Below are 57,671 nucleotides of genomic sequence, written 5' to 3'. Positions count from 1 at the left end.
CCGGCGGCGGCGGCTTGTTCGCTTTGACGCAGACCGTCGTCGGCGATCTCGTTCCGCCGCGCGAGCGGGCACGCTATGCCGCCTGGTTCTCCGGCACATGGGCCGTCGCCAGCGTTGCCGGTCCGTTGCTCGGCGGCACTTTCGCCGAGCACCTGCACTGGTCACTGATCTTCTGGATCAACATTCCGCTTGGTGTTCTTGCGATGGCGATCATCAACAAGCCGCTCAAGAAACTGCCCGTTGCCGCAAAGCGCCATCGTATCGACGCCCTGGGCGCGTTGCTTCTGATCATTGCCACGGCGCTGCTGCTGCTCGCATTGAACTGGGGCGGCAGCGCCTATCCCTGGATTTCGCTTGAAGTCATCGGCGTTCTCTGCGGTTCGGCGATTTTCTGGGGCGCTTTTGCCTTGCGGCTTATGCGAGCCGCCGAGCCGCTCATCTCGCTTGAAGTGCTTGGCAATCCAATCGTTCTGGCAGGCACGCTTTCGATGTTCCTGCTTCAGGCCGCAAGCGTCGGCATGGCTGTGTACCTGCCCGTCTATCTTCAGGCGGTGCTCGGCCTGTCGGCAGCAGAGTCGGGCATCGCGATGCTTGGGCTTCTGCTGGGGACCGTCGGCGGCGCGGCATTCAGCGGGCGCATGATACCGCATTTCACCCACTACAAGCGCATTGCAATGGTGGGCGTCGTCTTCAGCATGCTGTGCCTCTGCCTGCTGGCCGTCGTCGCAGGATATGCAACGCTGCTGGAGGTAGAGGTCTTGACGATCTGCATCGGGTTTGGAACCGGAACGACGTTTCCGGTCACCACCGTGTCGGTCCAGAACGCCGTCGATCGCGTGCATCTCGGCGTCGCGACGGGCGTGCTGACATTCCTGCGTTCGCTTGGCAGTGCGCTTGGTGTCGCGATGCTCGGCGCGGTCGCTCTGGGCTACGGCCTGCCGCTTGCCGGTGAAGGCGTGCGGATCGTGGGCCATAGCGCGACGGTCGAGCCGTTCGTGATGATCTTTGCCGTCGCCGCCGCTACATTGCTGCTGGGGCTGATCACGCTGACGCTGATGCCCGAAAAGGAGCTTCGCGGTTACGCCGACAATGCGACGCCCATCCTCGCCGAGTAAGCTTCAGCCGGAGACGCCGAGCTTCTTCTGCAGGCTGGTCGAGGAGGTCGTGTACTGGAAAACGATGCGCTCGCCGGGGCTGATGATGCGCTTGGCGGCCTGCGCCATCAGCGCCACTTCGTGGAAGCCCGACAGGATCAGCTTCAGCTTGCCCGGATACCAGTTGATGTCGCCGACCGCGAAGATACCAGGCACCGATGTCTGGAACTTCTCGGTATCGACCGGAATAAGGTTCTCGTGAAGGTTGAGACCCCATTCCGCGATCGGTCCGAGCTTCATGGTCAGGCCGAAGAACGGCAGCATGCGCGTGCAAGGCACCTCGACATCGCCGTCCGGTCCCTTGATGGTGGCCGATGACAGTTGGCCGTCGGCACCGGTCAATCCGGTCACCTGCCCGACCTGGAATTCCAGCTGCCTCATTTCCTGCATGGCATACATCTTGTTGACGCTGTCGGGGGCGGCACGGAACTCGGGCCGCCGGTGCACCAGCGTCACGCTCTTTGCCACTGGCTGCAGGTTCAGCGTCCAGTCGAGTGCCGAGTCGCCGCCGCCGACGATAACGAGGTCATGGCCGCGAAAATCCTCCATCCGGCGCACCGAATAGAAGACACTCTTGCCTTCATAGGGCTCTATGCCGGGGATCGGCGGACGCTTGGGCTGGAAGGAGCCGCCGCCGGCGGCAATCACCACCACCTTGGCCTCGAACACCTCATTTTCGTCGGTGGTGACGCGAAAACTGCCGTCCTCCAGTTTTTCCAGGCTGGAAACCATTCGGTTGTAGCTGAAATCAGGCTTGAACGGCGCGATCTGCTCGAGCAATTTGTCGACCAGCCCCTGCGCCGAGATCGAAGGCCAGCCTGGAATGTCGTAGATCGGCTTTTCCGGATAGAGCTCCGCGCACTGGCCGCCCGGCCGATCCAGAATGTCGATCAGGTGGCACTTCATGTCGAACAGGCCGAGCTCGAACACGGCAAACAGGCCGACCGGCCCTGCCCCGACAATAAGCACGTCTGTCTTGGTGGTCTCGGTCATGCGATGTGCCTCGCTGCGAAGAGAGCAGGACACTGCATGACCAATGCTCCGCTGCCAAGCCGCAGCGGGAAAAATCAGTTGGCAAAGATCCTGCGCTTATCCCTGGCGGGCGGGCACGCGGACAACCAGGCCGTCAAGCGCATCGCGGACCTTGATCTGGCATGACAGGCGCGAGTTGGGCTGGACGTCGTAGGCGAAGTCCAGCATGTCCTCTTCCATCGCTTCCGGCTCGCCGACTTCAGCCGTCCAGGCTTCGTCGACATAGACGTGACAGGTGGCACAGGCGCAGGCACCGCCGCATTCGGCTTCGATCCCGGGCACGGCGTTGCGGATCGCGTTCTCCATGACCGTAGAGCCGTTCTCGGCGTCCATGTCGAAATGCGTGCCGTCATGGGCAATGAAAGTCAGCTTGGTCATTTGTCACCTGAAGGGAGTTCCAGCCGAGATAATCACTCCGGCTGACAAGTCAACTGCCGCATGAAAGCGCCGCCCGATGACGTTTTTCCGCAAATCGGGTTCGGCGCGGATTCAGCGGTTGATGGCGGCGATGAAATCGCGCACTTCGTCGATCAGCGTGCCAAGCCGCTTGAGCGTCTGGCCGTCTTCCGGCCGGTGCTCGATCTCGGTGGCGCAATCGGCAATGGCAAAGGCGCCGACGCCCCGTGCCGAACCCTTTAATCCATGGGCGAGCAGAAGCCGGTCCTTGATGTCGGCGTCGACTATTCTGTCGCGCACGGACACCGCCTGCTGTACAAACAGCGCCAGCACCTCTTGCTCAAGGCTGCGGTCGCCCATCGTCTGGCGGGCAAGGTGTGTTAAATCGACCGGCCGTGACCGCCTTGGTCCGGATACGTCGCCCCCGGGCATTGAGAAGGCAATGCCGCTTTCGCCACGCATGAACTCGAACTCCGTTTCTTCGATTCGCCCAAAAACCTAGGCGAATCCAATGGACAACGGGTTAATGAATGGCCGGGAAAAATGTTGCCAAAGCGGCGCCCAAATCACAGTTCCGTTAACCTTATATTTAAAGTTTTACGTATCCCGCGGAATGCATGTTTTCTTTACCCCCCTGTGTCATTACGATACGAGGGGTCCATTTTCAGCCTCCTGCGCGGGGCAAGACAAACAGAATTATAAGCCCGCGGCAGCTAGTACAGGGTAGCGAAGGCATGGCAAAGAAACCAACGACGACGAGAACTCTCGACAGCGACGTGGCCAGGGAACTGGAAAAGGCGCTCGATCTCGACCTCAGCAACGAGATCGGCAGCGGCGACCTCGACATCGCGGCTTCGATGGAGGATCTGGAAGCTCAGATATCCCAGGCGGCCGACGAGCTGGCGCGCGAGGGACGCAATCATAAGCCGGAACAAAACCCGGAGCCTGTGGTCAATCAGAACCACGCCGCGAAACCCGCGCCCAAGGCCAAGCCTGCCGAATTGCGCCCCGTGGAACCGCGCAATGGCGCCCAGCCCGCGGGTTTCGCGCCGGCCAATGACGATCGCCAGAAGGACTACAAGACGCTTCTGCACAGCCTCAACAGGCGTGCCTCGAACACCATTTACTGGGTCGTCGCCTTCGTTTCGCTCGCCTGGTTCGCCGGCGCCGGCGGTTTGGCCAATCTGCTTTTCGGACCGAGCATCTGGAGAATCCGTACGCTCGACCAGTTCCTTGCCCGTCCGGAACTGATCGGCCTCGCTGTCGCGGCCATCGTGCCCGTCATCCTGTTCTGGGCCTTCGCCGCCATGATTCGCCGCGCCCAGGAAATGCGCATCGCCGCACAGTCCATGACCGAAGTGGCCTTCCGCCTGACCGAGCCGGAAAACCTTGCCCAGGATCGCGTCATGATGATCGGCCAGGCCGTTCGTCGCGAAGTCGCGGCCATGGGCGAAGGCATCGAACGCACACTTGCCCGCGCCGTCGAACTGGAAACGCTTGTCCACAGCGAAGTCAACCAGATCGAACGCTCCTATTCCGAGAATGAATCCCGCATCCGTTCGCTGGTCGACGGGCTCGGCAGCGAGCGCGAAGCCGTCGTCACCCATGCCGAGCGCGTCCGCGCCTCGATCACCGGCGCGCATGAGACGCTGAAGGACGAGATCGGCGCCGCCTCCGATATCATCCGCGACTCGATCCTGAATGCATCGACCAAATTGTCGATGACGATCACCAATTCCGGCGACACGCTGATCGATCGCATCAACGAAAGCTCGATGTCGATCTTCGATTCGGTCGAAGGCCGGCTCGATTCGATCACCGATCGGCTGTCGACCTCGGGCGAGGCCTTCGCCAGCCTTCTCGACACCCGCATTGCCAAGCTGACGGACACCACGGACGGCCTGACGCGGTCGTTGACCGATCTGCTCGACGATCGCACCACCGGCATGGTGTCGCTGCTCGGCGGCGCCGCGCGCACCCTCAATTCCGAATTCGAGGCCAGCCTCAACGGCATCGAGCGGACGCTCGCCGAACGCGGCCAGGCACTGATCAGCGAGTTCCAGACCCGCGCCGAGGCGCTCGACACCGGAACGCAGAAGCTCAATGCGGCACTCGAGGCCCGCGCCCGCCAGATCAACGAAACGCTGGTCGAGCGCGCCCGCGAAATCGCCCACACCTTTGCCGAGAGCAAGGATACGTTGTCGGCGATGATCGATCAGGGCAAGACCCAGATCGGCGCCGACATGGCCGACATCGTCACTTCGACCTCCTCTATGCTCGAAGCCCGCGCCAGCGACTTCGCCGGGCGCATGGAAGCCGCCCGCCACGTCGTGTCGCGTTCGTTCGACAGTGACATCCAGCGGCTCGCCGACGCCCGCGTCGGCATCGAGGAAGCCGTCGAGAACCACAGCAGGAAACTGTCAGAAAGCCGCGAACGCATGGCCACGGCCATGGAGGCCGACCTGGCGAAGTTCGCCGAGGGCCGCGCCGGCATCGATGCGGCGGTGACCAACCAGGTACAGAAGCTGGCCGAAGGCCGCAGCCTGATCTCGCGCGCTCTTGAAGAGGATCTGCGCAAGGTCAATGAATCGCGGGCGGCCATCGATGCATCGCTCGGCAGCCATCTCGAAAGGCTGGAAGAAGGCCGCAACAGGCTCTCCACTGCCTTGAACGAAGACTCCGGAAAACTGGTGCAAGCTCGTACGATCATTGATGAAATGGTCGCAGGTCATGTCGGAAAACTCGCCGAGGGCCGCAACATCCTGTCGCGCGCTTTGGAAGCCGATCTCGGCAAACTGTCCGACAGCCGCGCCGACATCGACGGTCTGGTCGCCGGTCAGGTGGAAAAGATCGCCGAAGGCCGCGCCGTGCTCGCCAAGGCGTTGGAAAACGACATCGTCGGCATCAAGAGCCTCATCGAAACCCATTCCGCCAAACTGGCAGAGGACCGCACACAGCTTTCCCATTCGCTCGACAATGATCTGTCCGGCATACGCGGCCTGATCGAAGGGCATTCAGGACGCCTCGCCGAAGACCGCAGCCTGCTGTCGCAGACCCTTGAAGCCGACCTTGCCAAGCTGGCCGAAAGCCGTTCGAGCATCGACGGTCTGGTCGCCGGTCAGGTCGAGAAGCTGGCCGAAGGCCGCGACATTCTCAAGCGCGCGCTGGAATCCGACCTGAACACGATCAAGGGCGTCATCTCAAGCCAGTCGGAAAAGCTGGCCGAGGATCGCGGGCAGCTTTCGCGGGTGCTGGAAACCGACCTGCAGAATGTGAACAGCGTCATCGCCGATCACATGAACAAGCTTGTCCAAGACCGCTCCGCCCTGTCCAGGGCACTTGAGGACGACCTCGCCAAGCTGGCCGACAGCCGCTCCAGCATCGACGGGCTCGTCGCCGGTCAGGTCGAGAAGCTTTCCGAGGGTCGCGACATCCTGCGGCGCGCTCTGGAATCCGACCTCAATGCGATCAAGGGAACCATTGCCGATCAGTCGCAGAAGCTGGTCGATGACCGGGCACAGTTCGCCCGGGCGCTCGAGGCTGATCTCGAAAGCGTCAACGGCTTGGTCAACAGCCATTCCGAAAGGCTCGTCCAGGATCGTTCAACGCTGTCGAAAGCGCTTGAAGCCGACCTCGAAAATGTCGGCGGCCTCGTCAACAGCCACGCGGAAAGGCTCGTCCAGGAACGCTCGACCCTGTCGAAGGCGCTCGAGGACGATCTCGCCAAGCTGGCCGAGAGCCGCTCCAGCATCGATGGCCTGGTCGCCGGCCAGGTCGAGAAGCTCGCCGAAGGCCGCGATGTTCTCAAGCGCGCGCTGGAAGCCGATCTCGCCAAGCTGGCCGAAAGCCGCTCCAGCATCGACGGTCTGGTCGCCGGCCAGGTCGAGAAACTGGCCGAGGGCCGCGACATTCTCAAACGCGCCCTCGAAGCTGACCTGCAGAAGCTTACCGAAAGCCGTGGCGATATCGACGACGTCATCGCCGGACATGTCGGCAAGCTGTCCGAGGGCCGTAATATGCTGGCCCGCGCACTGGAAGACGATCTGGGCAAGTTGGCCGAGGCCCGCAAGGACGTCGACCGGTCGCTGTCGGGTCACATCGACCAGATCGCCGCCAGAAGCACCGGCATTTCCGACGCGATCGCGGCGGATGTCGAAAAGATCGAGCAGGCGTTCAGCCGCCAGACGGGCATCATCGAGGAGCGCGCCGGCACCATGGAGCGTGCGCTCTCGACAGGCGTCGACAACGTCCGCGCCGTGCTCGAGAAGAGCGCCGTATTTGTCGCCGGCGCCCTGCGCGAGAAGGTGCTGGAAGTCACCAGCACCCTGCACGAGCAGGCCGGCGCCGCGTTCAGCGACGCCGACCGCAAGATCGCCGAGCGCGCCGAGCAGACCTCCGCCGCCCTGCTGGCGCGGGCCGAAGACATCGCCCGCACCTTCGAGGATGCAGACCGTCGCCTGCACGCCCGTGCGGAAGATACGTCGAGCGCCTTGCTTGCCCGTGCGGACGACACGTCCAGCTCGCTGCTGGCCCGCGCCCATGAAACCGCCGATCAACTGGCTGCTCGCGCAAGCGAGATCGCCGGCACCTTCGAAGCGGCGGACCAGAAGCTCGCCGCCCGCGCCCAGGAAACCGCCGATCAGCTGACCGCCCGGGCTCAGGACACCGCCGATCATCTGGCAGCTCGTGCAAGCGAGATTGCAGGCACGTTCGATGCCGCCGACCAGAAGCTGGTCGCCCGCGCCATCGAAACGGCCCAGTCGCTGGCCGCGCGCGCCGGCGACATCCTGCGCAACTTCGAAGGCGCCGACCAGCGGCTCGGCATGCGCATCGGCGAATCGGCCGAAGCGCTTGCCGCACGCGCATCGGACCTTGGCCGCATCTTCGATGCCGCCGACCAGCAGCTCGTCTCGCGCATCGCCGAAGGTTCGGAAGCGCTGTCGAGCCGTGCTTCGGAAATCGGCCGTATCTTCGACGACGCGGATCAGCGCCTGGTGTCGCGCATCGCCAGCAGCACCACCATGATCGGCGAGCATGCCGAGACCATCGTCGGTGCCTTTGCCGATACCGAGCAAAGGGTCGCCGAACGCGCCAGGCGGACCGGCCAGGACATGGCCGTGCACGCCCGCGAAATCGAGCAGGCGCTTGCCGGCGCCGACGAGCGGCTCGCCTCGAGCGCCGCGGCCGCGGCCGCCCGTGTCGAAGAGCAGGTCTCAGGCGTCGAGAACCGCCTCGCCTTCACAGCCGAGACGATGGGCCAGAAGCTCAACGAGCAGGTGTCGAATGCCGAGGCGCAACTCGTCTCGCGCGCCAATGTGATCGCCGAGACCTTCACCGCGGTCGGCCAGCATATCGGCCAGAGCACCAACGATGCCGCCAAGACGATCGGCGCCAACACCCGCGAACTCAACACCATGCTCGCCGCACGTTCGGCCGAAATGTCGAAGATCCTCGACGAAACCGCACGGCCCTTGGTCGAGCGTTTCGCCCAGGGCGGCTCGGACCTGCAAAAGAGCATGGAAGAGGTCACCGAACGCGCCACCGAGAAGCTGCGCAGCGAGAATGCCGCGCTTGTCGACGCACTCGCGAACCGCACCGCCGAAACCTTGTCGGCGGTCGAGGGCGCCCGCTCGTCGCTGTCCGACAGCGTCGCCGATCTCATCGGCCGGATGACCAAGTCTAGTTCGCAGCTCGGCCAGCTGATCGAGCAGGCCGCGGTCAATCTCGGCCAGGTCGATGAACGCCTGAGCGGCAGCACGCAAAGCTTCGCCGCCACCACCGAGAAAGCCGCGCAGACCTTCGCCAGCTCGGCGCGACTGGTCGATTCGAACACGACAAGGCTGACGGAACTGTCGTCGTCCACCTTGCGCGAGGTGGCGTCGATCGCCACCAAGTTCGACGAACACAGCCGCCTGCTGTCCAGCGCTTCGGACCTGCTGAGCTCGGCCCAGAGCAATCTCGAACACACGCTCGAGAGGCAATCGTCGCTCGAAGACCTCGCCGTCGGCCTAGTCAAGAAGTCGGAAGATCTCGAAAGGGTCATGCGCTCGTTCGAAAATCTCGTCGGCCAGACGCTGCAGAATGCCGAAGGCAAGACGATGGAATCGGCCGACAAGATCCGCAATGCCATCACCGACGTCGTCGATTCGGCAACCAAGCGCTTTGCCGATGCGACCGAGGAGATGCGGCGCACCGCGGGCTCGATCAAGAGCGAACTCGACCTGACCCGGGCCGAGCTCAAGAAGGGCGTCATCGAAATGCCGGAAGAGGCAAAGGAATCGACCTCGGCCATCCGCCGCGCCGTTTCCGAGCAGATCAACGCCCTCAAGGAGCTTTCGGACATCGTGGCCAAGTCCGGCCGCGGCGGCGGTGACGGATCAGAACCACGCAACCTGCGCCCAGCGCCGCAAGCGCCGGCCGCACGCGCCGCCGAGCCGCCGCGCCGTGCACCGGCACCGCAGCCGGACCTGCGCACGCCTCAGGCGCCCTTGGGCGGCCCTGCATTGCGAGGCACGCTCGACCTTGAGCGTCCTGCCGAGGCGGCACCGCGTCCGCGCGGCGATGCCAGCGCCCGCACGCCTCAGGGCGGATGGGTGCGCGATCTGCTTACCGCGGCATCGAACGATGAGGACCTCAGGTCGGCAGCCCCTACGGCCCCCGTGGAAGCGCAGCGCGCTACCCCTGCCCAGCGCTCGCCCCTGCATGTCGTGGAATCGCTGAACTCGCTCTCCGTCGACATCGCGCGTGCCATCGACCACGATGCTTCGATCGAGCTGTGGAACCGCTACCGGCGTGGCGAGCGTGACGTCTTCACGCGGCGGCTCTACACGCTGAAGGGACAGCAGACGTTCGACGAGATTCGTCGCAAGTATCAGGCCGAGGCCGAGTTCCGCGCCGCCGTCGACCGCTACTGCGACGATTTCGAGAAGCTGCTCAAGGATGTCTCGCGCAACGACCGCGACAACATCATGGCGCAGACCTATCTGACGTCGGACACAGGCAAGGTCTACACCATGCTGGCCCATGCGAGCGGCCGCCTGCACTAAGACAGGAATTGAACAGGCGGGGCCATGGTCCCGCCTGTGACTGTGCTGAACCTCCGGCACGCGCCGAACCTGCCCGCAGCACGTTTGCAAGCCGATCGACGCGTTCGGGACTTGCCCAAGTCGGATTTCCGACGCACTGAAGTCCACCGACAATACCCGCTGCCCTGACGCTCGAAGGGTGTGATCGTGAAGACGGCAATCATATTCGACTGCGAGTTTCTTTGCCTGGAGGGCTCGCAACGCCGATTCTGGTGCGCGGCACACGACCCCGACCCGGTGATCGCGCAGATCGGCGCGGTCAGGCTTGGACTTGAAGGCGACTTCCCCCTGCTCGGCACACACAAGGCCTATATCAGACCGGTCGACCGGTTTGGTCAGAGATACGCCCTCGACCCGTTCGTCACCAAACTGACCGGCATCACCGAGGAAGATCTGGAGACCGAAGGCGTGGCGCTAGGAGATGCGCTCGCCGACGTCGATCGTTTTTCCGACGGGTCGCGATTCTGGTCCTGGGGCAAGGACGAATTGAACATGATCGCCATCAGTTGCTATGTCGCGGGCATTCAGCCTCCGGTCCCGGCCACCCGGTTTGACAATGCCGTCAAGCTGCTGATCGCGGCCGGAATGCCGATCGAGGATCTGGCGAGAACGCCGAGCAACAAGCTCGCCGATTACTACGGCGTCGAACACCCGCCATTGCAGGGGCACGACGCGCTCGGTGACGCGCTGTCCGTCACCTATACCCTGCAGTACCTGATGAAGACCGGAAAGCTCCGCCCGGAAATCTTCGACCGCTTGTAGGTAGAGAAGCCTGGGGGGATGAAGCTTTGTGGGATTCCGGCGCCCCCGCGCTCAGATCACCGAATCCGTCCAGCTCACGATCTGCCCGGCGGCGTCGCCGAACGCCTTGTCGAGCGCGCTGACATAGGCAGGATTGCCGCTGCCCGAGACGGGTGCGGCTGCGGTGAAGCTCTTGGAGGCACGGACCTCGCCGTTGCGATCGTTCAGGATGCGCACGAACAGGTCGACCTCGGCATGCTCGCCGCCTTCGACGCGCACCTCGAAGGACCGGATTTCGACGATCACCTGATAGTCGATCGCCAGGCCCTCGCCCGGCTTGCCGACGCCGGCAAAGCTGCCCGAGCGCTGGAACGTCTCGGCCAGCCGCGCCTGCACGATCAGCGGCAGCCGGTCGGCCCATTGCGCGCCCTTGAGATACTGGATCGAGCGATCCGACGGCTTGATGACGATGTTCTGGCTGTCCAGCGCCTTGAGCGCCGACGGCTGCGCGATCAGGATCTGCCGGCGGCTGTGGCCATGCGCGTCGACCGAAGGCGCCGACAACTCGAACGTATCGAGCGGCGCGGGCTTGCCGCCCAACGCCGCGCAGCCGGCCAACGTCAAGGCAAGCAGTGCCGCAGCCGAAGTCAACCCGCCCGTTTTCACCCACACAGACTTCACGCGCGATCCCCGTTGTCCCCGGATCGTAAGATCGACCCGCTTTCGCGGCTCATGTTTCTGGGGCGCGCCGTCGCCGAAGTCAACGCCGCGCCCTGCCATCGAATTGCCGAACCTCGCCGTCGCCACCCGAAAGGATGCGCTGCGGATTGCGGCTGAGATCGGTCACCGCCTCTTCGATGCGGCTGATCGAACGGCGGCTGTCCTGCACCAAAGCCTCGACATTCGAAAGCCCCTGTCCCGAGAAGCGCGCCAGATTGTCGGTGATGACGCCAAGGCGGGCATTCAGCGTGTCGGCAACCTGCTTGAACGACTTCAGCGTCGCCCTGGCATCCGCCATCACGCCGTCGGCCTGGCCCGACCCGAGCAAGGTATCGACCTTGGCAAGAATGCCATCGACGCGCACCGAGGCATCGTTGAGCCGTTGCGCGAGCTGCTTTGCATCCTTGATCGTCTGGTCGATGTCGTCGGCCCGGTTGGCGAACTTGTGGGTAACCTCAGCGATGTCGGCGGCGGCCTTGTCGGCGCTCTCGCTGGCCTTTTGGATGTTGGCGAGCGCCGAGCGCACTTGTGCGGGATCGATACCGTCGAGCACGTTGTCGACCTTGGCCAGCGTGCCTTGCGTCCGTTTGGTAAAATCGTTGACCGACCCCAGGGCCGTATCGACGTTCTTGATCACGCCGTCGAGCTGTTTCGACGTCTCCTTGAGGTTACCGGTTACCGCGTCGACATTGGCGACGATGCTCTTGATCTTGTCCTTGTCGACGGCGTTGAGAAGGCCTTCGGCTGCTTTCAGCGTGCCGTCGAGTTTGCCGGAAACGCCTTTCAGCTCATCCGCCAGCGTGCTGGCGGCGGACAGGAACTTGTCGATGCCGTCCGAATTCTTGGCCAGCGCATCGGAGAAGGTCTGGACATTCTGGACGGTCTGCGTCAGCGGCCCGCGAACGTCCCTGGTGAAGCCTTCGAGCTCGGTCAGCACCTTGTCGGCGCGGGTGAAGATATTCTGCGCCGTCTGCAAGAGGTTGGTCACCGCCGACGGGTTGGCGACGATCTCGGCGACCTTGCCTTCCTTTTCCGCCTGGTCGAGGAGTTTCACTTCCTTGGGGTCGGCGCCCTTGAGCTCGATGTTGGCCTGCCCGGTCAGGCCGGCAAGCCCGATATCGGCTTGCGTCGATTTGGTGATCGGCGTCATGCGGTCGATCTCGGTATCGGCGATGGCAACCGTCGGATTGTCGACGTCGATATAGACGCGCTTGACGTCGCCGACCTTGACCCCGTTGAACAGCACGAAACTGCCGCGGCCAAGCCCGGACGCAGAGCCCGGAATGCGCACGCGCAGCAACGTCGTCTCGCCCTTGTCGCCGATGGCCGCCGTCCAGTAGACGAAGGCAAACGCCGCCAGGATCGCGGCCAGCGTGAAGATGCCGACAATGACGTAGTTGGCTCTGGTTTCCATTGTCCCACTTATGGCTATGCGCGCGCCGCAAGATCAAGTTGCCGGGCGCGTTTTCCGCGGAAATAGGACTTTACCCACGGTTCCTCGCTCTTCAGCATGTCGCCGATGGTGCCTTCGACCAGCACTTTTTTCTTGCCGAGCACGGCCACCCGGTCGCAAGCGGTGAACAGCGTGTCGAGATCGTGCGTCACCATGTAGACGGTCAGATCCATCGTATCGCGCAGCTTGACCACCAGCTCGTCGAACTCCGCCGCGCTGATCGGATCGAGGCCCGATGTCGGCTCGTCGAGGAAGACGATGTCGGGATCGAGCGCGAGCGCCCGGGCCAGCGCGGCGCGCTTGATCATGCCGCCGGACAGTTCGGACGGGAATTTCTGCGCTGCATCGGGCGGCAGCCCGACCAGCTCGATCTTGAGCATCGCCAGTTCGTCCATCAGCTTTCGCGGCAGGTCGAGATATTCGCGCATCGGCACCTGGACGTTTTCCAGCACTGTCAGCGCCGAGAACAGCGCGCCGTGCTGGAACAGCACGCCAAGCCGCATGTCGATGCGCAGACGCTCCGCATCATCAGCTTTCTCGATATCGACGCCGAACAGCTTGATCGTACCCGACTGCTTGCGCGTCAGGCCGAGAATGGTGCGCAGCAGAACGGATTTACCAGCACCCGAGGCGCCGACAAATCCAAGGATTTCGCCGCGCCTTATGTCGAGCGACAGTCTGTCGAGGATAAGCTTGTCGGCGAAGGACACGCTGATGTCATGCGCGGATAGCACGATGTCGCCCTCACCCGCGTCCTCAGCCAATGCGCCTGCCCTTTTCCTGTTTCGCAGCTTCATCTCAGAACTCGATCGCTGCGTAGAACATGGCGAAAAGTCCGTCGAGGATGATGACGACGAAGATCGACTTCACAACCGAAGCGGTAACATGCTGGCCGAGCGATTCGGCGCTGCCGCCGACCTTCATGCCTTCGACCGAGGCAATCGTGCCGATGATCATGGCCATGAACGGCGCCTTGATCAGGCCGGCAAAGATGGTGCTGAGATCGATGGCGACGCGCAGCCGGTCGATGAAGGCGGCGGGCGGGATGTCGGAATAGAGCCAGGCAGCCAGTATGCCGCCGCCGAGTGCGGCGAAATTGGCGATGATGGTCAGGCACGGCAAGGCGATGACCAGCGCCACGAGCCGCGGAAAGACCAGGACGCCGATCGGGTTGAGCCCGATGACCTTCAGCGCGTCGACCTCCTCGCGCATCTTCATCGAGCCGATCTCGGCGGTGATCGCACTGCCGGAGCGGCCGGCGATCATGATCGCCGTCATCAGCACGCCAAGCTCGCGCAGGATCAGCACGCCGACCAGATCGACGACGAAGATATCGGCGCCGAAATAGCTGAGCTGATAGGCGCCTTGCTGGGCAACGATGGCGCCGACGATCGCCGACATCAGCACCACCACCGGAATGGCGCCGACGCCCATGCGGTCGATCTGGTTGAAAATCGCCGCCGGGTTGACGGCATGGCCACGGCCGAGCTTCATCTGCGCGCCACGGATGGTGGCGCCGAGGATGTTCATCGAGGCGAGAAAATCGTCGCGCATCTCGTAGACCCGGCGGCCAACCGCCTCCAGCGCGCGAATGACGATGTTGGGCGGTCGCGCCGGGCCGGATTCGGGTTCGCGCCGCACGGCCTCGCCGACAGCTTCGAGCAGGATCGAAGCGATCTCGCTCTGGCCTTGCATCTGGATCTCGACGCCCTTCTTCTCGAAGGCGCTGACCAGCCGGTCGATCAGCCAGGCGCCGGCGGTGTCCATCTTCTCGATCTTGGAAACATCGAGCGCCAAGGTTTTGAAGCCGCTTCGCTTTTCGATCTTGCGCATGTCGGCGTCGATGAGCGCGACGGTCCTTGTGGTCCAGATTCCGGAGAAAGCGCAGCCAAGAACGCCATCCTCCTCGCCGATCGCCACGCGCGGTTCGTGGTCAGCCTCCCCTGCGGTCGTGCCGCTTGCGTCGCGCTTGCCGATGGTCAACATGGCGTCCTGTTTAGCCTGACGGGTCTGACCTGTCGATTTGCCGACAACGGTTGTCGCATAGCAGGAGCAGAAAAATATGGCGCGTGTCATTTCGGTCGAGGCCGAGCGTTTTCCCATCGCCGGAACCTTCACCATTTCGCGCGGTTCCAAGACCGAAGCCGAGGTGATCTCCTGCACGATCGGCGACGGCGGCCACTTCGGCCGCGGCGAATGTGTCCCCTACAAGCGCTATGGCGAGACCATGGAGGGCGTGCGCGACGCGATCGAGGCCATGCGCGGCCGAATCGCCGCTGGCATCAGCCGGACAGCCTTGCTCGATGCTATGCCGGCCGGAGCCGCCCGCAACGCCATAGACTGCGCCCTGTGGGATCTGGAGGCAAAGCTCAGCGGAACCTCGGTAGCAGTCGCGATAGGTGCTCTTCCCTTGCAGGCGCTCGAAACCGCCTACACGCTGTCGCTGGGCGAGCCGGAGGCGATGGCGGCGCAGGCCCGCGCCAATGCCGCGCGGCCGCTGCTCAAGGTCAAGATCGGTGGCGACAACGACATTGCCCGCATCCGCGCGGTCAGGCAGGCAGCGCCAGACAGCCGCATCATCCTCGACGCCAATGAGGGCTGGAGCGACGACAACATCGTTGCGAACCTCGCCTTTGCCGCCGAACAAGGCATCGCGCTGATCGAACAGCCGCTGCCGGCCGGTCGTGACGAGATCCTGCGCCATATCGCCCATCCCGTGCCGATCTGCGCCGATGAAAGCGTGCATGAGGCTGAGAATCTCGAAGCGCTTGTCGGTCTCTACGATGCCGTCAACATCAAGCTCGACAAGTCGGGAGGCCTGACTGCGGCACTGGTGCTGCGCGATCGCGCCCGCGAACTCGGTTTCGGCGTGATGGTCGGCTGCATGGTCGGCACGTCACTGGCGATGGCGCCAGCGGTGCTGCTTGCCCAGCATGCCGATTTCGTCGACCTCGACGGTCCGCTGCTGCTTGCCCGCGACCGGGTACCGGGCCTTATCTACCAGGGATCGCTGGTGTCACCGCCCGATGTGGCGCTGTGGGGCTGAGCGCGCAGCAAGCCCGATGAGCACCAGCCCGATCAAGGCGATCGGGATCATGGCAAAGAAGCCGTCCACGCCGAGACGGTCGTAGAGCGGGCCGGACGCCAGCGTCACCACCGCCATGAAGAAGCCGTTGGAGAAATAGGCAATGCCTTGCGCGGCACCTGTCCGCTCCTCGGAGACGGTTTCGCCGATCATCTTCTGCAGGCCGATCAGCCCAAGCGCCACCGAGACCGAGTGCAGCGACTGGACACCGAAGAAACCGGGAATGCCGAGGCCGAGCGGCCAGACCAGCGGAAAGGCGATCCAGCGCACGATGGAGCCGATCCCCGCCATCACCATGATCGACACGACGGAGAACCGGTCAAAAAAGCGGGTGAACATCATGAACATGCAGACTTCCGACACCACACCCCAAGCCCATAAGAGACCGACAACCGAATCACTGATGCCGATCGATTTCCAATAGATGGAGACGAAACCGTAGAGGAATGCGTGGCTGGCGGTGATGACGCCGACGCCGACGGAAAAATACAGGAAATACGGGTTGAGAAGCTTCGGCGCCGAATGCTGGATGTCGGCGGCCGACAGCGGTGAGGCGCGCCGCGGACGGCCTAGACGCGGCGCCAGCAGGCCGGCGGCAAGGGCCGCGGCAAACGCCGCCAGAATGACAACCGGAACGGCCTGCGAACCGGTTGCCGACAGAATGAAGCCGCCGGCGACATTGGCGCAGAGATAGGAGATCGAGCCCCATTTGCGCATGCTTGTGTAGTTCGAACCGAAGCGGCGGACACCCGAAAGCGCCAGCGAATCGGCGATCGGCGAATGCGGCGTCCAGACAATGGTCAGCGCCAATGAGACCGCCAGCACCATCGCATAGGTCGGCGGCAGGAAATAGCCTGCCGACAAGAGCAGTGATGCAGCCATCAGCGCGACATAGACATCGGCGCGGTCCCTGGCACGGTCGGCCAGCGCGGTCAGTAACGGCGTCGTCACCACGCGCAGGAACATCGGCGCCGCCAGAATGACGGCGATCTGCTCGGCGTGAAAACCCTTGGCCTGCAGCCACAGTGGAAAATAAGGCAAATGCGTTCCGAGCGGCACGTACAGCGTCGCGAAGATCAGGCTCATGCGCAGTTCGAAATGGCGCGGCTTGACGAGTTGTTCGGACGAGAGCTGCGGCAGGGCCATGAATCGATCCAATCGCGCTGTATTCGACCGGACGGCAACGCGTGTCGATCCCTTAACATGGACGAAAACCGGACGAAACCGGTTGGACTAATTGATTGATTCCGAAGCCCGAAAAGACTTCGGACTATGCCGCCTGCCCTACCCGATCTTCGATGAGCAACGGGATAAAGGGCTCGTCCGGCGCTTCGGGCAGCACCTGCGCCCAGGTCAGAATTTCCATGCGGCCGTCAAAATGCTCGACCACGGCCGTACAACTTTCCACCCAGTCGCCGGTGTTGATGTACTGGACATCGCCAAAATTCTCGATGACGGCATGATGGATGTGGCCGCAGATGACGCCGTCGACATGCGAGCGGCGCGCCTCGTCCGCAAGCATGGTCTGGAACGAGCCGATGAAGTTCACCGCCTTCTTGACGTTGTGCTTGGCCCAGGACGAAAACGACCAATACGGCAGGCCGAGCAGTTGCCGCAGCCGCGTCACCACGCGATTGACCAGCATGGCCGCGTCATAGGCATGGTCGCCGAGATAGGCGAGCCAGCGCGCATTGTGGACGACGGTGTCGAACTGGTCGCCATGGATGACGAGCAGGCGCTTGCCGTCGGCGGTCTCGTGGATGGCGCTGTCGGCGACGACGATGCCGCCGAAATGCACGCCCTGGAACTGGCGGGCGAACTCGTCATGGTTGCCAGCGATGTAGGTGATGTTGGCGCCCTTGCGCGCCTTGCGCAGCAGTTTCTGCACGACGTCATTGTGGCTTTGCGGCCAATGCCAGCTCCGTCGCAGCCGCCAGCCGTCGACGATGTCGCCCACCAGATAGATGATATCGGCATCGTGATATCGAAGGAAATCGATCAGGAACTCGGCCTTGGCCGCCTTCGAGCCCAGATGGACGTCGGAAATGAACATGCTGCGGAAAGTGCGGGGCTCTTGGCCGGACATCGCGATTTCACCGTTGCTTTCGCGAGCCTATGCCCCGATTCATGCAACAACCGTATGACGGTTGCGATTGGTCCAGCCGAAGGACTAGCCTGCCGGCCAAATCACAGGAGAAATCGTCATGGATCTTGGTATCCGCGGAAAGAAGGCCATCGTCTGCGCTTCGAGCAAGGGGCTCGGAAAAGGCTGCGCCATGGCGCTGGCCGAGGCCGGTTGCGACATCGTCGTCAATGGCCGCAACGCCGAACTGGTGGCCAAGACCGCCGCGGAGCTGCGCGAGCGTTACGGCGTGTCGGTGACGGAAGTCGTCGGCGACGTCTCCAAGCCCGAGGTGCAGAAGGCGCTGCTCGCGGCCTGTCCCGAGCCAGATATCCTCGTAAACAACAATGGCGGGCCGCCGCTTCGCGACTTCCGCACGCTTGATCGCGAAAAAATCCTCGAAGGCGTCACCCAGAATATGGTGACGCCGATCGAGCTCGTGCAGGCCGTGCTGGACGGCATGGCGGCACGCGGCTTCGGCCGCATCGTCAACATCACCTCGCTGTCGGTCTATGTGCCCATCCCCGGCCTCGACCTGTCGTCCGGCGCGCGCGCCGGCCTGACCTCGTTCCTTGCGGGCGTGGCCAGAACGGTTGTCGACCGCAACGTGACCATCAACAGTCTTTTGCCGGGCAAGCTCGACACCGACCGGCTGCGCGGCCCGCATGAAGCCGGCAGTGTCGAAAGCCCTGAGGCCGCAGCCGCGCGCAAGACCCGCATCAGCGCCGACGTTCCGGCCAAGCGGCTCGGTACGCCGGAGGAATTCGGCCAGATCTGCGCCTTCCTGTGCTCGGTCCATGCCGGCTATCTGACCGGGCAGAACATACCGGTCGATGGTGGTCTCTACGTCAGCGCATTCTGATCAACTTGTCCGTGAAACTGCAGGAATCGTCTGTCAGAAAATCAAGATAAGCATCTGATTAATTGTGGCTTTCGACGCGCCGCCGGGTAAAGCTCTCGGCGCGTCAATTAGCGTCGCGAAAAACCACGGCTGCATGCTAAAAGGGAATCTCCAGCCAGATTTCGAGGGAGCGGCCGCATGGAAGGCGAGAGCAAAAAGACGGCACGTTCGGACCTCGACGAAGCCGCCCTCTACTTCCACAAGCACCCAAGGCCGGGAAAACTCGAGATACAGGCGACCAAGCCGCTCGGCAATCAGCGCGACCTGGCGCTCGCCTATTCGCCTGGCGTCGCCGCCCCATGCCTGGAAATCCGCGACGATCCGGCGACCGCCGCCGACTATACCGCGCGCGCCAATCTTGTCGGCGTCGTCACCAACGGATCGGCCGTTCTCGGCCTCGGCAATATCGGCCCGCTGGCCTCCAAACCGGTCATGGAAGGCAAGGCCGTCCTGTTCAAGAAGTTTGCCGGCATCGATGTCTTCGACATAGAGATCGACGCGCCCGGTATCGAGCGCATGGTCGAGACGATCTCGGCCCTGGAGCCGACCTTCGGCGGCATCAACCTCGAGGACATCAAGGCGCCGGAATGTTTCGAGGTCGAGGAGCAGTTGAAGGCCCGCATGGCCATACCGGTCTTTCACGACGACCAGCACGGCACCGCCATCATTGTCGCCGCCGCCGTGCTCAACGGGCTGGAATTCGCCGGAAAAACCATATCGGACATCAAGATCGTCACCTCCGGCGCCGGGGCTGCCGCCCTTGCCTGTCTCAACCTCCTGGTCTCGCTCGGCGCCAAAGTCGAAAACATCTGGGTCACCGACCGTTTCGGCGTTGCCTACAAGGGCCGCACTGATGAGATGGATCGCTGGAAAGACCCTTATGTAAAGGACACCGAGGCGCGCACGCTGGCCGACGTCATATCGGGCGCCGATGTCTTCCTCGGCTTGTCGGCGGCAGGCGTGCTGAAGCCGGAACTGCTTGAGCACATGGCGCCAAAACCGCTGATCCTGGCGCTGGCCAACCCCAATCCCGAGATCATGCCGGAAACGGCGCGTGCGGCGCGTCCCGATGCGATGATCTGCACAGGCAGGTCTGATTTTCCTAATCAGGTCAACAACGTACTTTGTTTTCCTTACATATTTCGCGGCGCGCTCGACTGTGGTGCCAGCGCTATCAACGAGGAGATGAAGATGGCGGCGGTGCGGGCGATCGCAGCGCTAGCACGCGAAGAGCCATCCGATGTCGCGGCACGCGCCTATTCCGGCGAGACGCCGATCTTCGGCCCTGAATTCCTGATCCCTTCGCCCTTCGATCCGCGCCTGATCCTGCGCATAGCGCCCGCGGTCGCCAAGGCAGCCTGCGACACCGGTGTCGCGACGCGGCCGATCACCGACTTCGCCGCCTATATCGACAAGCTGAACCGCTTCGTCTTCCGCTCCGGCCTGGTGATGAAGCCGGTGTTCTCCTCCGCCAAGGCATCGAGCGCCAAGCGCGTCATCTATGCCGACGGCGAGGATGAGCGCGTGTTGCGCGCCGCCCAGGTGGTGCTCGAGGAAGGCATCGCCGAGCCGATCCTGATCGGCCGCCCGCACGTCATCGAGGTGCGCCTGAAGCGCTACGGCTTGCGCATCAAGCCCGGTGTCGATTTCGGCCTGATCAACCCGGAAGACGATCCGCGCTACCGCCATTATGTCGACCTTTTGATCGAACTCGCCGGCCGGCGTGGCGTGACGACGGAGGCCGCGCGCACCATGGTGCGCACCGACAACACGGTAATCGCAGCGCTTGCGCTGAAGCGCGGCGATGCCGATGCCATGGTCTGCGGCCTCGAAGGCCGCTTCGAGCGGCATCTGCGCAACGTCACCTTGATCATCGGCCCCCGCGCCGGCATCAAGGACCACGACCTGTCGACGCTTTCCATGCTGATCTCGCAGCGCGGCATCATCTTCCTGACCGACACCCACGTCTCCGTCGACCCGACGGCGGAAGAAATCGCCGAAATGACCGTGCTGGCGGCGGAAGAAATCCAGCGCTTCGGCATCGAGCCTAAGGCAGCGCTCTTGTCGCATTCCGATTTCGGCTCGCGCGATTCGCCCAGTGCCCTGAAGATGCGGCAAGCAGCGGCGATCCTGGCGCGCATCGCGCCTGACCTTGAATGCGATGGCGAGATGCATGCGGACACTGCTCTGTCGGAGCACCTGCGCCAGCGCGTGTATCCCCATTCGAGGCTGAAGGGCGAAGCCAATTTGCTGGTGTTCCCCAACCTCGATTCGGCCAACATCACGCTGACGGCGCTCAGAACCATGACGGATGCGCTACACGTCGGGCCGATCCTGCTCGGCACCGACATGCCGGCGCATATATTGACGCCGTCCGTCACCTCGCGCGGCGTCGTCAACATGACGGCGCTTGCCGTGGTCGAAGCCGCCCACAAGGCACAGGCGGTCGTCAATCTGGGCTGAACACGGATTTCGCGGTAAACTGCAGTTAACCGCGAACACGGTAGCCTTGCGGGGCTAACAGTCGGGATTTGGCAGGCGGAGTTTGGGCGGATGGCAAGCGGAGGGTGGAAGCAGGCGCATGCTGCCGTGCTGCTTGGCCTCCTGTTGTCTGCAACCTGGGGGGTGGCCGAGCCACAGGCTGCTTCGCGGGTCTGCCGCCAGCTGGAAGCCGATCTTGCCGCGTCCTCGCGCGGCGGCGGTCCGGCGCTGATCCGGAAATACGATTCCGCAATTGCCAGGCAGCATGAACAGATTTCGAAGGCTCGCAGCCAGGCGAGCCGGGCCGGGTGCGGTTTTTCGCTGTTTGGTCGCAACCTCAATCAATGCGCCGGACTCAACGCCACGATCGACCGCATGAATGCCAATCTCGACGCCTTGCAGAACAAGCGCGAGCGGCTGGCCGGCGGCGGCTCTCGCCGCGACCGCGGACGCATCCTGGCGGCGCTTGACGCCAATGGCTGCCGCGACGACATCGTAGCGCCTCGGCGGACGCCTTTGCAGGAAGCCAACCGCGACGGCGGCAGCGCAAACCTGTTCAATCAGCTTTTTGGCGGCAACAGCCAGCAACTCGATATGCTTGATGAGCCTAGCCCGCCCGACGATCCAGGCGAGGAGCGCAATGTCCGCCGGGTGCTCAACCAGCCCGGCATACCCGATTTTCCGAGCGTCGGCGGTGAGTTCCACACCTCCTGTGTGCGCACCTGCGACGGCTACTTCTTCCCGATGTCGAACTCAGCCTCGGCTGGCGATTTCGAACGTGACCAGAAGAATTGCGAATCGAGCTGCCCCGGCACCGAAATGCAGGTTTTCTACTCGCGCGGCATGGGCGACGATTCGGCCTCGATGACGTCATCTGTCACCGGCCGGCCCTACAGTGAATTGCCGACCGCCTATCTCTACAAGCAGCCCGATATGTCGCGGCCGCCGGCTTGCGGCTGCAACGCCGCCGCGCAGGGTTTTCAGATCATCGCCGGCAACCCGCCGAATCCGGAACAGTTGCAACCCGAGACGGACTCCGCACCGTTCATTCCGGTGCCGATCTCCAAACCGGATCCAGGTGCCGATCCCGAAACGCTGGCCAATCAGGAAGGCGGGCTCGACCGCGAGACGATCAAGGGGGTTTCCGCCAAGCCGGTGACGTCGCCGATATCAGCCTTGCCGCCGGAACAGCGGAAGGTCAGGGTCGTCGGGCCAACGTTCCTTCCCGACCCATCAGCGGCAATAGATCTGCAAGCTCCGGCCCCGAAGGCAGTCCGGTAAGGGCTGTTCTGAGCGGCATGAACAACGCCTTGCCCTTGCGGCCGGTCGCTTCCCTGATCTTGCCCGTCCAGTCCTTCCAGATCGTCGCGGTCCAGGGTTCCTCCGGCAACAGGTCGAACGCCTGTCGAAGAAAGTCGCGGTCCTCATCGGAAAATTCCGGCGTCTCCTGAGGCCCTTCGCGCAGGATGCGCCACCAGTTGACCGCATCGGCCAGCCTGTCGAGATTGCCGCGCACCGCCAGCCAGAACGGTTCGGCCTGATCGCCGGAGACGCCGAGCACGATCAGACGGTCTTGTGCCTCGGCGAACGGCATGTGGTGCAGCAGCGACCGGTTGAGCACGAACAGCTCGTCCGGATCGAACTTGGCGGCGGATTTCGATGTCGCCGCCGGATCGAAGCGTTCGGCGAGTTCGCCCATCGTCGGCACCGCCGCGACATTCTCCGAAGTGCCTACCAGGACGGCCAATGATGTGACGGCCATCGGCTCGATGCCGTCCTCGCGCAGGCTCTCGATGGAGAGTGCGCCGGTGCGCTTCGACAAGCCCTCGCCCGATGCGGTGGTCAGGAGATTATGGTGGCCGAACAGTGGCGGCTCGGCAGCCAGCGCCTGGAACAGGGCGATCTGCACGCCGGTGTTGGTGACGTGGTCGTCGCCCCGGATGATATGGCTGACGCCCATCTCGATGTCGTCGACGACAGAAGGCAGCGTGTAGAGATAGGTGCCGTCCTCGCGTATCAGGACCGGATCGGAAAGCGAGGCCAGATCGACGGTTTCCTCGCCGCGCACCAGGTCGTTCCAGTGGATTTCGGTGCGTTCCGGCTGTTGTGGATCGCCTGAGAAATTGGGGAGGAGAAACCGCCAGTGCGGCTGGCGGCCATCGGCCTGGTATTCGGCGATCTGCTCGTGCGTCAGGGTCAACGCCTCGCGGCCATAGACCGGCGGCAGGCCGCGCGTGCGGCGCACCTTGCGCCTGAGATCGAGTTCCTCCGGCGTTTCATAGCAGGCATAGAGAACGCCTGCCGCCTTCAACCTCTCGACCGCGGCGTCATAGATTTCGAAGCGCCGCGACTGGTACTCGGTGGCGTCGGGAAAAATGCCCAACCAATGCAGGTCGTAGAGGATGGCGTCGGAAAACTCCTGCTTCGAGCGCGCAATGTCGGTGTCGTCGAAGCGCTGGATGAATCGGCCCTTGTTGTTCATGGCGAACAGCCAGTTGAACAGAGCCGTGCGCGCATTGCCGATGTGAATGCGGCCGGTCGGCGACGGGGCGAAACGAACGGTAACTGTCATGAACGGGGCGTACCGGATGCTTTTGTGGTTGACAAGACGCGCCCCCGCGCTGGCCGGCAGACATAGAACATGGCGGCTGGAATGAAAAGACCGGACGGTGGACGCCTCCGACGGCGCCCAGGCCGGCGGTGCCCATTTTGTGCCGGCAGCTTTTCACGATAGGAATTTTTTCTTGACTCGGTGCCCTCAGCTATGGTACATATTTGGGTATGGTTCTGATTTGCGCCAGTGACCCGCCGCACAGGCGGTTTTTTCGTTTAATGCTCCGTCAGCCTACGCGCCGGCGAAGGAACCCGTTACCCGAGTTCGCAATCCTGCCGGTTGAAGGCGATCAGCGGCCGAAATCATCGGAACTGAGGCGGGTCCAGCGGTCGCCCACCAATCCACCGATAAAGATGTCGCCGGAGCGGACCGCTTCCGTGACCTCGGCGATCCGCGAGCGGACCATCGTTCCCCCGGCATAGCGGAAGAAGACATTCTTGTAGCCAAAGAGTTGAGGTATGAATCTGGTCTGCGTCTGTCCGGTGATACCCACGCAGCCCATCTCCCATGCGGCGGCGACAAGCGCATCCAGCGTCGCGCCCCAGTGCGATCCGGATGCCTGGATCTGCAACAGGTTCGCCATGTCGCCGGCTTGACCATAAAAGGCATAACAACCGAGCATTTTGCCCGTTTCGTCGTAGGTCCCACCGAAATGAAGGGGGCCGTCGGCCCGCTTCTCGGCCGCCAGCGCAAGCAGTCGTGGCAGCTCCCCATCCTTCCAACTCGGCCGAAGAGCGTAACCAGACAGGAGGGTCGGCAGCTTCTCGGCAAATTGAACGGCATCGATCGGCTCACGATGGGTGCGATGCGACGATGAATGGAGGACCGGTGGCTCGAACCTTTTCTTCGCAAGAGCATCGAATGCTCTCGCGCATGGATCGAGTACAAGGCGAGGCAGGCCAGGCCATTTACGGTGCAGTGCGGCGGCGGCCATCGCCGCCGGCCGGAAAACATATGTCCATCCCAGACAATGCACCGGAAGGAGTTGATACTTCATCGGGCGCGCGAAGGCCAAGGATGTCCGGTTGGCCGAATCGGTCAGCTGCAGATCGAATTCGCCTTGATGCAAGGCACGCAGCAATTGGGGACCGGCCGAGCCGTCATCGGTGCCGGGGTCGGCCATGAGCGGCCCGATGATCGCCGCATTCAATGCCGCTCCATTGAGCTCGTAGCGGGCTTTCAGAACGCCGAGGAACCCACCCAGACGACCGTGCCGGTTGATCTGGACAAGAGCGTTGCTTTCCCCGGAGTGGCCGACAGGGTCGAGATAAATCTCTCTCATATACGCGGCCGTCTCCGCGATCGCGCGATCGACGAGGTGACGGCGGCGCCGGCGAAACTTCGTCAGGAAGAGTGCGGCGACGCGCTCGAGATCTTCGGCGGCGAGCGGCCGAACCAAGCCATGCTGAGATTCCAGCACTGACGGCGCAGCCAACTTCTCCTCGGCATTTGCAGAAAGATGCATCGTGAAGAACGTCCGTAGGTTGCCCTCCATCGGATATATATCAACCAATGGTAGAAACAACGTATCTCGGTCGGTATGATGAACAGAGGTCTCAAGACTTACTATCCGGACAGGACTTCACAGGCAAATCAAGTCGGCCAGAATCACGGCGCTGATCGGCGGGTTGGCCGCGGCCCTGCGATCGCATGCCCTGCTCCAGTCCGCTGACCGTGCCGGACAGAGGCGGCCTCCGGCCGAAGCTGGAGGCCGCCTCAGGTCAGCTCACAAGTCCCTTGGTCAGCTCGAGCGCCTGGCGTTCGAACAGGCGACGGTAGATGCCGCCTTTCAGCCGGATCAGTTCGTCATGCGAGCCTTCCTCGACGATGTTGCCGCGATCGAAGACCAGCAGGCGGTCCAGCGCCCTCACCGTCGAAAGCCGGTGCGCGATGACCAGCGTCGTGCGGCCGACCATCAGCCGCTCCATCGCCTGCTGGATCAGCACCTCCGACTCCGAATCGAGGCTCGATGTCGCCTCGTCGAGGATCAGGATACGCGCATCGGCAAGGAAGGCGCGCGCGATCGCCACGCGCTGGCGCTCGCCGCCCGACAGTTTCACGCCGCGTTCGCCGACCAGCGTGCCATAGCCCTTCGGCAGGTTGGTGATGAAGTCATGCGCACTCGCCAGCTTCGCGGCATGCTCGATCTCCTCCTGCGTCGCACTCGGCCTGGCATAGGCGATGTTTTCGGCCAGCGACCGGTGGAACAGGATCGGCTCCTGCTGGACGATGGCGATCTGCCCGCGCAACGAGGCTTGCGCCACCTGCGAGATGTCCTGGCCGTCGACCAGGATTTCCCCCGCATTCACATCATAGAGCCGCTGGATAAGCTTGACGAAGGTCGTCTTGCCCGACCCGGAATGGCCGACCAGCCCGACGCGCTCACCCGGCGCGATGTCGACCGAAAAGTCGCGGTAAAGCGCCGATCGGTGATGGCCATAGTGAAAGGTGACGTTGTCAAAGCTGATCCGTCCTTCGGTGATCCGGATCGGCTTGGCACCGGGCCGGTCCTCGATGCCGAGCGGTTCGGACTGGAAATCGACCAGCTCTTCCATATCGTTGATGGAGCGCTGCAGATTGCGGATATGCGTGCCGATATCCCTGAGATAGCCCTGCAGCACGAAGAGCGAGGTCAGCACGAAGGCAACATCGCCGGCGCTCGCCTGCCCCCACGACCACAGCATCAGCGCCAGGCCGATCACCGCGGCGCGCATGACCAGCAGCAGCACCCCTTGCGTGGTGCCGTTGATGGTACCGCGCACCCAGGTGCGCCGTGTGCGCGCACGCCATTTGGCGACGACCTTGGCCAGTCGGCGTTCTTCGCGCTCCTCGGCGCCAAAGCCCTTGACCACGGCGTTGCAGCTGACCGCGTCGGCCAGCGAGCCGCCGAGGCGGGTATCCCAGGTGTTGGCGAGCCTTGCCGCCGGCGCGACATAGCCAAGCGACAGCAGCGCCGTCACCGTGATGAACAACACCGAACCGGCAGCAACGACCGCACCCATCAACGGCCAGAACCAGCCGAGCAGCAACGTCGAGCCGACCAGCATGACGACCGACGGCAGCAGCGCGATGAGGATGGTGTCGTTGAGCAGGTCGAGCGCCCACATGCCGCGCGTCACCTTGCGCACGGTCGAGCCGGCAAAGCTGTTGGCATGCCAGTCGGTGGAAAAGCGCTGGACGCGATGGAAAGCATCGGCGGCGATGTCGGCCATCATCTTCAACGTCAACTCGACGATCCCCATGAACGCAAGGTTGCGCAACACGACGCCGGCCAGCGCCAACGCCATCAGCATCGAGAACGCCATCAGCGCGGCATTCCAGGCAATCGCGTCGGCGCCGGCGCTGCTGGCGACGGCGTCGACCAGCCGGCCGGAATAGAGCGGCGTCAGCACATCGGCCAGTGTCGACAGCAGGAAGCTGCCCATGATGAGCGAAAGCCGCCACGGCTGGCGCCGCCAATGGGTAAGCGTGAAGCCAAGAACGCTGCGAAAGGCGCTCGCGCGCAAATCGATCTTAAAACGAGCCATGATGTCATTCGGGCACAAACGAGCCCGATCCCGGTAGGTCGAAAATTGAAGAAGCCGCGCAAGGGGCCAATGAGTGCCCGGAAAGCGGAGTGGCATATTTGGCGTCTCGCCCATAATCGGGCGGCGACCGGCATCGGCATAAGCCTGTGCTCGATCCGGCATCAGCACGAAGGGCAAACCTTCGCTGAGCGCCGGATGAGACCTAGGCTTCGCGGCCTCGCATTACCATGTGAAATACTGCCATTCGGACCTCCCGCAAGACAATTGCGGAGGGGTCCTTATAGAGACGCTCCGATGCATCGCCAAGACGGGCTGACGCCAAAAGCGTATCTGGTCCAACCACTGCGATTATTTTGCAACAATGGCGGGCAAGCCGCGCCTCATTCAGAAACGCGATCGAAGCGCATGTAGCGGCCATCGGTTGATGGCTTGAACCCGAGCTTTTCATACATGCCATGGGCATCGCTGGTCGACAGGCTCCAATGGAAAACGGTCCTGACCTCCGGATGGTCGATCAGGGCCTGGACGAGCCGGCTGCCTATGCCCTGCCCGCGGTTCTCCGGCCAGACGATGATATCGGCGAGATAGGCGAATACCGTGCGGTCGGTGATCGCGCGGCCGAAGCCGACTTGCTTGCCATCGACATAGGCACCGACGCACAGTGAATTGGCAAAGGCGCGGCGATGGACTTCGTCAGTGCGTCCGGCGCCCCAATAGCTTGCCATCAACAGGTCCGATGTCGCACGGAAACCGATCCGTGACATGTCGAAGCTGATTTCACAATCGGGCATGGCTGTCTCCGGCCGCACCGCCGCGCGCTTTCGGTACTTAGCTGCGATCCCTGAAACGATTGGTGATGGGATAGCGGCGGTCGCGGCCAAAATTCTTTTTGGTGATCTTCACGCCCGGCGCCGCCTGCCGTCGCTTGTATTCTGCGATGTAGAGCAGGTGCTCGATGCGCGTCGCTGTCGCCCGGTCATGGCCGCGCGCGACGATATCGTCGACACCCATCTCGTTCTCAACCAGGCATTCGAGAATATCGTCCAGCACCGGATAGGGCGGCAGCGAATCCTGGTCGGTCTGGTTCTCGCGCAATTCCGCCGATGGCGCCTTGTCGATGATGTTTTTCGGGATCACCTCGCCCGAGGGGCCAAGCGCGCCCGGCGGCACGTGGCTGTTGCGCCAGCGCGACAGCGCGTAGACCTGCATCTTGTAGAGATCCTTGATCGGATTGAAGCCGCCATTCATGTCGCCATAGAGCGTAGCGTAGCCGACCGACATCTCGCTCTTGTTGCCGGTGGTGACGACCATCGAGCCGAACTTGTTGGAGATCGCCATCAGGATGGTGCCGCGCGCGCGGCTCTGCAGATTCTCTTCGGTGATGCCTTCCTTGGTGCCTTCGAACATCTGCGTCAGCGCGTGCAGAAACCCTTCGACCGGCTCGAAGATCGGCACGATGTCGTAGCGGCAGCCGAGCGCCCGCGCGCAATCCTCGGCATCTTTCAGCGAGTCCTTCGAGGTGTAGCGGTAGGGCATCATCACCGCGCGCAGGCGTTCCTCGCCGAGCGCATCGACGGCGAGCGCCGCGCAGATCGCCGAATCGATGCCGCCGGACAGACCAAGCACCACATTCTTGAAGCCGTTCTTGTTGACGTAGTCCCGCAGGCCTAGCATGCAGGCGCGATAGTCGGCCTCCTCCCGGTCCGGAATTTTCGACATCGGCCCTTCGGAACAGACCCAGTGATCGCCCTGGCGTTTCCATGTAGTGACGTCGACCGCTTCCTCGAACTGGCTCATCTGGAAGGCAAGCGTCTTGTCGGCGCCAATGGCAAACGAGGCGCCGTCGAAGATCAGCTCGTCCTGGCCGCCAAGCTGGTTGGCATAGATCATCGGCAGCCCGCATTCGATGACCTGGCGGATGACGACCTGGTGGCGGACATCGATCTTGGCGCGGTAGTAGGGCGAGCCGTTCGGCACCAGCAGGATTTCCGCCCCGCTTTCGGCCAGCGACTCGCAGATATCGACATCGCCCCAGATGTCCTCGCAGATCGGAACTCCGATGCGCACGCCGCGGAAATTGACCGGCCCCTGGATCTCGGGTCCGGCCTGGAAGACGCGCTTCTCGTCGAACTCGCCGTAGTTAGGCAGATCGAGCTTGTAACGTTCCGCGATGATCTTGCCGCCATCGGCGAAGACGATCGAATTGTGCGTGCCGCTCTTGCGCTTCAACGGCGTGCCGATGATGACGCCGGGACCTCCATCCGCGGTGTCGGCGGCAAAATCCTGTGCCGCCTTTTCGCAGGCTTTCAAAAAGGCCGGCTTCAGCACCAGATCCTCCGGCGGATAGCCGGCGAGGAAAAGCTCGGTATAGAGCACGAGATCGGCGCCTTGACGTGCGGCATCCGCCCTCGCCTCGCGGGCCTTGGCGAGATTGCCTGATATGTCGCCGACAGTCGGATTGAGCTGGGCGACGGCGATGCGCAGGATGTCGAGCTTCTTGGTCATGCCTGCTGACTTAGCGCGGCAAAATTGCCCGGGCAATGGCGTTCGTTTGGACCAATTCGGACCGATTGACATACGTCAACCGTGTACGGACCGATCAACGTACTTCAATCGTGGCGATACGACCAGGTATCAGTCGTCGCCCATATATTCGCGCAGCGCTTGCGGCGAATGGTTCTCGCCGATCGACATCGCCAGGATGCGTGAAATATGCCGGCGCGGCAGATGCGTCTCCGCTGCCCATTGGTTGATTTGCCTCTGGATCTTGTCCAGGTCCTTCTTCGAAGTCGGGCTTTCGGCGATGTCTAGGCCGGCGTCGCGCAACGCCGCGGCCATATCGCCCGAGATGACGAACGCATCCCAACCCAGCCAGCGCAGGAAATACTGGCCCGTATTGCCGCCCAGCCGGCTGCCATGCTTGCCGAGCCAGGCCATCAGCCCGACCTGGTCGTCAGCCGGCCAGTTGGCGAGGAATTGGCCGAAACCGCCATATTCCTTCGACACGCGCTCGACGAAGGCAGCGTTGTCGCGCACGGATCTGATCTTCTGCGGGTTGCGCACGATGCGCTGGTCCGCCGTCAGATCGTGCCAGAAATCATCGGGCTGGAACAACAGCCGCTTCGGCTCGAAGCGCAGAAACGCCTCCTCGAAGCCCGGCCATTTCTGCTCGATGACGCGCCAGACGAAACCAGCGGCGAAGACGCGTTCGGCCATAACAGAGAGAATGCGGTCATCGGCGATGTCAGCCACGGCGGCATTGTCAGGCGCCGGACCCAGCAGCGACGTAAGTTCCTCTTCGCCGCCCTTGCGTTTTGCGGCGCGTGCGCGAATTTTCTTGAAATCGGCCATTGGTCCCTCGGCAACTGGAATCAATCTAACACTTCCCGTGAGAGCCGGCAGCCTCTACCTCTTACGGCAAGCCAAAGACCCTGGAGATGGCCATGAACAAGACGATCGACGACCTGGCGAACCGCTGGCTCAAGCGGCGGCCGGACGGCCTCAGCCAGCTCGAAAGCCGGGTGCTGCAATCGACGCTCGAACGGACCACCATCTCGCGCGACACCAACAAGGCCGTCGCCTTCCACCAGACCTTCGGCGACCGGCTCGCCGACACGATCGCCCGCATCGGTGGGTCATGGTCCTTCATCCTGACCTTCATCGCCTTTCTGATCCTGTGGACATCAGGCAATGTCTGGCTGCTGTCGCGTGACGCCTTCGATCCCTACCCGTTCATCTTCCTCAATCTCGTTCTGTCGATGGTCGCCGCCTTGCAGGCGCCGGTGATCATGATGGCGCAGAACCGCCAGACCGAACGCGACCGCATCGACGCCGCCCACGATTACGAGGTCAACCTGAAAGCCGAGATCGAGATCATGGCGCTGCATGAAAAGCTGGATGAACTGCGCCACGGCCAGATTCTCGGTATGCGCGACGAGATCGTGCAGCTGACCGAAATGGTCAAGCGGATCGACGAAAGGCTGTCTTCGCAGCAGTCGGCTTCATGACCGACGCAATCCATCATTTCATCGAACAATACGGGCTGCTCGCGGTCTTTATCGGTTGCGTCGCGGAGGGCGAAAGTGCCGCCATCCTTGGCGGCTTCTTCGCCCACCAGCAGGTCTTCGTCCTGTGGCACGCGGTTCTTGCGGCCGCGCTCGGCGCCTTCGTCGGCGATACTTTCTTCTTCATCCTCGGACGAAGCTTCGCCGACCATCCCTATGTCGTCAGATTGCGCAAACGGCCCGGCTTCCGCCGCGCCTTTCGGCTGCTCAACACCCATCCCGACATTTTCGTGCTGTCCAACCGCTATATCTACGGCATGCGCCTCGTCGGCGGCATTGCAGCCGGGCTTTCCAACATTGCCGCGCCGCGCTTCGTCATCCTCAACGCGCTTTCATCGGCGGTCTGGGCGGTACTGTTCGGCACGATCGGTTATGTCTTTGGACTGGGAGCCGAGCACGTCATCGGCCAGGCGTTGATGCATCACGAACGGTTGCTGATCGGGCTTGGCATCGGCCTGACCGTGGCCGTTCTGGCATGGCTCGTCGCCCGTCACATCGCCAGGAAGGAACGCGCCAGGGAGGACTGATCGTCAATCCACGCCGAGCGCCTGATCCCCCCGATCGAGGATCAGCGGGATGATCAGGTCTTCCTCGTCGGCAAGATGCCTTGTCAGCATGGCGATCAGCCGGCTGTTTTCGTCGGCATAGGCGTCGGCGGCAAAGCGCTGTCTGTCTTCGTTTTCCTGAAGCGTCTTGATGAACGCATTGGCCGCCTCGGCATTGCGCTCCAGCCCTTCATGAATGGTGTGATGGTCGGCATCGAGAATCTCGAAGCCGCGCTTCAAACGGGGCTCGGCCTTGGCGAAGACCGGAAAATATTGATAATCCTCGACATTGTGGTGACCGTCGAGATGCCCAAGAAAATGATCGAGGCGCGGCGCGAACCAGCGCGCGAAATCAGGCGCCGTCAGCCGTCCCTCACGGTAGTCCCCAATACCGTTGGCCAGCATGCCGCCAAGTTCGCGGAACATGTCGTGCCGCTGCAGCCACATATTGGCGATGCCATGGATGTTGGCATGGTCCTGCCAGTTTTCACGCGGGTATTTTTCGACGAGCCAGCGCAGATCGTCTGGCAGGCCAGCACGCTCAAGAAGCAGAAAGCTCGTGGCTTCGGACATGACAGTCTCCTTTGGTGACTGGCATGTAGGCATCGAAAGGCTAGATCGGTAGTCCCGTAATCCGCTCGATAATCGCGATACCCCAGACGCCGGCGACGATGAGCACCGAAATCAGCACCGCCAGCGAACCGCAATCCTTGGCCAACTGGATATCGACATTGAACTCGCGGCTGAAAGCGTCGCATGCCGCCTCGATGCCGGTGTTCAGCACTTCGACCATGATCAAGAGCAGCACGGCGCCGATCAGCAAAGCATAACCGCGCCACGAGATCGAAACGAACCAGCCGAGCGGCAAGGCAAGCGCCAGCAGCATCAGCTCCTGCTGGAAAGCCTTCTCGCTGGTGGCCAGCTTGCGAAACGCCCGCACCGAATTGAAATAAGCATCGATCAGCCGCTGCATGCCAAACCCCTTTGCGAATCACCGGCACGGGATAATGCAATGGCTGGCCAGATCAATGGAATAAGGTGACTTGTCCAAGATTCATTCAGCAACCGGTATGGACGGTGTCGACTTTTCAAACTGCGGCAGCCCGTCGTCGATCGAATAGTAGTCACCCTTGTCACCGACGAAGATATGGCATTCCCCCTCAAGACCTGTCGGCTTGTCGAACGATCCCGCCATGACTGAAACGTAGTCCTGGTCTCGCGGCTTCCAGAACAGCACCGATCCGCATGCCTTGCAGAACCCACGCCTGGCGAAGGTAGAGGCTTCGTACCAGGTGATACTTTCCGTGCCCTCGATCACAATGTCGGCGTTGGCAACATTGGTCGCGGCATAGAAATGTCCGCTCTGCTTGCGGCATTGCGAACAATGACAATAGACGACGCCACGCAGCGCTCCGTGCGTTTTGAAGCGAACCGCTCCGCACAGACACGATCCCGTGTGATTGTCGCTCATTTCGACCTCCTCGAGGAAAACTCTGCCTCAGCATCGTCGTCAGGATTCCAGCTTTGCGACGACCACACGCAAGCAAATGCGACATGTACTGGCGTGGTGAATCCGAAATTCGGTTTCATTTTCAAGAGCGCGATGCGCGAATTTCGGATTCAAAGCCACCAAACTGGCGTCGTTTTCGATTATTGGGTGCGCAAATTTAAGCTTTTACAGCCGCAGGTAGAGAAAAACTGTGGAATCTCGGCAAATTAAGGAAACTTTAGCGCTGGCGCATTTATGGTCATGGCAAGCGAAGGTCGTGGGTGGGGACGCATCCCTTTGCAAGTTGTTCTGGAGTCGGTCGCATTCCCCAGGTCGGCGACAAAGGGAACCCGCGAATTCTACAGCGGAATCCGAGGGGAAGAATCAAAAATGCAGCCGGCAGCTCTTCCGACCGAACGAAGCACCGACATCGCGGCCAGTGTCGTTGCCACAATGCGCCAGCTGGGCGTGCTCAGCCTGCCGCGCAACTACGAGATTTTCTACGAGGCGCTGAGCGGCACCAATCGCGAACTCAGCCTCGCCGTCGTTTCGCTGAGCAGCCGGCCGACACAAGATGAACTGGACCAGATCGGGCGCACTTTCTTTGCCCACAACCATGGTCCGGGCATCGTCGAGCATGCCAGAGACGTCATCGCCAGGGAGCTCGAGGAGGTTGCTTCGTTGCTGCGGAGCGAGCGCAGCCACATCGAGAAATACGGCAGGATCCTCGATGAGACATCGAGCGGCCTCAGCGGCCGCAGCCTTCTCTCTCAGGATCTCCTGCAGAAGATCGCCAACGCCATGGCGGTTGCCACCAATTCGACGATCGATCACGGCCGGCAGGTGGCCTCGACGCTCAGCGACAAGACGGCCGAACTCGAGAGCGTCAAGTCGAAGCTTGAGGAGTATAAGCGGCTGGCCGACACCGATCCGTTGACCCATATCTGGAATCGGCGCGCCTTCGACAAGGAGATCACCAGGATCTACAACAGCAACAGGGGTATCCTGTTCAACGCCCTGGTTCTTGTCGACATCGACCGCTTCAAGGATATCAACGACCGCTATGGCCACCCGGTCGGCGACAAGATCATCCAGAGCATCGCCGATATTTTCCAGACCAGCATTCGCGGCGACATGTTCGTCGCCCGCACCGGCGGCGAGGAGTTCGCGCTGATCATCGAGGGCGCCAGCGAGGACGCCACCTATGACGTCGCGGAGCGTATTCGTGCCCTGATCGCGCAGACGCCGTTCACCAGCAGCCAGACCGGTACGAATTACGGCACCGTTACCGTCTCGATGGGTATCTGCATGGCGTCCGAAGCCGAAGGACCCGAAGATCTCTACACCAAGGCCGACCGGGCGCTCTATCGCTCGAAGGTCAGCGGCCGCAACCGCGTCACCAGGCACTCGACGATGGCAGGCCCCCGGGCCGGCAAGAGCTGGCTGCTCTACAAGAAGGACTGACAGTCCCTGCCCGCTGGTGCCGGGAACACTGGACTAGCGCAGACATAAAAGGCGCCCGATTTCTCGGACGCCCTTTCGTGGATCTTATTCGGACTGCGCGAAAATCAGCCGTTGGCAACCTGCTTGTGCTGCACCGGGTGGCTCTTCTTCAACAGATCCGAGACCAGGAACGCCAGTTCGATCGCCTGGTCGGCGTTAAGACGCGGATCGCAATGGGTGTGGTAGCGGTCCTGCAACTCCTCGGCGGTGATGGCGCGCGCGCCACCGGTGCATTCGGTGACGTTCTTGCCGGTCATCTCGACATGGATGCCGCCCGGATGCGTGCCTTCGGCGCGGTGCACCTCGAAGAAGGTCTGCACCTCCTTCAGAATGCGGTCGAACGGCCGCGTCTTGTAGCCGGCGGCCTCGATCGTGTTGCCGTGCATCGGATCCGACGACCACACCACGGAGCGGCCTTCCTTCTGCACCGCGCGCACCAGCTTCGGCAGATGGTCGGCGACCTTGTCGGAACCGAAGCGGGCGATCAGCGTCAGCCGGCCGGGCTCGTTCTCGGGATTGAGCAGGTCGATCAGCTCCAGCAAGCCGTCCGGCGTCAGCGACGGACCGCATTTCAGGCCGAGCGGGTTCTTGATGCCACGGCAATATTCGACATGCGCATGGTCGGGCTGGCGGGTGCGGTCTCCGATCCAGATCATGTGACCCGAGGTGGCGTACCAGTCGCCGGAGGTCGAATCGACACGCGTCAGTGCCTCCTCATAGCCGAGCAGCAGCGCCTCGTGGCTGGTGTAGAAATCGGTCTCGCGCAGCGCGTAGTTGGTTTCCGAGGTGATGCCGACGGCCTTCATGAAGTCCATCGTCTCGGTGATGCGGTTGGCAAGAGACTCGTATTTCTCGCCCTGCGGACTGTCGGACACGAAGCCGAGCATCCAGCGGTGCACATTCTCCAGGCTGGCATAGCCGCCTTGCGCGAAGGCGCGCAAAAGGTTGAGCGTCGCCGCCGACTGGCGATACGCCATCTCCTGGCGAGCGGGGTCCGGAATGCGCGACTTGGGGTCGAATTCGATGCCGTTGATGATATCGCCGCGATAGCTGGGCAGCGTCACCTCACCCTTGGTCTCGTTGTCGGACGATCGCGGCTTGGCGAACTGGCCGGCAACGCGGCCGACCTTCACCACCGGCTGCGCGCCGGCGAAGGTGAGCACCACGGACATCTGCAGGAAGACGCGGAAGAAGTCGCGGATGTTGTCCGCGCCATGCTCGGCGAAGCTCTCGGCGCAATCGCCGCCCTGCAGGAGGAATGCGTCACCGGCGGCGACAGAAGCGAGCTGCTTCTTCAGCTTGCGCGCCTCACCGGCAAAAACCAGCGGCGGAAAGGTTGCGAGCTGGGCCTCCGTGTTCTTCAGCGCGGCAAGGTCCGGATAGGCAGGGACCTGCTTGATCGGCTTTGCTCTCCACGAATTCGGCGACCATTTCGTCATCGCTGCACCCAACGCTCTTTCCAGCGGCCTATACTCCGCCATTCCCGCCCCCATTTGGGGATCGCGGCTCCATACACGAAGCCGATTTCCTATTCTAGACCGGAATTCAAGCGCTGGCGAATGGTCCGGGCGGGCTATGCCGCCTTCTCCACCAGCCGCGCCAACTGCGTCATGACCACCGCCGAGCCCGCCAATCGCTTCTCGGGGGTTGGCCAATCGCGTACGAAGACGACGCTGTGGTCCGGCCGGATCTTGGCCAGCGAGCCCTGCTCGCCGATGAACCGGACGAGCCCAACCGGGTTGGAGAATTCGCGCTTGCGGAAATGAATGACGACGCCCTTCGGCCCGGCGTCGAGCTTCTCGACATTGGCTTTGCGGCAGAGCGCCTTGATGAAGACGATCTTGAGCAGATGCTTGACCTCTTCCGGCAGCGGGCCGAAGCGGTCGATCAGCTCGGCGCCGAAAGCGTCGATTTCCTCGGTGTTCTCGAGATCGCCGAGACGGCGATAAAGCGCCAGCCGAAGCTGCAGGTCCGGAACATAGCTTTCCGGGATCATCACCGCCGTGCCGACGGCAATCTGCGGCGACCAGCCGCCATCCTGGACCTCGCCGGAATCCTTCACCTCGGCGACAGCCTCTTCCAGCATCTGCTGGTAGAGCTCGAAGCCGACCTCCTTGATGTGGCCGGACTGCTCTTCGCCGAGAAGATTGCCGGCGCCCCTGATATCGAGATCGTGGCTGGCGAGCTGGAAGCCGGCGCCCAGAGTATCGAGCGATTGCAGCACCTTCAGCCTCCGCTCCGCGGTGTCGGTCAGCTTGCGGTTGGCCGGCAGCGTGAACAGCGCATAGGCGCGCACCTTCGAGCGGCCGACGCGGCCGCGCAACTGGTAAAGCTGCGACAGGCCGAACATGTCGGCGCGATGGATGATCAGCGTGTTGGCGGTCGGGATGTCGAGGCCGGATTCGACGATGGTCGTGGACAACAGCACATCGTACTGGCCGTCGTAGAAGGCATTCATGATGTCGTCGAGTTCGCCCGGCGGCATCTGGCCATGGGCCACCGCCACCTTCAACTCCGGCACGGATTCCTTCAGGAAATCATGGATTTCCGAGAGATCGCTGATGCGCGGCACCACATAGAAGGAATGGCCGCCACGATAGCGCTCGCGCAGCAGCGTCTCGCGGATGACCAGCGGATCGAAGGGCGAGATGAAGGTGCGCACCGCCATGCGGTCGACCGGCGGCGTGGCGATCAGCGACAGTTCGCGCACCCCGGTCAACGCCAGTTGCAGCGTGCGCGGGATCGGCGTCGCCGACAGCGTCAGCACGTGCACGTCGGTCTTCAAATCCTTCAGCCGCTCCTTGTGCTTGACGCCAAAATGCTGCTCTTCGTCGATGATCAGCAGGCCAAGGTTCTTGAACGAGATTGCGGAACCGAGCAGCGCATGCGTACCGATGACGATGTCGACCTGGCCCTCGGCGATACCTTTCTTGGTCTCGGCCAGTTCCTTGGCGCCGACTAGCCGCGACGCCTGGCCGACACGGATCGGCAGGCCGGAGAAACGCTGCGAAAAGGTCTTGAAATGCTGGCGCGACAACAATGTCGTCGGCACCACAACCGCCACCTGAAAGCCTTCCATCGCCGCGATGAAGGCGGCGCGCAGCGCCACTTCGGTCTTGCCGAAGCCGACATCGCCGCAAATCAGCCGGTCCATCGGCTTGCCGGCGCCAAGGTCGTCCCGTACCGAGTCGATCGCTGTCTGCTGGTCGTCGGTTTCCTCATAGGGGAACCGCGCGGCGAACTCGCCATAGAGGCCTTCTGCCGGCACCAGTGGCGGTGCGGAGCGCATCTGCCGCTCGGCGGCGATGCGGATCAATTGACCGGCCATGTCGAGCAGACGTTTCTTCAGCCGCGCCTTGCGCGATTGCCAGGCGCCGCCGCCAAGCTTGTCCAGCGTCGCCTCGGCCGTATCAGAACCGTAGCGCGACAGGAGTTCGATGTTTTCCACCGGCAGGAACAGCCGGTCGTCGCCGGCATAGTGGATTTCCAGGCAGTCATGCGGTGCGCCGACCGCTTCGATGGTGCGCAGGCCTATGAAGCGGCCAATGCCGTGGTCGGCGTGGACGACAATGTCGCCGGCCGACAGCGCCGAGGCCTCGGCAATGAAATCCGAGGGACGCTTCTTGCGTTTCGAGCGCCGGATCAGCCGGTCGCCCAAAATGTCCTGTTCGGCGACGACGACCAGTTTTTCGGTCTCGAAGCCGGATTCGAGCGGCAGCACGGCCAAGGCCGCCTGACCCGGTTCGAGCTTTTCGGCTTCCGCCAGCGTCGCCACCTGCTTGAGGTTGCCGAGATGGTGTTCGGCAAGGATCTGGCCAAGCCGGTCGAGCGAGCCTTCGGTCCAGCCGGCAATGACAATGCGGCGGCGCGCTGCGCGCTCGTCAGCGATGTGTTTGACGACGACATCGAACACGTTGGCGTTCGGATCGGCGCGCTCCTCGACGAAGCTGCGGCCGTGGCGCGAGCCGGCGTGATAGACCTTCTTGGCGCCGACATCGGGCGTGTCGAATGGCGTGAAGTCGATGGCTTCGCGCGGCCCTAGCGAGGCAATCAGGTTTTCCGGGGAGAGATAGAGCAGGTCCGGTGCGACCGGCTTGTAGGGCACGGCGTCCTTCAAGGCACCGTCCGCCTGCTTCTTGCGCGCCTCGTAATGGTCGAGGATCAGCGTGTGGCGCTCGGCCAGCGCCTCATGCGCCAGATGGTCGAAGATGACAGGCGTGTCAGGCAGATAGTCGAACACCGTCTCCAGCCGCTCATAGAAAAACGGCAGCCAGTGTTCCATGCCGGCAAACCGCCTGCCTTCGCTGACTGCTGCATAGAGCCCGTCATCGCGCTGTGGAGCGCCAAAGGCTTCGATATAGGAGCGGCGGAAACGGCTGATGGTTTCCGCCGTCAGCGCCACCTCGCTCATCGCCTGCAGCGCCATCGACTTGCGTTGACCGGTGGTGCGCTGCGTGGCGGCATCGAAGACACGGATCGATTCCAGCGTGTCGCCGAAGAAATCGAGCCTGAGCGCTTCGGTCCAGCCGGGGGCGAACAGGTCGAGAATGCCGCCCCGCACCGCGAATTCACCGATACCGCGCACGGTCGGCACGCGCTCGAAACCGGACGTTTCCAGTCGCGACACCAGTACGTTCATGTCGATCTGGTTGCCGGGCCTGGCGTGGAAGGTCTGTGCCTCGACGAGATCCGCCGGCGGAATGCGCTGCAGCAGCGCGTTGGCGGTGGTGAGGATGACGGCGCGGTGCGGCTTCTTCGCCAGCGCGATCATGGCGGTCAGTGCATCGAGGCGCTTGGCGGCCGCATCCGAGCCGGGCGAGACGCGGTCGTAGGGCAAGCAATCCCAGGCCGGCAGTTCCAGCACCGGCAGGCCGGGGGCCGCGAAAGACAGCGCCTCGATGATCGCCGGCAGGCGCTGACCGTCGCGTGCGACGAACAGAACCGGCTTGTCGGGCGCGATCTCGAGTGCCGCCTGCACCAGCGCAAAGGCTTCGTAGCCGTCGGCGACGCCGTCGACGATGAACTGGCCGGCGCGGCCTTTCGGCAGACCGATGGTGGGAATGAGGCTCATGAAATCACGTCGTTCAGACTGTCGTTGTTCAAAATGTCATGGACTGGCGGAAAGCCAGGATCTTTTGCAGGACGGCACAATCGATATCGGCCGGAACCGGGCGTTCGCCGGTGACCATGGGCAGGAATTCGGTATCGGGAATGTCGAGGAGCCTCTCATATTGGTCGATTTCGTCGCCGGTCAAGGCGCCGATCTCAGCGTCGGCGAAGGTGCCGAGGATAAGGTCCATCTCGCGCATGCCGCGATGCCAGGAGCGAAACAGAAGCTTGCGGCGGCGGACGTCGAGCCCCTCGCTTGATCTCGTCGTTCCGGTCATCGTGCCGCATCCTTGCTTGCTGCGGGCGCATATAGCGTGGATAGAAGGGGCTGTCAGCCTTGCAACGGCCCGGTTGGCGTCTAACATCTCGGTGTGACGAACATTCCTGACAGTATCGGCGCTAGCACCCCCCTCTGTCCTGCCGGACATCTCCCCCTCAAGGAGGGAGATCGTATGGCACGACTGCTTTCGCCAATTTCCAACTGCGCAAGGCGGGCGAGGTCAGAACTGCTAATCGCCCCCCTTGAGGGGGAGATGGCCGGCAGGCCAGAGGGGGGTGAGCGCAGACACCGCATGGTTTCTCTCAGATGAGACCTTCCATCCTCGATCCCTTGTTTGTCCCGATCACCTCGCTTGCCGGCGTCGGACCGAAAGTCGGCGCGCTGATCGAGAAGGTTGTCCCGGCCGATCTGGGTGACCGCCCCGCCCGCGCGGGCGACCTTCTGTTCGTGCTGCCGCACACCGTCATCGACCGGCGCAGCCGGCCGGGCATCGCAGGATCCGCGGAGGGCCAGATCGTGACGCTGGAGGTGCGCATCGACCGCCACCAGCCGCCGCCGCGCGGCAACAGGTCGGTGCCTTACCGGGTCTTCGCCCATGACGACACCGGCGAGATCGCGCTGACCTTCTTCCATGCTCACGCTTCCTATCTCGAAAAGGCGATGCCCGAGGGCGAGCATGTCGTGGTCTCCGGCCGCATGGAATGGTTCAACGGCCGCCCGAGCATGGTCCACCCCGACCACATCGCGCTCGCCAGCGAGGCGGAAAACCTGCCGCTGGTCGAACCGGTCTATCCCCTGACAGCCGGGCTCTCGGGCAAGGTGCTGCGCCGGGCGATCGGCCAGGCGCTGGCGCGTGTGCCCGAATTTCCCGAATGGCAGGACGGCGCTTTCATGCGCCGCCACACGTCTCCCTCCTTTGCCGGCGCGCTTGCCCGCATCCACAATCCGGCCGACCCGATCGATGTCTCCGTCGATGGCGCTGCCTGGCGGCGCCTCGCCTATGATGAGCTGCTGGCGGGCCAGGTCTCGCTGGCGCTGGTGCGGGCAAAAGTCCGCCGCCTGTCCGGCCGCCCTCTGGTCGGCGACGGCCGCATCGTCGAAAAACTGCGAGCCGCACTGCCCTATTCGCTGACACCGAGCCAGGAGTTCGCGCTGGCCGAAATCAATGCCGACCTCGCCGATCCCGAGCGCATGCTGCGGCTTCTGCAGGGCGATGTCGGCTCCGGCAAGACGGTCGTCGCGCTGTTGGCCATGGCGCGGGCTGTCGAGGCTGGCGGCCAGGCGGCCTTGATGGCACCGACCGAAATCCTGGCGCGCCAGCATCTGGCGACCATCACGCCGCTTGCCGCCAAGGTCGGGCTGCGCATCGCCATCCTCACGGGCCGCGAGAAGGGCCGCGAACGCGCTGATACGCTGGCCGGCCTGGCAAGCGGCGAGATCGACATCGTCGTCGGCACCCATGCGCTGTTCCAGGAGACGGTCATGTTCCACGACCTGGTCTTTGCCGTGATCGACGAGCAGCACCGTTTCGGCGTCCATCAACGGCTCGCCATCACCGCCAAGGGCGATGCGCCCGACATGCTGGTGATGACGGCCACTCCCATCCCGCGCACGCTGGTGCTGACCGCTTTCGGCGACATGGACGTGTCGAAACTGACGGAAAAACCGGCCGGCCGCCAGCCGATCCGTACCGTTACTCTGCCGCTGGAGCGGCTCGATGAACTGATCGGCCGCATGGTCGAGGCGGTGGCCGGCGGCCAGAAGATCTACTGGATCTGTCCGCTGGTCGAGGAATCCGAAGAAATCAAGCTGATGTCGGCCGAGGACCGCTTCGCCTCGCTGAAACCATTGTTCGGCGACCGTATCGGGCTCGTTCACGGCCGCATGAAAGGTGCCGACAAGGACGAGGCGATGCGCGCCTTCAAGCAGGGCGACACACGCATCCTGATCGCCACCACGGTCATCGAGGTCGGCGTCGACGTACCGGACGCCACCGTCATGGTCATCGAGCATGCCGAGCGCTTCGGCCTCGCCCAATTGCATCAGTTGCGCGGCCGGGTCGGGCGTGGCGACAAGCCCTCCTCCTGCGTGCTGCTCTATAAGGACCCGCTCGGCGAGACCGCAAAACGCCGATTGTCGGTGATGCGCGAGACCGAGGACGGGTTCCTGATCGCCGAAGAAGATCTGAAGCTGCGCGGCGAAGGCGAATTGCTGGGCACCCGCCAGTCCGGCACGCCGGGTTTCCAGGTGGCGCGCATCGAGGCGCATGCCGACCTTCTGGAGGCCGCCCGCGACGATGCCAGGCTGATCCTGTCGCGCGACCCGGAGCTGCAATCGCAGCGTGGCGAGGCGTTGCGCCTGCTGCTTTATTTGTTCGGCCGCGACGAGGCCGTGCGGCTCCTGCGCGCCGGCTGAGCCAGGGCGGCAACCGATGGGTTGGCGAGCATTCCCTCGATTGGCTCGCCATTCACGACAACCATTTGTTTGACCTCGGGCGCCACCAGTCCGGCCGACACGATCAGCTTGGCGCCGTCCTCGATCGTCATGTCGAGCAGCACGATGTCCGACTTCGGCACATACATCAGGAATCCGGTGGTCGGGTTCGGCGTGCACGGCATGAACACGGCAATCAGTGGATCGCCTTCCTGGTCGAGCTTCTGGTTGATCTCGGTTTCCTTCTCGCTGGCGACGAACACCAGCGACCACACACCCTTGCGCGGATATTCGACCAGCCCGACCTGGCGGAACATGTCACCCTTGTTCGACAGCACGGTCTCGAAAATCTGTTTCAGCGAGCCATAGATGCCGCGCACCAGCGGCATGCGGCCAAGCAGGCGCTCGCCGAAATTGACGATGGCGCGGCCGACGATGTTTGCCGTCAGGAAGCCGATCAGCGTGATCAGAATCAGCGCCACGATCAGCCCGAACCCCGGCACCGGAAACGACAAATAGGTGTCAGGGCTGTAGCGGGCCGGAATATAGGGTTTCACCCAGGAATCGACCCAGCCGATGAAAGACCATGCAATGTAGGCGGTGATCGCCAGCGGCGCGCAGACAATGAAGCCCGTGAGGAAATAGTTCCTCAGCCGGGTCACGCCGGAAGTCTTGGGAGCGTCGGACATGATTCACCGGGGGCCGCTATTGCGACGCGACATTAGTGAACCGCCGTCCAGTTTGGAACTGCGAAGTTTTTAAAGCTCCGATTATGCCACTACTTCCAACGAAGCAATCCAAACGGAAGCAGCATACGTTCGTGATTAGCCGAAACATCCTTCCCTTCGTCATCCACGGGCGGAGCAAGGAGCGAAGCGACGCGGCGCAGACCCGAGGATCCATTCCGTGACGTCGGCCGAAGAATGCAACCCATCAAGATGGTCGGCGGATCGTTCGGCCGCTATACTTCGTTCATGACGGGCTATGTCTATTTAACTGCGAGCCGGAAACGCGGCACCATCTATATTGGCGTCACAAACGATCCGATGCGATCCAGCGCGAGAAGTCGCTGAAACGTTGGCCCCGTCAATGTAAGATCGAACTGATCGGAAAGGCCAATCCGAGCTTTTCCGCGGGACTGGGTGGTAGCGCCAAGTTCTGCACCGCTTTGATCCGCCATACCGTCCCGGAATGGATCCTCGGGTCTGCGCAGGAGCTTCGCTCCCGCTCCGCCCGTGGATGACGAAAGGATGAGGCCTACTCCACCGTCACCGATTTCGCCAGATTGCGCGGCTGGTCGACGTCCGTGCCCATGAACACGGCGGTGAAATAGGCGAGCATCTGGATCGGCAGCGCGTAGATGATCGGCGAGATGATTTCCGGCACGTCCGGCAGCACGATCGTCTCCATCGTCTTCACGCTCGTCAGCTCCGCGCCCTTGCTGTCGGTGATCAGGATGATCTTGCCGCCGCGCGCCGCCACTTCCTGCATGTTCGACACGGTTTTTTCGAAAATGCGGTCGTGCGGCGCGATGACGATGACCGGCATGTTCTCGTCGATCAGCGCGATCGGCCCATGCTTCAGCTCGCCCGCGGCATAGCCCTCGGCGTGGATATAGGAGATTTCCTTGAGTTTTAACGCGCCTTCCATGGCCAGCGGGAAATTGGTGTCGCGGCCGAGATAGAGCACGTTCTTATAGTGAGCGAGGTCGCGCGCGGTCTTTTCGATCTGATGGTCGAGCTTCAGCACCTGATTGGCATAGCGCGGTGCTTCCGAAAGCTCGCGCACAAAGGTCTTTTCCTGCTCCTTCGAGATTGTCCCGCGCGCCACGCCGGCACGCACGGCAAGCGATGCCAGCACGGACAGCTGGCAGGTGAATGCCTTGGTCGAGGCAACGCCGATCTCCGGTCCCGCCAGCGTCGGCAGCACGACGTCGGATTCGCGCGCCATCGTCGATTCCCGCACATTGACGACGGCGCCGATCTTCATCCCCGCCTTGCGGCAGTAGCGCAGCGAGGCCAGCGTGTCGGCGGTCTCGCCCGATTGCGAGATGAAGAAGGCGGCATCGTTCTTCGACAGCGGCATTTCGCGGTAACGGAATTCCGAAGCGACATCGATATCGACCGGTAGTCGCGCGTAGCGCTCGAACCAGTATTTGCCAATCAGGCCGGCGAGATAGGCGGTGCCGCAGGCCGAAATCGCCAGCCGGTCGATTTTGGCGAAATCGAAAGGCAGGTCGAGCGGCTTGGAGACGCCGCCGACAAAATCCAGATAATTCGCCAGCGTGTGCGAGATCACTTCCGGCTGTTCATGGATTTCCTTCTCCATGAAGTGGCGTCTATTGCCCTTGTCGACCATGAAACTGGTCGAGAGCGACTGCTGGCGCTTGCGGTCGACCTTTGTGCCGTCGATGTCGAAGATGGTGACGCCGTCGCGGCGCACCACCGCCCAGTCGCCATCTTCGAGATAGGTGATCGAATTGGTGAACGGGGCGAGCGCGATGGCGTCCGAACCCAGAAACATCTCGCCATCGCCATGGCCGACAGCCAGCGGCGGACCGTTGCGGGCGCCGACGATCAGGTCTTCATCGCCTTTGAACATGATCGCCAGCGCGAAGGCCCCTTCCAGCCGCTTCAGCGCCTGGTGCGCGGCTTCGACCGGCTTCAGTCCTCTGGCGAGTTCGCGCGCCACCAGATGCGCCACGACCTCGGTGTCGGTCTGCGACGAAAAAGAATAGCCGTCGCGGATCAGTTCTTCGCGCAATTCGGCGAAATTCTCGATGATGCCGTTGTGGACGATGGCGACGCCATTGGAAAAATGCGGGTGCGCATTGGTCTCGTTGGGCACGCCATGCGTCGCCCAGCGTGTGTGACCAATGCCGATCGTGCCGTCGAGCGGCTCGTCCTTGAGCCGGCGCTCGAGGTTGATCAGCTTGCCCTCGGCGCGGCGGCGAGCAAGCTGGCCGTGCTCGATGGTGGCGACGCCGGCCGAGTCATAGCCGCGATATTCCAACCGCTTCAGCGCATCGACAATGAGCGGCGCAACCTGCGAGTGGCCGACGATTCCAACGATACCGCACATGCAGACAGCCCCCGATTCCCCGTGGAAAACCAGCGCTATTTAGGGATGGCCGGCCTGCCGCGAAAGTCACATTGCATTTCGTCCCGTGTAACGGAACGCTCATTCTTGTCGATGCACCATGACAGACCGCTCTTGCAATCCGGTTACTGCAATCGTTTGGTTTTTTGCGAGTCTGCTTTACTTCTTCTTCGCAGCCGCCGCCGAAGCAAAGCGTTCGCGCAATTCCTTGCCCTTGCCCGGGATCGTCTTCTGGCGGGCGCGGCCGAAGGCCAGCGCGTCGTCGGGCACGCTTTCGGTGATCACGCTGCCCGAGGCGATGTAGCCGCCCTTGCCGATGGTGACAGGCGCCACCAGCGACGAATTCGAACCGATGAAGGCGCCCTCGCCGATATCGGTGAAGAATTTCGAATAGCCGTCATAATTGCAGGTGATGGTGCCGGCGCCGATGTTGGCGCCCGCGCCCACCCGGGCGTCACCGATATAGGTCAAATGGTTGACCTTGGCGCCCTCTTCGATAACCGCCTGCTTGACCTCGCAAAAATTGCCAACCTTGGCCTTTTGCCGGAGATCCGCACCCGGCCGCAGCCGCGCATACGGCCCGACATCGCAATTGGATGCAATGGTGGCGCCTTCGATGTGGCTGAAGGCATGGATCTTGGCGCCCGTGGCAATCTTCACACCCGGACCGAACCAGACATTGGGCTCGACGATCGTGTCAGTGCCGATCTCGGTGTCGTGCGAGAAATACACGGTCTCCGGCGCGATCAGCGTCACGCCCGACAGCATCGCGTCGTGCCGCCGGCGCGCCTGCCATATGCCCTCGGCTTGCGCCAGTTCGGCGCGGTTGTTGATGCCGAGCGCGCTCTCGAAGCTGGCTTCGGTGGCGACCACGTCAAGGCCTCGCGCACTGGCGATCTCGACAATGTCGGTGAGGTAGTACTCGCCCTTGGCATTCTTGTTGCCAACCGCGTCGAGCAGCTTCAGCGCATGGGCGCCGGCTACCGCCATCATCCCGGCATTGCAGAAGCCGATTTTTTTCTCCTCCTCGGAGCAATCCTTTTCCTCGCGGATGGCGACCAGCTTGCCGTCCTTTTCGATCAGCCGGCCATAGCCGGTCGGGCTGGGCGGACGGAAACCGATCACGACGACGGCCGCACCTTCCGCCAGTTTCAGCCGCGCCACCGTCAGCGCATCGGCGTCGATCAGCGGCGTGTCGCCAAACATTACCAGAATATCGTCATAACCCTTTGATATCGCTTCGCGCACGGCCAGCACGGCATGCGCGGTGCCGAGGCGCTTGTCCTGCACGAAGGTCTCGGCCTTCGGAGCGAATTTCGCCGCCGCCTTGCGCATCTCTTCCGCGCCATGGCCAATCACCAACGCTTGGCTGCCGGCGCCGGCAGCTTCGGCCGCCCTCACCACATGGGCGACCATCGGCAGCCCGGCGATCTGGTGCAGCACCTTCGGCAGCGCACTCTTCATGCGCGTGCCTTCGCCAGCGGCGAGGATGACGGAAAGGCAGGATCTCTGGCTCATGGATGGACAACCATATGAAAAGGGTTGGGAATCAAGACAGGATAGCAGTGCCGCCATGGTGCACCAATGCGGTTAAATTCCGGTGAGATGGTAGAGCAACTGACTTTTTGATCAGTAGGTGAAAGAGCCATTCAAACGCGAAAACATGTCGGTCGGACGAAAAATCACCCCAACCGCCCCAGCACTGGGAAATTCTCCAGCAGCCAGTAGGACACGGTCTGCACGCCGCCGGTGAGGAAAAACACGCCGGCGACGACCAGCAGCGCGCCGATGGCCTTTTCGACGCGGCCGAGATGGACGCGGAATTTGCCGAGGAAGCGCATGAAGGCGCCTGAAAACAGCGCCGCGATCAGGAATGGGATGCCCAGTCCGAGCGAATAGGCGGCGAGCAGCAGCGCGCCCTCGCCCACCGTTTCGCGGCCACCTGCCAGCGTCAGGATCGGCCCCAGCACCGGGCCGATGCAGGGCGTCCAGCCGAAGGCGAAAGCCAGCCCCATGACATAGGCGGCGACAGCACTCGCCGGTTTTCCCTGCGACTGGAAGCGCGCCTCGCGCGACAGCAGCGGAATGCGCAGGATGCCGAGGAAATTCAGGCCCATCAGGATGATCAGCACACCGGCGCCCATTGCCAGCGGCTCCTGCCAGACGCGCAGCAGCCGGCCGATGGTCGAGGCGCCGGCGCCCAGCGCGACAAAGACGGTCGAGAAGCCGAGCACGAAGGCGATCGAGGAAAAGAGCAGCGCGCCGCGTGCGCCTTCCTTTGCAGCCGCCCCCGTATTGCCGCGGAAATCGTCGACCGAGACGCCGGCCATGTAGCAGAGATAGGGCGGCACCAGCGGCAGCACGCAAGGCGACAGGAACGAGATGGCTCCCGCCCCGATCGCGCTGACATAGCCGATGTCCAATGCCATTTCCAAGAACTCCAATGCCGTGACGCCGATATAGCGACGCGCAGCCTTGTCCACCAATCACCATTGTGTTGGCAAGATCATCCATTGCCCGACGCACTTGCCAGGAAGAAACCACAGCCCGCAGGCGTTGATGCTGTGAGGCCGCGATTTCCCGCGCGTCTCCAGATATCAGCCAGGGAGATTTCCATGAAAACCATAACCGCAGGACTGGCAGCGCTTCTGCTCAGCACCGCCGCATCCTTCGCCGCCGACGCGTGGAAGGAAGCCGAGGTCAATGGCACCAAGATCTACACCGACGCCAACGGCATGACGCTTTACACCTATGACAAGGACGAGAAGGGCAAGACCAACTGCTACGACAAATGCGCCACCAACTGGCCGCCGCTGAAGGCCGAAGCCGGCGCCAAGGCGGATGACGAATGGACCGTTGTCGACCGCACCGACGGCACCAAGATGTGGGCCTATGACGGCAAGCCGGTCTACACCTTCATAAAGGACAAGAAGCCCGGCGACGTGACCGGCGACGGCGTCGGCGAAGCCTGGCACATCGTCAAGGCCGACTAACCACGCCAATCCCGCTGCTGGCGGGACAAAGGGCTGGTCGCCGGGCATCTCCATGCACCCGGCGGCCGGCATCGAACAGCCCGTTATAATGTCGCCCGCCCCGGTCGGCATTTCAACGAGTCGGCGGAAAATGAATCGGGTCGTTTCCGCAGACTCGGGACGACTATCCCTCTTACCCAAAATTCTGTGATTTTCTCCATACACTCTAAGAGTGTATTGCTGGCGACCGCCGCGCAATTTGGGCGCTTCCCCTTGACCGGATGCAAAAGCGCGGCCATGTGAGCGACAAATACAACGAGATTTCGTCGCGCGCAGCGGAATTCTTCTGCCGCACCACAGCTGATATGAGACCTCATGGACGTCGTCGTCGTCGAATCGCCGGCCAAGGCGAAGACAATCAACAAATACCTCGGCAAGAACTACAAGGTTCTGGCCTCGTTCGGCCATGTCAGGGATTTGCCGGCCAAGGATGGCTCGGTGCGTCCGGATGAGGATTTCGCCATGTCCTGGGCGGTCGACACCGCCTCGGGCAAGCGGCTCGCCGACATCGCCAAGGCGGTCAAGGATGCCGATGGCCTGATCCTCGCCACCGACCCGGATCGCGAAGGCGAAGCCATTTCCTGGCACGTTCTTGAAGTGCTGAAGCAGAAGCGCGCGCTGAAGGACAAGCCGGTCAGCCGCGTCGTCTTCAACGCCATCACCAAATCGTCGGTGCTGGAGGCGATGGCCAATCCGCGCCAGATCGATGCGCCGCTGGTCGATGCCTATCTCGCCCGCCGGGCACTGGATTATCTCGTCGGCTTCACGCTGTCGCCGGTGCTGTGGCGCAAGCTGCCGGGCGCCCGCTCGGCCGGCCGCGTCCAGTCGGTTGCATTGCGTCTCGTCTGCGACCGCGAATCCGAAATCGAGCGCTTCATCCGCGAGGAATACTGGCAGATCGCCGCCCTGCTGGGTACGCCGCGCAACGAGAATTTCGAAGCGCGGCTGACCGCCTTCGATCGCAAGAAGCTGCAAAAGCTCGACATTTCCAACAAGGCGCAGGCCGACGACATCAAGTCGATGCTTGATGGCGCAACCTTCAAGGCGGTGTCGGTGGAAGCCAAGCCGACTAAGCGCAATCCCGGCCCGCCCTTCACCACTTCAACGCTGCAGCAGGCCGCCTCATCGGGTCTCGGCTTCTCGGCCAGCCGCACCATGCAGGTGGCGCAACGCCTCTATGAAGGCATGGAGATCGGCGGCGAGACCACCGGCCTCATCACCTATATGCGAACCGACGGCGTGCAGATGGCACCCGAGGCGATCGACGCCGCACGCGACGCCATTGCCAAGGAATTCGGCGCAAAATACCTGCCGGAAAAGCCGCGCCAGTATACCGCCAAGGCCAAGAACGCCCAGGAAGCGCACGAAGCGATCCGCCCGACGGATTTCATGCGCACCCCGGCATCCGTCAGACAATATCTCGATTCCGACCAGATGCGGCTCTATGAGCTGATCTGGAAGCGCGCCATCGCCAGCCAGATGCAGTCTGCCGAGATCGAGCGCACCACCGCCGAGATCGAAGCGGTCAACGGATCGCGCACCGCAGAGCTGCGTGCTATCGGTTCGGTCGTTCGGTTCGACGGTTTCATCGCCGCATACACCGACCAGAAGGACGACGATGCGGAAGACGAGGAAAATCGTCGCCTGCCCGAGATCCGCGCCGGCGAGCAGCTAGCGCGCCAGGCGATCAACGCCACCCAGCACACCACCGAGCCGCCGCCGCGCTATTCCGAAGCTTCACTGATCAAGAAGCTGGAAGAACTCGGCATCGGCCGGCCTTCTACCTATACGGCGATCCTGAAGACGCTAGAGGACCGTGACTACGTCACCATCGACAAGCGCCGGCTGGTGCCGCAGGCCAAGGGCCGCTTGCTGTCGGCCTTCCTCGAAAGCTTCTTCAAACGTTATGTCGAGTACGACTTCACGGCATCTCTGGAAGAGAAGCTCGACGAGATCTCGGACGGCAAGCTCGCCTGGAAAGACGTGCTACGCGATTTCTGGAAGGGTTTTTCCGGTGCCGTCGCAGACATCAAGGAACTGCGCGTCACCGACGTGCTCGACGCGCTCAATGAGGAACTGGCGCCGCTGGTGTTTCCCGCGCGGGAGGATGGCTCCAATCCGCGCATCTGTCCGAAATGCGGCACCGGCAATCTGTCGCTGAAGCTCGGCAAATTCGGCGCCTTTGTCGGCTGCTCGAACTATCCCGAATGCTCCTTCACCCGTCAGCTCGGCGACGCCGCCAATCCCAATGGCGAGAATGGCGGCGGCGAAGACGGCACCAAGGTCATCGGCAAGGATCCGTATACGTCTGAGGAAATCACGCTGCGCAGCGGCCGCTTCGGTCCCTATCTGCAGCGCGGCGACGGCAAGGAAGCCAAGCGCTCCAGCCTGCCCAAGGGCTGGACGGCCGAGTCGATAGACCATGAGAAGGCGTTGGCGCTGCTGTCGCTGCCGCGCGATGTCGGCCAGCATCCGGAAACCGCCAAGATGATCTCGGCAGGGCTCGGCCGCTACGGTCCGTTCGTGCTGCATGACGGCACCTATGCCAATCTCGAGAGCATCGAGGACGTGTTCTCGATCGGCCTCAACCGCGCCGTGTCGGTGATCGCCGAGAAGCAGTTGAAGGGCAAGGGTGGCCGCAATGGCGGCACTGCCGCTGCGCTCAAGGAACTTGGCGACCATCCCGATGGCGGCGGCAAGATCGTCGTGCGCGACGGCAAATACGGACCTTACGTGAATTTCGGCAAGGTCAACGCCACCCTGCCCAAGGGCAGGGATCCACAGTCGGTGACCATCGAGGACGCGCTGGCGCTGATTGCCGAGAAGGAAGCCAAGGGCGGCGGCAAGAAACCTTTCCGCAAGGCAGCAGCGGCCAAGGCCCCGGCAACCAAGAAAGTGGCAGCCAAGAAGCCGGCCGCGAAGAAAAAAGGATAGGGCAGCGTGGCGCGCAAGATCACCGGCAGAACCCACGGCGATCCGCGCACCGCCGACACCAGGGCCAAGGTCAAGGACGACTACCGACCGTCGCGTGACGAAATCCTGCGCTACATCGCCGAAAATCCCGATCGCGCCGGCAAACGCGACATCGCAAAGGCGTTCGCGCTGCGCGGCGACGACCGCATCTGGCTGAAGGACATTTTGCGCGACTTGCAGGACGAAGGCGTCCTTACCAAGGAGCGCAAGGGGTTGGCCCGCATCGGCGCCCTGCCCCATGTCACGGTCCTCGATATTTTCGACCGTGATGCCGATGGCGTGCTCTTGGCGCGTCCTACCGAACACACGGCCAATGGACCGCCGCCCATCGTTTCCATCCGCCTGTCGCGCAGTGGCAGTGGACCGGCGCCCGGCATTGGCGACCGCGTGCTGGCCAAGACCTTTCCGGCCGACGACACGAACGTCGCCCTGGGCGGCCCCGCCTACACCGGGCGGGTGGTGAAGATTTTCGAAAAACGTACCGATGCTGTGCTCGGTGTCTTTCGCATCTTGCAGGACGGCACTTTCCGCATCGAACCGGTGGAACGGCGCCAGCCCGAACTGATCGTCGACAAGGAATTCCAGAACGGCGCCAAGAACGGCGACCTGGTCGAGGTCGAGCCCGCGCGGGCTTCTCGCTATGGGCTGCCGAGAGCCAAGGTGCTCAACGTGCTGGGTTCGCTGACCAGCGAAAAGGCGGTCTCGATGATCGCCATCCACGCGCATGACATTCCGCATATCTTCCCGGCCGACGTCATCGCCGAATCCGAAGCCGTAAAACCGGCCACGCTTGACCATCGCGAGGACTGGCGCGACCTGCCGCTGGTCACCATCGATCCGGCCGACGCCAAGGACCACGACGACGCCGTCTTCGCCACGCCGGATCTCGACGAGAAGAACCCAGGCGGCGTGGTCGCCACTGTCGCAATCGCCGACGTCGCCGCCTATGTGCGCTACGGCACGGCACTCGACCGCGAAGCGCTGAAGCGCGGCAATTCGGTGTATTTCCCGGATCGCGTCGTGCCGATGCTGCCCGAGCGCATCTCCAACGATCTCTGCTCGCTGCGCGAGGGCCAGGACCGGCCGGCATTGGCAGTGCGCATGGTTTTTTCGGCCGAGGGCCGCAAGCTCAGGCACTCCTTCCATCGCGTCATGATGAAGTCGGCGGCAAAGCTCGCCTACCAGCAGGCTCAGGCGGCGATCGACGGCGCGCCGGACGACAAGACAGGCCCGATCCTCAAAACCGTGCTGAAGCCACTGTGGGACGCCTATGCGATCCTGAAGCGCGGCCGCGATGGCCGCCAGCCGCTCGAACTCGACCTGCCGGAGCGCAAGATCGTGCTAAAGCCGGACGGCACCGTCGATCGCGTCATCGTGCCGGACCGGCTCGATGCCCACAAGCTCATCGAAGAATTCATGATCCAGGCCAATGTCGCGGCGGCCGAAACGCTCGAGGCGAAGAAACAGGAACTGGTCTATCGCGTCCATGACGCGCCATCGCTGGCCAAACAGGAATCGCTGCGCGAGTTCCTGCAGACATTGGGCCTGTCACTTGCGCGCGGCGCGCAGATGCAGCCAAGCCAGTTCAACGGCATTTTGGAGCGCGTGCGCGGCGCCGACAATGAAGGCCTGGTCAACGAAGTGGTTCTGCGCTCGCAGAGCCAAGCCGAATACTCGCCAAAGAACATCGGCCATTTCGGTCTCAACCTCCGCCGCTACGCCCATTTCACCTCACCGATCCGCCGCTATGCCGATTTGATCGTGCATCGCGGACTTATTGCCGCACTCGGATTGGGTTCGGGCGGGCTGACGCAGGACGAAGCGGCACGGCTCGAAGATGTCGCCGTGCTGATTTCCGGCACGGAACGCCGCGCAATGGCGGCCGAGCGGGACACGGTCGACCGTCTGATCGCCAGCTATCTCGCCGAACGCGTCGACGACCGGTTCGATGCCCGCATCTCCGGCGTCACCAAGTCAGGACTATTTGTCCAATTGCCGCAGTACGGCGCGGATGGCTTCATCCCGGTGTCAACTCTGGGCGGCGATTACTATATATACGATGAAACCGCTCGCTCCCTGTTCGGAGAACGCTCGGGCAAAGGTTATCAGCTCGCGGACCGTGTCGAGGTCCGACTCATTGAGGTGGCGCCGATGGCCGGGGCGATGCGCTTCGAGATGTTGACCGACCCGAAGCCTCTGCCGGGCTCCAAGCGGTCGTTTCACAAGGCCAAGGGCCGCGCCCGCGCGTCGCAATCGCGACCGGGTTCGCGCGGCAGGAGACGATGATGACAACAGCCATGGAAGAACAGGTTTTCGGCGGAGAACATCACTCGGGCCGGACCACGCGCCCGCTGTGGACGGCGATGAAGCGCGGCCTGCTCGGCCGCTGCCCGCATTGCGGCGAAGGCAAGCTGTTTCGCGCTTTCACCAAGACCGTCGACACATGCAGTGTCTGCGGCGAGGAATTGCATCACCACCGGGCCGACGACCTGCCCGCCTATCTCGTCATAGTCATCGTCGGCCATATCGTGCTGGGCGCCTTCATGGGCGTTGAGGCGACGTCGACGCTGTCCACATGGCAGCACATCGCCATCTGGGTGCCGCTGACCATCCTTTTGTCGGTTGCGCTGCTGCAGCCGATCAAGGGTGCCGTCATCGGACTGCAATGGGCCTTCTATATGCACGGCTTCGGCGGCGAGCACGACGTGATCGAGCCGCATCCCGAAGCCTAGGCCGCAGCCAAGAATGCTGCCTGGTGCAACATACCGACCGTGAAAGGCCACTTTCGCTTGCCAGAAGTTTCCGCTAGGTCCTGCGCATGGACGGTATGACCAAGGCGGAAGTCGACAGGATCGAGCGGAGCATGATCGCTCATAGCGACCGGCCAATCCGCCCGCGCGACGCGGCAACCCTCATCCTGCTCGACCGCAAGGACGATGATGTGCTGGTTCTGATGGGTCGCCGTCATGCCGGCCACGCCTTCATGCCGGGCAAGTTCGTCTTTCCCGGCGGCCGCACCGATCCGGCCGACAGCCGCATACCGGTCGTCGCCGCCTTGCACCCGGAGCAGGAAGCCAGGCTGATCGCCGGGCCAGGCCGCACAAGCGCCGCACGAGCCCGCGCCATCGCCCTGTCGGCCATCCGCGAAACCTATGAGGAAGCCGGGCTGCTGATCGGCCGTAAGGGTGCTTTCGCAACCCTCAGGCCCGATTGGCAAGGCTTTGCCGAACACGGCGTGCAACCCTCTCTCGACATGCTGCGCTTCGTTGCGCGCGCCATCACGCCGCCCAACCGGGTGCGCCGCTTCGACACCCGCTTCTTCAGCGCCTGGCGTGACGACGTCGCCGTCGAACTGCCCGGTGGCGGTCCCACCAACGAGCTCGAAGAGCTGGTCTGGCTGCCGCTCGCCAAGGCCAGGGAAGCCGACATACCCGACATCACCCAAATGATCCTGGACGAGCTGCAAAAGCGCCTCGCCCATGACCCGCTGTTGCGTCCGGGCGGTCCCGTGCCCTTCTACCGGCTTGTCCGCAACCGCTTCACCCGCGAACTTCTCTAGAGCAATTCCAGGAAAAGTGTGACGCGGTTTTCCGCCCGGAATTGCGTAAGATCAAACAGACAGAGTATTCAGAATCCCATGACGGTCGATACCCAACCACAGGGCGACGAACGCGTACACTGGCTGCCGATGGTGGCGGCGATCTCGTCGATCAGCGTCGTCGGCATCGCCATCGGCCTTGGCATGCCGCTGCTCAGCGTCATCCTCGAAACGCGCGGCCATTCGGCTTCGATGATCGGCCTCAACACCGCCGTTGCCGGCCTCGCCTCGATCGCCGGTGCGCCGCTGGCGACCCCGCTCGCCATGCGGTTCGGCGTTGCCTGGACCATGATCGCCATGATCGCCGCCGGCGCTCTGGCCTTTGTCGGCTTCCATTTCGCACCCGATTTCTGGATGTGGTTTCCACTGCGCATCGTGCTGCACATTGCGCTGACGGTGCTGTTCATCCTGTCCGAATTCTGGATCAGCACCTCGGCGCCGCCGCACCGACGCGGCCTTGTCCTCGGCATTTACGCCACTGTCCTGTCGCTCGGCTTTGCCGCCGGACCGTGGCTGTTCGCCCATCTCGGCAGTTCCGGTTTCAGGCCGTTCGGCGTTATCATCGCGTTGGTGACGCTGGCGGCCATACCCGTGCTGGCAGCACGCAACGAGAGCCCGTCGATCGCCTCGGATGGCGAAACCAGCAATTTTCTGCGCTACATCTGGCTCGTGCCGTCGGCGACCGCTGCCGTGCTGGTGTTCGGCGCGGTAGAAACCGGCGGCTTTGCGCTGTTCCCGATCTACGGCAGCCGAATCGGCTACTCCGAAGCCGATGCAGCACTTCTCCTGACCATGATCGGCCTCGGCAATGTGTTGTTGCAGATCCCGATCGGCATGATCAGCGACCGCGTCAGCGATCGCCGCTACCTGCTGATTGCCTGCGCCACGGTCGGTCTTATCGGCACCGTCTTCATGCCCTTCTTCGCCCAGAATTGGCATCTGATGGCCGCGCTTCTGTTCGTCTGGGGCGGCGTCGTCGCTGCCATGTACACGATCGGCCTCGCCCATCTCGGCTCGCAGCTTTCCGGCCATGAACTGGCGTCGGCCAACGCCGCCTTCGTGCTGTGCTACGGCGTCGGCATGGTGCTCGGCCCGCAGGCGATCGGCATCGGCATGGATGCGTTCGGCCCGTCCGGCTTCGGCTGGTCGCTCGGCCTGTTCTTCGCCGCCTATATCGCTTTGGTCGCCGTCAGGTTGGTTCGCAAGATCCTGCTGTAGCGCGACTGTGGCCAGCCATGCATTTGGCACGGCACGGAGACAGGCTGCTGACAGAACCGTGTCAGGAGCACAGGGCTAAAAAGGCGTCCCAAAACACTCGAGGACCCTTCCATGATCGACAGCGGCTTTGAAACCACATCGCTACGAATGACACTGCTTCTGCTCGTAACGTTCCAGGCTCCGGCCGCCGACGTCGACCGCATCATGGATGCCGTGGTGGCGATAGCGCCGCTGGCCATGGGCAAGTATGACCGCAATGCCTATCAGTCGGCGCACGGCATCGAACGCTACAGGCCGCTTGACGGTGCGGCCGCCGGCGCCGAAACCGAATTGAGGCGGCGGCCCGGCACGGTCGAGGTTTCCTTCGAACTGCCGGACGATCAGGCGCTGGCCGCTCGTGTCGTCGAGGCGATTTTCCAAGCACATTCCTATCAGGAACCGGTGATCCGCATTCAACCGATTCTCGCCAGCCGTTCCAAGGGGCTGGACGACCGCGCCAATCCGAATCGCTGGTGGAACACGACCGGAGACTGGAAGAAGGTTACTGCACCGGCGACAGAAACCGCATGATTTCCGTTCACCAGCAGGCTCAGGCGGATCGCACGAGGCTTGCCGGGCTTGACTTTCCGGGCGCGTTCTTTATGTGTCGCGCCAAGTTTCCCGCGTCCGGGTGTTTCCCCGTGCTCCAGCGGCCAAAACCCCACGAACAAACGGACTGATATCATGGCCAAAGCCGCAAACATCAAGATCAAGCTTCTGTCGACCGCCGACACCGGTTTCTTCTACGTGACCAGCAAGAACAGCCGCACGAAGACCGACAAGCTGTCGTTCCGCAAGTACGACCCGGTCGCCAAGAAGCACGTCGAATTCAAGGAAACCAAGATCAAGTAATCTGGGTTTCCCGCTGCAATGCCGAAACGCCGCCCATTGGGCTAATGCAGTTCACTTAAGTTGGGCTGGATGAGGATCTGGTAAGACCTATCGAACAGGATGGAGATTCGTTTCCATCCTGTTCGT

Annotated in this window: 44 protein-coding genes (1 of these 44 running past the window's edge); 19 read left to right on the top strand and 25 right to left on the bottom strand. The window is 62.8% G+C overall.

Annotated elements, in window-relative coordinates; genetic code table 11:
• Nucleotides 1-1,115: the 3' portion of an MDR family MFS transporter gene (locus NKI99_RS27535; protein WP_352612808.1), read on the top strand. Its footprint begins 367 nt before the window's first position; only the last 1,115 of its 1,482 coding nucleotides appear in the window; its start codon lies off the left edge, out of view; it ends in the stop codon at nucleotides 1,113-1,115.
• Nucleotides 1,116-1,118: 3 nt separating this feature from the next.
• Here the strand turns inward: NKI99_RS27535 and NKI99_RS27530 are convergent, their stop codons facing one another.
• The 3 genes from NKI99_RS27530 to NKI99_RS27520 form a co-directional block, all read right to left on the bottom strand.
• The gene (locus NKI99_RS27530) at nucleotides 1,119-2,147 is read right to left on the bottom strand and encodes an NAD(P)/FAD-dependent oxidoreductase (RefSeq protein ID WP_352440292.1); all 1,029 of its coding nucleotides are present in this window, start codon (nucleotides 2,145-2,147) and stop codon (nucleotides 1,119-1,121) included.
• Between the two features lie 96 nt (nucleotides 2,148-2,243).
• On the bottom strand, nucleotides 2,244-2,564 hold the full coding sequence (locus tag NKI99_RS27525) for a 2Fe-2S iron-sulfur cluster-binding protein (protein WP_013531878.1): 321 nt from the start codon (nucleotides 2,562-2,564) through the stop codon (nucleotides 2,244-2,246).
• A 111-nt stretch (nucleotides 2,565-2,675) separates the two neighbouring features.
• The gene (locus NKI99_RS27520) at nucleotides 2,676-3,044 is read right to left on the bottom strand and encodes an Hpt domain-containing protein (protein ID WP_352612807.1); all 369 of its coding nucleotides are present in this window, start codon (nucleotides 3,042-3,044) and stop codon (nucleotides 2,676-2,678) included.
• 272 nt (nucleotides 3,045-3,316) lie between these two features.
• On the opposite strand from NKI99_RS27520, the gene NKI99_RS27515 reads away from it, so the two are divergent.
• Both NKI99_RS27515 and NKI99_RS27510 read left to right on the top strand, forming a co-directional pair.
• On the top strand, nucleotides 3,317-9,628 hold the full coding sequence (locus NKI99_RS27515; RefSeq protein WP_352612806.1) for a kinesin: 6,312 nt from the start codon (nucleotides 3,317-3,319) through the stop codon (nucleotides 9,626-9,628).
• Between the two features lie 186 nt (nucleotides 9,629-9,814).
• Nucleotides 9,815-10,429 carry a 3'-5' exonuclease gene (locus NKI99_RS27510; protein WP_352612805.1) on the top strand — a complete coding sequence of 205 codons (615 nt, stop codon included), beginning with the start codon at nucleotides 9,815-9,817 and terminating at the stop codon, nucleotides 10,427-10,429.
• A 51-nt stretch (nucleotides 10,430-10,480) separates the two neighbouring features.
• On the opposite strand, the gene NKI99_RS27505 is transcribed toward NKI99_RS27510, so the two are convergent.
• The 4 genes from NKI99_RS27505 to NKI99_RS27490 form a co-directional block, all read right to left on the bottom strand.
• A complete protein-coding gene (locus NKI99_RS27505; RefSeq protein WP_502895168.1) occupies nucleotides 10,481-11,089 on the bottom strand; it encodes an ABC-type transport auxiliary lipoprotein family protein in 609 nt (202 codons plus the stop codon).
• A 79-nt stretch (nucleotides 11,090-11,168) separates the two neighbouring features.
• Entirely contained in the window at nucleotides 11,169-12,542 is a 1,374-nt protein-coding gene (locus NKI99_RS27500) for an MlaD family protein (protein WP_352612804.1), read from the bottom strand.
• Nucleotides 12,543-12,556: 14 nt separating this feature from the next.
• Nucleotides 12,557-13,378, bottom strand: coding sequence for an ABC transporter ATP-binding protein (locus NKI99_RS27495; protein ID WP_128303560.1), 822 nt, complete (start codon nucleotides 13,376-13,378; stop codon nucleotides 12,557-12,559).
• 1 nt (nucleotide 13,379) lies between these two features.
• A complete protein-coding gene (locus NKI99_RS27490; protein WP_023810578.1) occupies nucleotides 13,380-14,567 on the bottom strand; it encodes an MlaE family ABC transporter permease in 1,188 nt (395 codons plus the stop codon).
• A gap of 76 nt (nucleotides 14,568-14,643) precedes the next feature.
• On the opposite strand from NKI99_RS27490, the gene dgcA reads away from it, so the two are divergent.
• Entirely contained in the window at nucleotides 14,644-15,627 is a 984-nt protein-coding gene (dgcA, locus tag NKI99_RS27485) for an N-acetyl-D-Glu racemase DgcA (RefSeq protein WP_023810577.1), read from the top strand.
• Here dgcA and NKI99_RS27480 read toward each other — a convergent pair.
• Entirely contained in the window at nucleotides 15,598-16,812 is a 1,215-nt protein-coding gene (locus NKI99_RS27480) for an MFS transporter (RefSeq protein WP_023810576.1), read from the bottom strand. The genes dgcA and NKI99_RS27480 overlap by 30 nt on opposite strands.
• A 124-nt stretch (nucleotides 16,813-16,936) precedes the next feature.
• The gene (locus NKI99_RS27475) at nucleotides 16,937-17,752 is read right to left on the bottom strand and encodes a UDP-2,3-diacylglucosamine diphosphatase (RefSeq protein WP_023810575.1); all 816 of its coding nucleotides are present in this window, start codon (nucleotides 17,750-17,752) and stop codon (nucleotides 16,937-16,939) included.
• A 118-nt stretch (nucleotides 17,753-17,870) separates the two neighbouring features.
• Between NKI99_RS27475 and NKI99_RS27470 the strand changes: the two genes are divergently transcribed.
• The 3 genes from NKI99_RS27470 (at nucleotide 17,871) to NKI99_RS27460 (ending at nucleotide 22,451) form a co-directional block, all read left to right on the top strand.
• A complete protein-coding gene (locus tag NKI99_RS27470; RefSeq protein ID WP_352612802.1) occupies nucleotides 17,871-18,650 on the top strand; it encodes an SDR family oxidoreductase in 780 nt (259 codons plus the stop codon).
• Between the two features lie 177 nt (nucleotides 18,651-18,827).
• On the top strand, nucleotides 18,828-21,152 hold the full coding sequence (locus tag NKI99_RS27465; RefSeq protein ID WP_352552978.1) for an NADP-dependent malic enzyme: 2,325 nt from the start codon (nucleotides 18,828-18,830) through the stop codon (nucleotides 21,150-21,152).
• Between the two features lie 90 nt (nucleotides 21,153-21,242).
• On the top strand, nucleotides 21,243-22,451 hold the full coding sequence (locus NKI99_RS27460) for a DUF2865 domain-containing protein (protein WP_352612801.1): 1,209 nt from the start codon (nucleotides 21,243-21,245) through the stop codon (nucleotides 22,449-22,451).
• Here the strand turns inward: NKI99_RS27460 and gltX are convergent.
• The 6 genes from gltX to NKI99_RS27430 form a co-directional block, all read right to left on the bottom strand.
• Entirely contained in the window at nucleotides 22,369-23,742 is a 1,374-nt protein-coding gene (gene gltX, locus NKI99_RS27455) for a glutamate--tRNA ligase (RefSeq protein WP_352612800.1), read from the bottom strand. The genes NKI99_RS27460 and gltX overlap by 83 nt on opposite strands.
• Nucleotides 23,743-24,073: 331 nt before the next feature.
• A complete protein-coding gene (locus NKI99_RS27450) occupies nucleotides 24,074-25,279 on the bottom strand; it encodes a hypothetical protein (RefSeq protein ID WP_352612799.1) in 1,206 nt (401 codons plus the stop codon).
• 226 nt (nucleotides 25,280-25,505) lie between these two features.
• Nucleotides 25,506-27,311: an ABC transporter ATP-binding protein gene (locus NKI99_RS27445; protein ID WP_352612798.1), complete on the bottom strand. Its 1,806-nt coding sequence runs from the start codon at nucleotides 27,309-27,311 to the stop codon at nucleotides 25,506-25,508.
• Between the two features lie 380 nt (nucleotides 27,312-27,691).
• Nucleotides 27,692-28,102, bottom strand: a complete 411-nt coding sequence (locus NKI99_RS27440; RefSeq protein ID WP_352612797.1) for a GNAT family N-acetyltransferase — start codon at nucleotides 28,100-28,102, stop codon at nucleotides 27,692-27,694.
• A gap of 37 nt (nucleotides 28,103-28,139) precedes the next feature.
• The gene (locus NKI99_RS27435; RefSeq protein ID WP_023810566.1) at nucleotides 28,140-29,816 is read right to left on the bottom strand and encodes an NAD+ synthase; all 1,677 of its coding nucleotides are present in this window, start codon (nucleotides 29,814-29,816) and stop codon (nucleotides 28,140-28,142) included.
• Nucleotides 29,817-29,945: 129 nt separating this feature from the next.
• A complete protein-coding gene (locus NKI99_RS27430; protein ID WP_023810565.1) occupies nucleotides 29,946-30,662 on the bottom strand; it encodes a DNA-3-methyladenine glycosylase I in 717 nt (238 codons plus the stop codon).
• Between the two features lie 92 nt (nucleotides 30,663-30,754).
• Between NKI99_RS27430 and NKI99_RS27425 the strand changes: the two genes are divergently transcribed.
• On the top strand, nucleotides 30,755-31,318 hold the full coding sequence (locus NKI99_RS27425) for a DUF1003 domain-containing protein (protein WP_023810564.1): 564 nt from the start codon (nucleotides 30,755-30,757) through the stop codon (nucleotides 31,316-31,318).
• Nucleotides 31,315-31,902: a DedA family protein gene (locus NKI99_RS27420; protein WP_352552967.1), complete on the top strand. Its 588-nt coding sequence runs from the start codon at nucleotides 31,315-31,317 to the stop codon at nucleotides 31,900-31,902. The genes NKI99_RS27425 and NKI99_RS27420 overlap by 4 nt, the downstream gene beginning before the upstream one ends.
• Before the next feature lie 3 nt (nucleotides 31,903-31,905).
• Here the strand turns inward: NKI99_RS27420 and NKI99_RS27415 are convergent, their stop codons facing one another.
• The 3 genes from NKI99_RS27415 to NKI99_RS27405 all read right to left on the bottom strand — a co-directional run bounded on the left by NKI99_RS27415 (nucleotide 31,906) and on the right by NKI99_RS27405 (nucleotide 33,391).
• Nucleotides 31,906-32,493: a hemerythrin domain-containing protein gene (locus tag NKI99_RS27415; protein ID WP_352552965.1), complete on the bottom strand. Its 588-nt coding sequence runs from the start codon at nucleotides 32,491-32,493 to the stop codon at nucleotides 31,906-31,908.
• Nucleotides 32,494-32,533: 40 nt separating this feature from the next.
• The gene (locus NKI99_RS27410; RefSeq protein ID WP_023810560.1) at nucleotides 32,534-32,893 is read right to left on the bottom strand and encodes a diacylglycerol kinase; all 360 of its coding nucleotides are present in this window, start codon (nucleotides 32,891-32,893) and stop codon (nucleotides 32,534-32,536) included.
• Nucleotides 32,894-32,974: 81 nt separating this feature from the next.
• Nucleotides 32,975-33,391 (bottom strand): GFA family protein, encoded by a 417-nt coding sequence (locus tag NKI99_RS27405; protein ID WP_023810559.1) that lies wholly within the window; start codon nucleotides 33,389-33,391, stop codon nucleotides 32,975-32,977.
• Nucleotides 33,392-33,799: 408 nt separating this feature from the next.
• Between NKI99_RS27405 and NKI99_RS27400 the strand changes: the two genes are divergently transcribed.
• The gene (locus tag NKI99_RS27400) at nucleotides 33,800-34,873 is read left to right on the top strand and encodes a diguanylate cyclase domain-containing protein (RefSeq protein ID WP_023810558.1); all 1,074 of its coding nucleotides are present in this window, start codon (nucleotides 33,800-33,802) and stop codon (nucleotides 34,871-34,873) included.
• Nucleotides 34,874-34,977: 104 nt separating this feature from the next.
• Here NKI99_RS27400 and NKI99_RS27395 read toward each other — a convergent pair whose 3' ends face one another.
• The 3 genes from NKI99_RS27395 to NKI99_RS27385 all read right to left on the bottom strand — a co-directional run bounded on the left by NKI99_RS27395 (nucleotide 34,978) and on the right by NKI99_RS27385 (nucleotide 40,299).
• Nucleotides 34,978-36,351, bottom strand: coding sequence for a class II 3-deoxy-7-phosphoheptulonate synthase (locus NKI99_RS27395; protein ID WP_013531905.1), 1,374 nt, complete (start codon nucleotides 36,349-36,351; stop codon nucleotides 34,978-34,980).
• A gap of 134 nt (nucleotides 36,352-36,485) precedes the next feature.
• The gene (gene mfd / locus NKI99_RS27390; protein WP_352612796.1) at nucleotides 36,486-39,983 is read right to left on the bottom strand and encodes a transcription-repair coupling factor; all 3,498 of its coding nucleotides are present in this window, start codon (nucleotides 39,981-39,983) and stop codon (nucleotides 36,486-36,488) included.
• 28 nt (nucleotides 39,984-40,011) lie between these two features.
• Entirely contained in the window at nucleotides 40,012-40,299 is a 288-nt protein-coding gene (locus NKI99_RS27385; RefSeq protein WP_023810556.1) for a succinate dehydrogenase assembly factor 2, read from the bottom strand.
• A gap of 308 nt (nucleotides 40,300-40,607) precedes the next feature.
• On the opposite strand from NKI99_RS27385, the gene recG reads away from it, so the two are divergent.
• On the top strand, nucleotides 40,608-42,716 hold the full coding sequence (recG, locus tag NKI99_RS27380; RefSeq protein ID WP_352612794.1) for an ATP-dependent DNA helicase RecG: 2,109 nt from the start codon (nucleotides 40,608-40,610) through the stop codon (nucleotides 42,714-42,716).
• Here recG and NKI99_RS27375 read toward each other — a convergent pair.
• From NKI99_RS27375 to NKI99_RS27360, 4 genes are all read right to left on the bottom strand, one after another.
• Entirely contained in the window at nucleotides 42,668-43,423 is a 756-nt protein-coding gene (locus NKI99_RS27375; protein WP_027036784.1) for a DUF502 domain-containing protein, read from the bottom strand. The genes recG and NKI99_RS27375 overlap by 49 nt on opposite strands.
• A gap of 568 nt (nucleotides 43,424-43,991) precedes the next feature.
• Entirely contained in the window at nucleotides 43,992-45,815 is a 1,824-nt protein-coding gene (gene glmS / locus NKI99_RS27370; protein ID WP_352612793.1) for a glutamine--fructose-6-phosphate transaminase (isomerizing), read from the bottom strand.
• A 177-nt stretch (nucleotides 45,816-45,992) separates the two neighbouring features.
• On the bottom strand, nucleotides 45,993-47,351 hold the full coding sequence (glmU, locus tag NKI99_RS27365) for a bifunctional UDP-N-acetylglucosamine diphosphorylase/glucosamine-1-phosphate N-acetyltransferase GlmU (RefSeq protein ID WP_352612791.1): 1,359 nt from the start codon (nucleotides 47,349-47,351) through the stop codon (nucleotides 45,993-45,995).
• A gap of 164 nt (nucleotides 47,352-47,515) precedes the next feature.
• Complete coding sequence (locus tag NKI99_RS27360) at nucleotides 47,516-48,262, bottom strand: cytochrome c biogenesis CcdA family protein (RefSeq protein ID WP_352612789.1); 747 nt, start codon at nucleotides 48,260-48,262, stop codon at nucleotides 47,516-47,518.
• A gap of 186 nt (nucleotides 48,263-48,448) precedes the next feature.
• On the opposite strand from NKI99_RS27360, the gene NKI99_RS27355 reads away from it, so the two are divergent.
• From NKI99_RS27355 to rpmG, 8 genes are all read left to right on the top strand, one after another.
• Nucleotides 48,449-48,826, top strand: a complete 378-nt coding sequence (locus NKI99_RS27355) for a COG4315 family predicted lipoprotein (RefSeq protein ID WP_352612787.1) — start codon at nucleotides 48,449-48,451, stop codon at nucleotides 48,824-48,826.
• Between the two features lie 354 nt (nucleotides 48,827-49,180).
• Nucleotides 49,181-51,799 carry a type I DNA topoisomerase gene (topA, locus tag NKI99_RS27350; RefSeq protein ID WP_352612785.1) on the top strand — a complete coding sequence of 873 codons (2,619 nt, stop codon included), beginning with the start codon at nucleotides 49,181-49,183 and terminating at the stop codon, nucleotides 51,797-51,799.
• A 6-nt stretch (nucleotides 51,800-51,805) separates the two neighbouring features.
• A complete protein-coding gene (gene rnr, locus NKI99_RS27345) occupies nucleotides 51,806-54,124 on the top strand; it encodes a ribonuclease R (RefSeq protein ID WP_352612783.1) in 2,319 nt (772 codons plus the stop codon).
• Between the two features lie 11 nt (nucleotides 54,125-54,135).
• Entirely contained in the window at nucleotides 54,136-54,570 is a 435-nt protein-coding gene (locus tag NKI99_RS27340) for a DUF983 domain-containing protein (protein WP_206638025.1), read from the top strand.
• An 86-nt stretch (nucleotides 54,571-54,656) separates the two neighbouring features.
• Complete coding sequence (locus NKI99_RS27335) at nucleotides 54,657-55,397, top strand: NUDIX hydrolase (protein WP_352552944.1); 741 nt, start codon at nucleotides 54,657-54,659, stop codon at nucleotides 55,395-55,397.
• Between the two features lie 78 nt (nucleotides 55,398-55,475).
• The gene (locus NKI99_RS27330; RefSeq protein WP_023810543.1) at nucleotides 55,476-56,654 is read left to right on the top strand and encodes an MFS transporter; all 1,179 of its coding nucleotides are present in this window, start codon (nucleotides 55,476-55,478) and stop codon (nucleotides 56,652-56,654) included.
• Between the two features lie 111 nt (nucleotides 56,655-56,765).
• The gene (locus NKI99_RS27325) at nucleotides 56,766-57,224 is read left to right on the top strand and encodes a YqfO family protein (protein ID WP_352552940.1); all 459 of its coding nucleotides are present in this window, start codon (nucleotides 56,766-56,768) and stop codon (nucleotides 57,222-57,224) included.
• Between the two features lie 153 nt (nucleotides 57,225-57,377).
• Nucleotides 57,378-57,545, top strand: coding sequence for a 50S ribosomal protein L33 (rpmG, locus tag NKI99_RS27320; protein ID WP_006201775.1), 168 nt, complete (start codon nucleotides 57,378-57,380; stop codon nucleotides 57,543-57,545).
• Nucleotides 57,546-57,671 lie beyond the last annotated feature (126 nt).

The sequence above is a fragment of the Mesorhizobium sp. M0239 genome (assembly GCF_040321815.1).
Lineage (GTDB): Bacteria > Pseudomonadota > Alphaproteobacteria > Rhizobiales > Rhizobiaceae > Mesorhizobium.
Note: the sequence above shows the minus strand (reverse complement) of the source record. Positions and strands in the feature narration are given on the sequence as shown.

Bases quoted from the DNA above. Each gene is read 5' to 3' on its own strand.
- NKI99_RS27530 (WP_352440292.1), bottom strand. From the start codon at position 2,147: ATGACCGAGACCACCAAGACAGACGTGCTTATTGTCGGGGCAGGGCCG.
- NKI99_RS27525 (WP_013531878.1), bottom strand. From the start codon at position 2,564: ATGACCAAGCTGACTTTCATTGCCCATGACGGCACGCATTTCGACATG.
- NKI99_RS27520 (WP_352612807.1), bottom strand. From the start codon at position 3,044: ATGCGTGGCGAAAGCGGCATTGCCTTCTCAATGCCCGGGGGCGACGTA.
- NKI99_RS27515 (WP_352612806.1), top strand. From the start codon at position 3,317: ATGGCAAAGAAACCAACGACGACGAGAACTCTCGACAGCGACGTGGCC.
- NKI99_RS27500 (WP_352612804.1), bottom strand. From the start codon at position 12,542: ATGGAAACCAGAGCCAACTACGTCATTGTCGGCATCTTCACGCTGGCC.
- NKI99_RS27495 (WP_128303560.1), bottom strand. From the start codon at position 13,378: ATGAAGCTGCGAAACAGGAAAAGGGCAGGCGCATTGGCTGAGGACGCG.
- NKI99_RS27490 (WP_023810578.1), bottom strand. From the start codon at position 14,567: ATGTTGACCATCGGCAAGCGCGACGCAAGCGGCACGACCGCAGGGGAG.
- dgcA (WP_023810577.1), top strand. From the start codon at position 14,644: ATGGCGCGTGTCATTTCGGTCGAGGCCGAGCGTTTTCCCATCGCCGGA.
- NKI99_RS27480 (WP_023810576.1), bottom strand. From the start codon at position 16,812: ATGGCCCTGCCGCAGCTCTCGTCCGAACAACTCGTCAAGCCGCGCCAT.
- NKI99_RS27475 (WP_023810575.1), bottom strand. From the start codon at position 17,752: ATGTCCGGCCAAGAGCCCCGCACTTTCCGCAGCATGTTCATTTCCGAC.
- NKI99_RS27470 (WP_352612802.1), top strand. From the start codon at position 17,871: ATGGATCTTGGTATCCGCGGAAAGAAGGCCATCGTCTGCGCTTCGAGC.
- NKI99_RS27465 (WP_352552978.1), top strand. From the start codon at position 18,828: ATGGAAGGCGAGAGCAAAAAGACGGCACGTTCGGACCTCGACGAAGCC.
- NKI99_RS27460 (WP_352612801.1), top strand. From the start codon at position 21,243: ATGGCAAGCGGAGGGTGGAAGCAGGCGCATGCTGCCGTGCTGCTTGGC.
- gltX (WP_352612800.1), bottom strand. From the start codon at position 23,742: ATGACAGTTACCGTTCGTTTCGCCCCGTCGCCGACCGGCCGCATTCAC.
- NKI99_RS27450 (WP_352612799.1), bottom strand. From the start codon at position 25,279: ATGGAGGGCAACCTACGGACGTTCTTCACGATGCATCTTTCTGCAAAT.
- NKI99_RS27445 (WP_352612798.1), bottom strand. From the start codon at position 27,311: ATGGCTCGTTTTAAGATCGATTTGCGCGCGAGCGCCTTTCGCAGCGTT.
- NKI99_RS27440 (WP_352612797.1), bottom strand. From the start codon at position 28,102: ATGCCCGATTGTGAAATCAGCTTCGACATGTCACGGATCGGTTTCCGT.
- NKI99_RS27435 (WP_023810566.1), bottom strand. From the start codon at position 29,816: ATGACCAAGAAGCTCGACATCCTGCGCATCGCCGTCGCCCAGCTCAAT.
- NKI99_RS27430 (WP_023810565.1), bottom strand. From the start codon at position 30,662: ATGGCCGATTTCAAGAAAATTCGCGCACGCGCCGCAAAACGCAAGGGC.
- NKI99_RS27425 (WP_023810564.1), top strand. From the start codon at position 30,755: ATGAACAAGACGATCGACGACCTGGCGAACCGCTGGCTCAAGCGGCGG.
- NKI99_RS27420 (WP_352552967.1), top strand. From the start codon at position 31,315: ATGACCGACGCAATCCATCATTTCATCGAACAATACGGGCTGCTCGCG.
- NKI99_RS27415 (WP_352552965.1), bottom strand. From the start codon at position 32,493: ATGTCCGAAGCCACGAGCTTTCTGCTTCTTGAGCGTGCTGGCCTGCCA.
- NKI99_RS27410 (WP_023810560.1), bottom strand. From the start codon at position 32,893: ATGCAGCGGCTGATCGATGCTTATTTCAATTCGGTGCGGGCGTTTCGC.
- NKI99_RS27405 (WP_023810559.1), bottom strand. From the start codon at position 33,391: ATGAGCGACAATCACACGGGATCGTGTCTGTGCGGAGCGGTTCGCTTC.
- NKI99_RS27400 (WP_023810558.1), top strand. From the start codon at position 33,800: ATGCAGCCGGCAGCTCTTCCGACCGAACGAAGCACCGACATCGCGGCC.
- NKI99_RS27395 (WP_013531905.1), bottom strand. From the start codon at position 36,351: ATGACGAAATGGTCGCCGAATTCGTGGAGAGCAAAGCCGATCAAGCAG.
- mfd (WP_352612796.1), bottom strand. From the start codon at position 39,983: ATGAGCCTCATTCCCACCATCGGTCTGCCGAAAGGCCGCGCCGGCCAG.
- NKI99_RS27385 (WP_023810556.1), bottom strand. From the start codon at position 40,299: ATGACCGGAACGACGAGATCAAGCGAGGGGCTCGACGTCCGCCGCCGC.
- recG (WP_352612794.1), top strand. From the start codon at position 40,608: ATGAGACCTTCCATCCTCGATCCCTTGTTTGTCCCGATCACCTCGCTT.
- NKI99_RS27375 (WP_027036784.1), bottom strand. From the start codon at position 43,423: ATGTCCGACGCTCCCAAGACTTCCGGCGTGACCCGGCTGAGGAACTAT.
- glmS (WP_352612793.1), bottom strand. From the start codon at position 45,815: ATGTGCGGTATCGTTGGAATCGTCGGCCACTCGCAGGTTGCGCCGCTC.
- glmU (WP_352612791.1), bottom strand. From the start codon at position 47,351: ATGAGCCAGAGATCCTGCCTTTCCGTCATCCTCGCCGCTGGCGAAGGC.
- NKI99_RS27360 (WP_352612789.1), bottom strand. From the start codon at position 48,262: ATGGCATTGGACATCGGCTATGTCAGCGCGATCGGGGCGGGAGCCATC.
- NKI99_RS27355 (WP_352612787.1), top strand. From the start codon at position 48,449: ATGAAAACCATAACCGCAGGACTGGCAGCGCTTCTGCTCAGCACCGCC.
- topA (WP_352612785.1), top strand. From the start codon at position 49,181: ATGGACGTCGTCGTCGTCGAATCGCCGGCCAAGGCGAAGACAATCAAC.
- NKI99_RS27340 (WP_206638025.1), top strand. From the start codon at position 54,136: ATGGAAGAACAGGTTTTCGGCGGAGAACATCACTCGGGCCGGACCACG.
- NKI99_RS27335 (WP_352552944.1), top strand. From the start codon at position 54,657: ATGGACGGTATGACCAAGGCGGAAGTCGACAGGATCGAGCGGAGCATG.
- NKI99_RS27330 (WP_023810543.1), top strand. From the start codon at position 55,476: ATGACGGTCGATACCCAACCACAGGGCGACGAACGCGTACACTGGCTG.
- NKI99_RS27325 (WP_352552940.1), top strand. From the start codon at position 56,766: ATGATCGACAGCGGCTTTGAAACCACATCGCTACGAATGACACTGCTT.
- rpmG (WP_006201775.1), top strand. From the start codon at position 57,378: ATGGCCAAAGCCGCAAACATCAAGATCAAGCTTCTGTCGACCGCCGAC.